Consider the following 57671-nt stretch of genomic DNA (forward strand, 5'->3'; position numbering starts at 1 on the left):
GCCAGCGCTCGTGCCACAGCATCAGCATCTCAAAGCCGGCGACCGCCAGCGGCGGCTCGACGACCACCAGCCCGCTCTGCCCGCGCACCAGCCGCTCCGGCAGGACCGCCACCAGATCGCTATTGCGCAGGGTCTCCAGCATAAACAGGAAATGTGGCACGGAAAGGACAACCCGCCGCATCAGTCCGAGGTTCGCCAGCGCGATATCGGTCGCCGCGCTGAAGCCGCCCCCGTCCGGGGAGACGATCACGTGCTCCAGCTGACAGAACGTTTCCAGGCTAAGCCCAGGCCGCAGCGCTGGATGTTCCGCCCGGCCAGCCAGCACGTAGCGTTCGCGAAACAGCAGGCGCTGATGCAGCCCCGGCGGCGCGCCCTCGCGGGTATGAAAGAAAAGATCTACTGTATCGCTGGCCGCCTGCTGCTCCAGCCGCGCCGGCTGCAGTTCGAACACCGCCAGCCGACTGCCGGGAGAGGCCTGGCGTAACCCAGCCAGCATCGGCAGGAGGATCGCCGAGGCCATATAGTCCGTCGCCGCCACCCGCCAGGTCTCCGCCGCCGTGGCCGGATCAAAAGGGCTGACCGGCGCCACCGCCTGCTCCAGCGCGGCTAACGCAGCGCGCAACGGCTGACGAAGCTCATCGGCGCGGGCGGTGGGCTGCATGCCGCGCGGGCCCGGTATCAGCAGCGGATCGACGAAAATCTCCCGCAGCCTGGCGAGCTGAATACTCACCGAGGGCTGCGACAGATTCAGCCGCTGCGCCGCCCGGGTAACGTTGTTTTCGCTAAGCAGCACATCCAGGCTGCGCAACAGATTGAGATCCAGACGCTGTAAATTAATCACGACTATACCGGAAATTTAAGTAATTAATTTCTACTATAGCGTCAGCTTTCCTACTCTGCAGCTCTCCATACGCCAGAGGTGATATTATGAAAGTACTGCTGATTTACGCCCATCCGGAACCGCGCTCGCTCAATGGCGCGCTGAAAAATTTCGCCATCCGCCATCTGCAGCAGGCCGGGCATGAAGTGCAGGTTTCCGATCTCTACGCTATGCGCTGGAAGGCCGGATATGACGCCGACGATAGCGGCGCCCCGCCGGTCGGCGAGTTCTGGCGGCCGACCCTCGATTCCAAACAGGCCTTTGCCCAGGGCACCCAAAGTGCGGATATCGTAGCCGAGCAGGAAAAGCTGCTGTGGGCCGATACGGTGATTTTCCAGTTCCCGCTATGGTGGTTCTCGATGCCCGCCATCATGAAGGGCTGGATCGACAGGGTGTACGCCTGGGGCTTTGCCTATGGCGTCGGCGAGCACAGCGACAGCCACTGGGGCGATCGCTACGGGGAAGGCACTTTCGTCGGCAAGCGGGCGATGCTGATCGTCACCGCCGGCGGCTGGGCGGAACACTATTCACCGCGCGGGATCAATGGCCCCATCGACGACATCCTGTTCCCCATTCAGCACGGTATGCTGTTCTATCCCGGCTTTGAGGTGCTTCCCCCGCTGGTGTTCTACCGCACGGATAAAACCGATGCCGGGCAGTTCGCCGATCAGTGCGCCGCCCTGGCCGAGCGGCTGGACACGCTGTGGCAAATCGAGCCCATTCCATTCCGCCGGCAGAATCATGGCGATTATCTGATCCCGTCGCTGACGCTGCGCCCGGAGCTGGCGCCGGGGCAAAGCGGCCTGGCGGTGCATTTGCGTAGCAAATAACTGGCTATCCCGTCTTCACCCCCGAGGACGGGTCATTTACCCGGCTCTCTCCAGTCCCAGCATGCCTCGCGCCTGGATAAAGCACAGCAGCAATACGCCCCACAGCGCCATCGTCAGATAGGGGCTGATACCGAGGATATTGAACCCACTCTCAATAATCTGCAGCAGGAACAGCGCGAGCACCATCCCAACGATGCGCCCGCTACCGCCATCCGGATTCACGCCGCCAAGCACCGCCGCGAGGATCGACACCAGCAAATACGATTCCCCATAAGATGCTTTGGCTGAGTTCAGCTTCGACATCATCAGAAACGCAGCCACCGCGCAGAGCAGGGCCGAGATGACATATACCCACATCAACACCCGCCGGGTATTGATCCCGGAATAATGGGTCGCCCGTTCGTTGGATCCGATCAACATGATCGCCCGACCCAGCGGGCTTTTCTCCAGCAGCACCCACAGCCCGGCCGCCACCACCGCAAAAAGCCACATTGGCAGCGGAATACCGAACCACTGGGCGTGATTCAGCCACAGCACCCACTGCGGATAGTTAGCGATGGCGCTGCCGCCGGTGATCAGAATATTTATCCCTTTGAGCAGGGTCATCATGCCAAGGGTAGCCAGGATCGGCGAAACGCGGATCCCGGCGATCAATATCCCGTTGCACAGGCCAATGATCATCGCCGCCCCTCCGCCGGCCAGCAGCGTCGCCAGCGCGGTAGCGCCCCCAGGCGGATAGCTCGTCGCCACCCAGGCCATCACCAGCGAGCAGGCGTTAGCCGTCGCGATAATTGACAAATTAATGCCGCCGCAAAGCATAGTCATGGCCATCGCCAGCGCCAGGATCCCCAGCACCGGCATTTGCGAGGCAATCGACTGGAAATTGCTGACAGACCAGAAGATGTTTGGCATGGCGATGCTAAAGGCGATAACCATCAGCAGCAGCAGGCCGATCAGGTAAAACTCAACGTTGTTGCGCCACGATTTTTTCATAACAAGCTCCGGTTCTGATGCTGGCTCCATGCCGTTACGCTGATGCTGACGACGATGATCGCCCCAGTGATCAGGGTCTGCCAGTAGGAGGAGACCCCTAGCAGGTTCAGGCCGTTCTGCATCACCGCCAGTAAAATCACCCCCAGCAGCGTACCGGTGAGAGTTCCGCGCCCGCCAATCAGGCTGGTGCCGCCCAGCACCACCGCCGCCAGCACCGTCAGCTCATAGCCCAGCAGTGAATCCGGCGCAACGGTCATCACTGTCCACGCCTGCACGACACCTGCGGCCCCCGACATTAGCCCCATATAGCCATAAACGAACAGCTGCAGGCGGAGCACGCTGAAGCCGACGCGGCTGGCGGATTCCCGGTTGCCGCCCATGGCATAGATCTTGCGGCCAACGGTGGTGAAATTCATGATAAACGCGGTCAACAGCACCACGGCGATCATCGTCAGCAGCGGCAGCCCCAGGCCGTAATCGTAACCATCGGCATCGGTATATTTGAACAGCATAACCCCCTTTTCAAACCACGGAGGGAAGTCGTAGAGCCAGACACCTTTGCTTAACCACAGCAGCAAACCGTAGAAAATGTTGAGCGTAGAAATGGTGATAATGATCGAGGGCACCCGCAGACGATTAACCAACAGCGCGTTCACCAGCCCCAGCAGCACGCCGATGCCGCCGGCAAGCACAAAAGCCACCGCGAAGTTGCCGCCTACTTTTTGCAGCATCACCACCATGCCGTACTGGGCGATAATGGTCATAGCCGGGAAGGAGATATCAATCCCGCCGGCGATCAGCACCACGAACAGACCACAGGCGAGAATGGTCAGCATCGCATAGTTATTAGCGAGGTCGTAAAGATTGCCGAAAGTGAAAAATTCCTCACTGCGCCAGCCCAGCAGCAGGCACAGCGCAATAATGAACATGCCTAACCAGAATTCATGTCGTTTCAACAGATTAGCCATTGACCACCTCCGCTATCTGCTGCTGGGTACTGCTGTCCGGCAGGAAGCTATGGGTCAACTCGCCCTGCTTCATCACCAGGATGCGATGACTCTGGTACCACGCCTCTTCAATCTCGTCGCAAATCATCAGCACGGCGATACCATGGGCAGCCAAATCGCTGATGATATGATAGATCCCGGCTTTGTTTGCGATATCCACCCCCACGGTTGGGCTATCGAGGATCAGCAGCTTAGGAGAGATCGCCAGCCATTTGGCGATAGAAACGCGCTGGGCATTACCACCGGAGAGGGTATTCACCGGCAGATGCGTATCCGGCGCCTTAATGGTCAACGCGTTGACCATTCTTGCGACCAGCTGCTGAGCTTTACTATCACTCAATAGTCCGCAAGCGCCTTTCACTTTATGAAACACGGTGCTGATAATGTTGTTTTCAATCGACTGACTCATCACCAGGCCGCGCGACATACGGTCCTCGGAGACATAGCCGATACCGTGGCGGATAGCGTCCTGATTGCTACGCAACCGCACCGGCTGGCCATTTATCAGGATCTCGCCGCTGTCAGGGCGGGTCATGCCGAAAAGGCTCAGGCACAGCTCTGTTCGCCCGGCGCCCAACAGGCCGACTATCGACACCACTTCTCCGGCTTCGACCTTCAGGGAGACGTTATGATATTCCCCCTTGCGGCTGAGATTGCGCACCTCCAGCACCGGCGTACTGCCCTGCCCCTGCCACAGATCGCGCACCTGATAGTCAAACTCCTGGCCCGTCATCAGAAAACCGAGCCGGCGGGTGGTTACCTCTGCCGCCGGCAAGGTGCCGACCAGATTGCCATCCTTCAGCACGCTGATGCGGTCCGATACGGCCATGACCTCTTCCAGACGGTGGCTTACGAAGACGATGCAGATCCCCCTCTCACGCAGCTGGCGCACCACATGCAATAGTCCCTCCACTTCCTGATGGGTCAATGAGGCCGTGGGTTCATCCATAATGATAAGCCGGGCATCCTGCGCCAGCGCGCGGCAGATAGCCACCAGCTGACAGCGAGCGATGGAGAGCGATTCCACGGCGGCATCCAGCGGCAGCGAGACGTTAATACTGCGCATCGCCTGCTCCGCACTGCGTCGCAGTTCGCTGCGCCTCACCAGCACGCCGCGATGATAGTGGTTTATAGCAATGTTCTCCCACACGCTGAGATTGGGAAACAGCGACAGATCCTGATAAATCACCTGGATCCCATGGGCGACAGAGGCCGCTGGCGTCAGTTTGGGCCACGTCTTGCCGCCCAGCGTCATCGCTGCGCCCTCATCCGGGCGATAGACGCCAGAGATAATTTTGATCAACGTCGACTTCCCGCAACCGTTCTGCCCGGCCAGGCAGTGCACTTCTCCGGGCATAAAGTCGATGCTGATATCATTGAGCGCGCGGTTGGCGTGGAAGGTTTTGCTGACGTGTCGAAGGGAAAGGAAAGGTTCCATAGCATCCCCTGGCTGGTTAAGCCGGGGCGGCTGGCGCCCCGGAAGGTGGATTAGTAGAGCGAATCAATATTGTCTTTATTTACCAGCAGCACTTTATGGAAGCGGATAATATGCTTGTCGCTATCGACCTCCGCTTTACCGAGCTCTTTCAGTTCAAATCCCGGCTCAATGGTTTTGCCGTTCAGCAGGGTGCTGGCGACGGCCGCGAGGGCATAGCCGGCTGTCGCCGGATCGTAGGTGATCCCTTCGGTAATATCGCCGCTCTTAATAAGAGAAGCCGCCTGCGAGGGGATCATCATCCCGTAGACCGCGACTTTATTTTTCGCACGCTTCTCTTTCACCGCGCGCCCCGCGCCAATCGGGCCATTCGAACCAAAAGAGACCACCGCTTTCAGATCCGGGTAAGTTTTCATCAGATCGAGCGTGGTACGGCGGGAATCATCAACACTTTCCGCCACCGGCATTCGGCGGGTGACTTCATGCATGTCCGGGTAATGTTCTTTTTGATATTTCACCAGCAGATCGGCCCACAGGTTGTGCTGCGGTACCGTAAGGCTACCGACATAGATAACGTAGCCGCCTTTGCCACCCATCCGCTTGGCCATATGCTCCACGTATTCAGCAGCGAACTTCTCGTTATCGATGATCTCCACATCCCAGTTGGCGCTCGGCTGCCCGGGCGATTCGTTGGTCAGTACCACGATGCCGGCGTCACGGGCTTTTTTGAATACCGGCTCCAGCACGTTGGCATCGTTAGGCACGATAGTGATGGCATCCACTTTACGTGCAATCAGGTCCTCAATAATTTTCACCTGCTGCGGCGCATCGGTGCTGGACGGCCCTACCTGGGAGGCGTTGAGGTTAAACTCTTTCCCGGCCTGGACTACCCCTTCACCCATCCGGTTAAACCATGGCATGCCGTCCACTTTTGAAATATTGACTACGGTTTTTTCCGCCGCATATACCGGCGCGGAAATAAGCGCAGCCCCCAACAGCAATGATGAAAAAATATTAACGACCAGACGTTTATGCATAATAATTAGCCTCAATACGTTGTAGTCAGACAGGGGTATGACGCAAAGCGGAAAAATAGATAGAAATTGTAATAATGTTAATAATTTAGAAGAGAATAAACACAAGCTGTAACAGCAGACAGGTAATATTCAGCTATAAATATGGATAATAATACTATAATCCTGTGGCGTGAGCTTTTTCACAAAAAAAATGCAACATAGTTTGTTGTTCCAGAATATTGATCGGGTCGCAGAGAAAATATATTTTTCCCGCTTCGTTATTTACCGAAAAACAATCACATAAATAACATCAGGAAAAGTATGTGATTTTTGATTGCGTCTCCAGCCCCTTCCGTGGCAGGATACTCCCTATGAACAGAAACGTTATCGTTACCTACCCCCGCCGTTGGTGGCTGCCTGCATAACAGGCGGCACGATACACGTTTCCATTTTCAAAGCCGCCGGAAGGCGGCTTTGGTGTTTTCAGGACGTCTTTCGGCTGAACAGTCTGATAAGGAGTCCCTGATGAACCATCCACAAACCATCCTCACCGGCGACCGCCCGACCGGCCAGCTGCATCTTGGCCACTACGTCGGCTCGCTGCGCCAGCGCGTCGCGCTGCAGCATAACCACCAGCAATTTATCCTGATCGCCGACCTGCAAGGGCTCACGGACAACGGCAGCAATCCGCAAAAAATCAGCCACCATATCCTCGAAGTCATGGCCGATTATCTGGCCGTCGGCATCGACCCCAGGCTCACCACTATTTGCCTGCAGTCCGCCCTGCCGGCGCTGGCGGAGCTCAGCGCGCTGTATATGAATATCGTCACCGTCGCTCGCGTAGAACGTAATCCGACGGTCAAAAATGAGATTGCCCAGAAGGGATTCGCCCGCTCGCTGCCGGTGGGTTTTCTCGCCTATCCGATTAGCCAGGCGGCCGATATCACCGCGTTCAAGGCCGAACTGGTGCCGGTGGGCGACGATCAGCTACCGATGATTGAACAGACCAACGAGATCGTCCACAAGATGAATAGCCTCACCGGCGAGCCGGTGCTGCGCCACTGCAAGGCGCTACTCAGCGAAGTGAGTCGCCTGCCGGGCGTCGATGGCAACGCCAAAATGTCGAAATCGCTGGGCAATACGCTGACGTTATCGGCCACAGAGGAGGAGATCCACCACGCGGTCAGCGCGATGTATACCGACCCGACGCACCTGAGAGTCAGCGATCCGGGGCATGTCAAGGGCAACGTGGTGTTTACCTATCTCGATGCATTCCACAGCGATAAGGCGCGGGTGGCAGAGATGAAAGCCCACTATCAGCGCGGCGGGCTGGGCGATCGCCAGTGTAAGAATGAGCTGGAGACCTGCTTGCAGACGCTACTGGCGCCGATCCGCGAACGCAGGGCCACTTTTATTCAGGATAAAGGGATGCTGCTGGAGCTGCTGCGCCAGGGCAGCGAACGCGCCCACCACCTGACACAGCAGACGCTGCATGAGGTGAAGCGTGGGCTGGGTCTGCCGGTGCTGTCCTGAGATGGTGAAATACTCCCTGTGCGGATAATTTTGTTAACACGCCGACAAGACCCTGTCTTTCGTATGGACAATATCGCCCCGGCTGTTACTATCGCGTTAACGGTAGCTCTCACTATGCGTGTTTCATTAAGGCCAGGATCGCTGATGATGACCACATAAGTAGCCCAGCGAGCGGCTGCGCATCGGCGCGGCAGAGCGCGGCGTCAGCGGCCCTCCCTCCACTTTTTCGTCCCTCGCAAGGAGGACGCTCCGCTCGGCGGAGGAAACACGCGCACCACTCAGCAAAGGGAATCAAGCGAGTCGCGTATGGACAAAATAAAGAAACGTTGGGCAGGGTATTTTGTCGGCTTACTGGTGGTGCTCGCCGCCGCCGCATGGTGGCTGCTGCGCCCGCCAGGTCTCCCGGACGGTTTTGCCAGCAGCAACGGCCGAATCGAAGCCACCGAAGTCGATATTGCCAGTAAAATCGCCGGGCGTATCGACACCATTCTGGTCAAAGAGGGTCAGTTCGTGCACCAGGGAGAGGTGCTGGCGAGAATGGATACCCGGGTACTGAACGAGCAGCGTCTTGAAGCCGCCGCGCAAATCAAGGAGGCGGAAAGCGCGGTCCTGGCCGCCAGAGCCTTGCTCGATCAGCGACAAAGTGAAATGCGCGCCAGCGAAGCGGTAGTGAAGCAGCGCCAGGCGGAGCTGGATTCCACGGCGAAACGCCATGTTCGCTCCAACACCCTCTCCCAGCGTGGCGCCGTCTCTGCCCAGCAGCTGGATGACGATCGCGCGGCCGCAGAGAGCGCCCGCGCGGCGCTGGAATCGGCGAAAGCCCAGGTCTCCGCCGCCCGCGCCGCCATCGAAGCTGCCCGCACCAGCATTATTCAGGCGCAAACCCGCGTCGAAGCCTCCCAGGCGACCGAGCGGCGGATCCTCGCCGATATTGACGATAGCGAGCTGAAAGCCCCCCGCGACGGCCGCATTCAGTATCGCGTCGCTGAGCCAGGCGAAGTCCTGGCCGCCGGTGGCCGGGTACTGAACATGGTCGATCTCGCCGATGTCTATATGACCTTTTTTCTGCCCACCGAACAGGCAGGTCTGCTGGCGCTCGGCAGCGAAGCGCGCTTGGTCCTTGATGCCGCGCCGGATCTGGTGATCCCGGCCAATATCAGCTTTGTCGCCAGCGTCGCCCAGTTCACGCCGAAAACGGTCGAGACCAGCGACGAGCGCCTGAAGCTAATGTTCCGCGTCAAAGCGCGTATCCCGCCGGAGCTGCTGGCGCAGCACCTGGAGTATGTCAAAACCGGCCTGCCCGGTATGGCTTACGTACGGCTGGATAAACAACAACCCTGGCCTGAAGCCCTGGCGGTGAGGTTGCCGCAATGAAACTGACGCCGCAGGATACCTCGCCCCCCGTCGCCCTGCTGGAACATGTTGGTCAGCAGTTTGGCGCCACCATCGCGCTGCGCGATATCAGTCTGGCGATCCCGGCACGGCGTATGGTTGGCCTGATTGGCCCGGACGGCGTCGGCAAATCGAGCCTGCTTTCGCTGATCGCCGGGGCGCGGATCATCGAGCAGGGGAACGTGATGGTGCTTGGCGGCGATATGCGCGATATGCATCACCGCCGCGAGGTGTGTCCGAAAATCGCGTGGATGCCGCAGGGGCTGGGGAAAAACCTCTATCACACTCTCTCGGTGTATGAAAACGTCGACTTCTTCGCCCGCCTGTTCGGCCACGATAAAGCCGAGCGCGAACTGCGCATCAACGAGCTGCTGCAGAGTACCGGGCTGGCGCCGTTTCGCGATCGCCCCGCCGGAAAACTCTCCGGTGGGATGAAGCAAAAGCTCGGCCTGTGCTGCGCGCTGATCCACGATCCGCAGCTGCTGATCCTTGATGAACCGACCACCGGCGTCGATCCCCTCTCCCGGGCGCAGTTCTGGGAGCTTATCGACAATATTCGTCAGCGCCAGCCGGCGATGAGCGTGCTGGTGGCCACCGCCTACATGGAAGAGGCCGAGCGATTTGACTGGCTGGTGGCGATGAACGCCGGCGAGGTGCTGGCGACCGGCAGCGCCGCAGAGCTCAAAGCCCAGACCGGCAGCCAGACCCTGGAGCAGGCGTTTATCGCCCTGCTGCCAGAAGCACAGCGTCAGGCACATAGGGCGGTAGTTATCCCACCGCGCGACAGCCGTGAGGAAGAGATCGCCATCGAAGCGCGCGGCCTGACCATGCGCTTTGGCAACTTTGTTGCCGTCGACCACGTTAATTTCCGCATCGCCCGCGGTGAAATCTTCGGCTTCCTCGGCTCCAACGGCTGCGGCAAATCCACCACCATGAAGATGCTCACCGGCCTGCTGCCCGCCAGCGAAGGTGAAGCCTGGCTGTTCGGCCAGCCGGTCGACCCGAAGGATATCGCCACCCGCCAGCGGGTGGGCTATATGTCGCAGGCCTTCTCGCTCTATAGCGAGCTGACCGTCCGGCAAAACCTCGAGCTGCACGCCCGCCTGTTCCATATTCCGGACGGCGAAATCCCCGGCCGGGTGGCGGAAATGTGCGAGCGCTTTATGCTGACCGAGGTTGAAGACGCGCTTCCCGCCGATCTGCCGCTGGGGATCCGTCAGCGCCTGTCGTTAGCGGTGGCGGTCATCCATCGCCCGGAGATGCTGATCCTCGACGAGCCGACCTCCGGCGTCGACCCGGTGGCGCGGGATATGTTCTGGCAGCTGATGGTAGACCTCGCGCGGCAGGATCAGGTGACCATTTTTATCTCCACCCACTTTATGAATGAGGCGGAACGCTGCGATCGTATCTCCCTGATGCACGCCGGCAAAGTGCTGGCCAGCGATACGCCGCAGGCGCTGGTCGAGCAGCGCGGTTCAAACAGCCTGGAAGAGGCGTTTATCGCCTGGCTTAAAGAGGCCCAGCCGTCCTCTCCAGTACCAGAAGAACCCACGTCTGCTGTGGCATCGCATTCCGGACATACGGCTCCACGGCAGGCCTTCAGTCTTCGCCGGCTGTTTAGCTATAGCCGCCGCGAGGCGCTGGAGCTGCGCCGCGATCCGGTACGATCGACGCTGGCGCTGCTGGGGACGGTGATCCTGATGTTTATCATGGGGTATGGGATCAGCATGGACGTTGAGGATCTGCGCTTTGCCGTCCTCGACCGCGATCAAACCCTCAGCAGCCAGGGCTGGTCGCAGAATCTCGCTGGCTCACGCTACTTTATCGAACAGGCGCCGCTGCACAGCTATGACGAACTGGACCGCCGGATGCGCGACGGTGAGCTGGCGGTGGCGATAGAGATCCCGCCGAACTTTGGTCGCGATATCGCCCGCGGCACGCCGGTGCAAATCGGCGTGTGGGTGGACGGCGCGATGCCCAACCGCGCGGAAACCGTGCGCGGCTACGTACAGGCGATGCATCTGGCCTGGCTGCAGGAGATGGCCGGCCGGCAGAGCAGCCCGCAGCGCGATACCTCGCTCATCTCCATCGAGACCCGCTATCGCTACAATCCAGACGTGAAGAGCCTGCCGGCCATCGTCCCGGCGGTGATCCCGCTGCTGCTGATGATGATCCCGGCGATGCTCAGCGCCCTGAGCGTAGTACGTGAAAAAGAGCTCGGGTCGATTATCAACTTGTACGTGACGCCGACCACCCGTAGCGAGTTCCTGCTCGGCAAGCAGCTGCCTTACATCGTACTGGGGATGTTTAACTTCTTCCTGCTGTGCGCATTGTCGGTTTTTGTCTTTGGCGTCGCGCATAAGGGGAGTTTCCTGACGCTGACCCTGGCGGCGCTGCTGTATGTCACCATCGCCACTGGTCTGGGGCTGCTGATCTCAACCTTTATGAAGAGCCAAATCGCCGCTATTTTCGGTACCGCGATTATTACGCTGATCCCGGCAACCCAGTTTTCCGGAATGATCGATCCGGTGGCCTCGCTGGAAGGTCCCGGACGCTGGATTGGGCAAATCTACCCGACCAGCCACTTCCTGACTATCGCCCGCGGGACCTTTTCCAAAGCGCTGAATATTAGCGATTTGTGGGGCTCATTCATTCCGCTACTGATTGCGGTGCCGCTGGTGCTCGGGTTGAGCGTGCTGCTGCTGAAGAAACAGGAGGGATGATGCGCGGATTACGCAATATTTATAATCTTGGCGTCAAAGAGCTGCGCAGCCTGCTCGGTGATAAAGCGATGCTGGCGCTGATCGTGTTTGCGTTTACCGTGTCAGTGTACTCCTCGGCCACGGTGATGCCCGGTTCGCTGCACCTGGCGCCGATCGCGGTTGCTGATATGGATAAATCACAGCTCTCCTCACGCATTATTAACGCTTTTTACCGTCCCTGGTTTCTTGAGCCGGAGCTGATCACCGCTGATGAGATGGACGCCGGGCTGGATGCCGGGCGCTACACGTTCGCCATCAACATCCCGCCTAACTTCCAGCGCGATGTACTGGCCGGTCGGCAGCCGGAAATCCAGGTCAACGTCGACGCCACGCGCATGAGTCAGGCCTTTACCGGCAACGGTTACATCCAGAATATTATCACCGGCGAAGTAAACAGTTTTATCGCCCGCTATCGGGATAACAGCGTGCTGCCGGTAGAGCTGGCGGTCAGGATGCGTTTTAATCCTAACCTTGAGCAGGAGCGCTTTGGCGCGGTGATGGCGATCATCAACAATATCACCATGCTGGCCATTGTCCTCACCGGTTCGGCGCTGATCCGCGAGCGGGAACATGGCACCATTGAGCATCTGCTGGTGATGCCGATCACGCCGTTTGAAATTATGCTGGCCAAGATCTGGTCGATGGGCCTGGTGGTGCTGGTGGTGTCCGGGCTGTCGCTGGTGCTGATGGTACAGGGGATTTTGCAGGTGCCCATTGAAGGGTCGATTCCCCTGTTTATGCTGGGGGTGGCGCTCAGCCTGTTCGCCACGACCTCAATCGGCATTTTTATGGGCACCCTCGCCCGCTCGATGCCGCAGCTGGGGCTGCTGATGATCCTGGTCTTACTGCCGCTGCAGATGCTCTCCGGCGGATCCACGCCGCGAGAAAGTATGCCGCAGCTGGTACAGGATATTATGTTGACCATGCCGACCACCCACTTCGTCAGCCTGGCGCAGGCGATATTGTATCGAGGCGCCAGCTTCGCCATCGTCTGGCCGCAGTTCTTAACCTTGCTGGCTATCGGCGGAGTGTTCTTTAGTATCGCGTTGCTGCGTTTTCGTAAGACTATTGGTGAGATGGCATAAAGGCTTAAGAAGGGCCGTCGACTTACGGCGGCCGAATGGTTTATTTATGGCGATTCATAAAGCGACGTAAACCCCAGGTGAAGGCCATCGCCATACTGAAGAGAATGAACAGCAACACCACCCAGCTGATGGAGATGCGCAGCAGCGTGCCGGGGGTCATAAACGGCTGCAGATACACGGTGAAGGACTGGGCGGGTGATTTTCCCAGCAGTTCATAAACGTTATCGGTGAGCCACACGCCGACCCGACAGAACAACCAGATAATCGCTGGCCAGCAGAGCAGCACCAGAAAGGTAAAGCGCTCCTGAATGTAAGTGAAGAGCTGGCGCAATGGCGACCAGTTAAGCAGGATTTTCATTTCTATTCTCATTTGCCAGCCGAGAACCTGCATATGTCTCGCAAGGTATTTCGGGCAGCATCCATACAGGCAATCATCCCTCTTTGTATATCAAATTTGCTGCCATATAAACCAGATCAAGTTAACAAAGTGTTAATGATAAAGCTCATTTAGACAAAAACAGGGAAGAAGCATACCGTTCGCCACAATACATCCGGAAGCGAAGTATCCAGTCACGGAAATATTTTTTCTGAAGCGTAAACGCGTTATTTTGTGGGAGGAAGAGGCCGCATCATTATTTTACCGGGGCACAATATAATGGCGCTGAAATAAAGAAATAATATTAATCGTAGCTGCTGATAATTATTTTCCGACTTGTATCATCCGGTAAATTCACTATCCGGTTGACCATGCCACAAGCATTCGTCACGCTATTTTGCGAAGCAATAAAGGCGGTGCTGCGTACTTTGTCCGGGGTACGGTTTTGTAGCCCCGGTAAGCGCAGCGCCACCGGGGGGAGATATACCCCACACAGCAAAAAAACCCGCACCTTTCGGGACGGGGTTCTTTTTAAACGCAAAAACAAAAAGCCCGGTCTTTCGACCGGGCTTTCTGCTTTATTTGATGCCTGGCAGTTCCCTACTCTCACATGGGGAGACCCCACACTACCATCGGCGCTACGGCGTTTCACTTCTGAGTTCGGCATGGGGTCAGGTGGGACCACCGCGCTAGTGCCGCCAGGCAAATTCTTTGTGCTCAGTACGCAATTCTTTATCGCATCAGCTGCGTTGCCTGCGCTCGTAAAGTCAGTCACATACTTCAGTATGCTCCTTCCTTTCCGTCGCTTGTCGCCTTGCTGCTGCGCAAATTATTGCGTACTCAACTCTGAATCTAAGCTGAAAATTCTCTCAAATCGCCAAAACATCTTCGGCGTTGTAAGGTTAAGCCTCACGGTTCATTAGTACCGGTTAGCTCAACGCATCGCTGCGCTTACACACCCGGCCTATCAACGTCATCGTCTTTAACGTTCCTTCAGGAGACTTAAAGTCTCAGGGAGAACTCATCTCGGGGCAAGTTTCGTGCTTAGATGCTTTCAGCACTTATCTCTTCCGCATTTAGCTACCGGGCAGTGCCATTGGCATGACAACCCGAACACCAGTGATGCGTCCACTCCGGTCCTCTCGTACTAGGAGCAGCCCCCCTCAATTCTCCAGCGCCCACGGCAGATAGGGACCGAACTGTCTCACGACGTTCTAAACCCAGCTCGCGTACCACTTTAAATGGCGAACAGCCATACCCTTGGGACCTACTTCAGCCCCAGGATGTGATGAGCCGACATCGAGGTGCCAAACACCGCCGTCGATATGAACTCTTGGGCGGTATCAGCCTGTTATCCCCGGAGTACCTTTTATCCGTTGAGCGATGGCCCTTCCATTCAGAACCACCGGATCACTATGACCTGCTTTCGCACCTGCTCGCGCCGTCACGCTCGCAGTCAAGCTAGCTTATGCCATTGCACTAACCTCCTGATGTCCGACCAGGATTAGCTAACCTTCGTGCTCCTCCGTTACGCTTTGGGAGGAGACCGCCCCAGTCAAACTACCCACCAGACACTGTCCGCAACCCCGGTCAGGGGCCAACGTTAGAACATCAAACATTAAAGGGTGGTATTTCAAGGTTGGCTCCACGCAGACTGGCGTCCACGCTTCAAAGCCTCCCACCTATCCTACACATCAAGGCTCAATGTTCAGTGTCAAGCTATAGTAAAGGTTCACGGGGTCTTTCCGTCTTGCCGCGGGTACACTGCATCTTCACAGCGAGTTCAATTTCACTGAGTCTCGGGTGGAGACAGCCTGGCCATCATTACGCCATTCGTGCAGGTCGGAACTTACCCGACAAGGAATTTCGCTACCTTAGGACCGTTATAGTTACGGCCGCCGTTTACCGGGGCTTCGATCAAGAGCTTCTCCTTACGGATAACCCCATCAATTAACCTTCCGGCACCGGGCAGGCGTCACACCGTATACGTCCACTTTCGTGTTTGCACAGTGCTGTGTTTTTAATAAACAGTTGCAGCCAGCTGGTATCTTCGACTGGTCTCAGCTCCATCCGCAGGGACTTCACCTACACACCAGCGTGCCTTCTCCCGAAGTTACGGCACCATTTTGCCTAGTTCCTTCACCCGAGTTCTCTCAAGCGCCTTGGTATTCTCTACCTGACCACCTGTGTCGGTTTGGGGTACGATTTGATGTTACCTGATGCTTAGAGGCTTTTCCTGGAAGCAGGGCATTTGTTACTTCAGCACCGTAGTGCCTCGTCATCACACCTCAGCCTTGATTATCCGGATTTGCCTGGATAACCAGCCTACATGCTTAAACCGGGACAACCGTCGCCCGGCTAACATAGCCTTCTCCGTCCCCCCTTCGCAGTAACACCAAGTACAGGAATATTAACCTGTTTCCCATCGACTACGCCTTTCGGCCTCGCCTTAGGGGTCGACTCACCCTGCCCCGATTAACGTTGGACAGGAACCCTTGGTCTTCCGGCGAGCGGGCTTTTCACCCGCTTTATCGTTACTTATGTCAGCATTCGCACTTCTGATACCTCCAGCATGCCTCACAGCACACCTTCGCAGGCTTACAGAACGCTCCCCTACCCAACAACACATCGTGTCGCTGCCGCAGCTTCGGTGCATGGTTTAGCCCCGTTACATCTTCCGCGCAGGCCGACTCGACCAGTGAGCTATTACGCTTTCTTTAAATGATGGCTGCTTCTAAGCCAACATCCTGGCTGTCTGTGCCTTCCCACATCGTTTCCCACTTAACCATGACTTTGGGACCTTAGCTGGCGGTCTGGGTTGTTTCCCTCTTCACGACGGACGTTAGCACCCGCCGTGTGTCTCCCGTGATAACATTCTTCGGTATTCGTAGTTTGCATCGGGTTGGTAAGTCGGGATGACCCCCTAGCCGAAACAGTGCTCTACCCCCGAAGATGAATTCACGAGGCGCTACCTAAATAGCTTTCGGGGAGAACCAGCTATCTCCCGGTTTGATTGGCCTTTCACCCCCAGCCACAAGTCATCCGCTAATTTTTCAACATTAGTCGGTTCGGTCCTCCAGTTAGTGTTACCCAACCTTCAACCTGCCCATGGCTAGATCACCGGGTTTCGGGTCTATACCCTGCAACTTAACGCCCAGTTAAGACTCGGTTTCCCTGCGGCTCCCCTATACGGTTAACCTTGCTACAGAATATAAGTCGCTGACCCATTATACAAAAGGTACGCAGTCACACCCGAAGGTGCTCCCACTGCTTGTACGTACACGGTTTCAGGTTCTTTTTCACTCCCCTCGCCGGGGTTCTTTTCGCCTTTCCCTCACGGTACTGGTTCACTATCGGTCAGTCAGGAGTATTTAGCCTTGGAGGATGGTCCCCCCATATTCAGACAGGATACCACGTGTCCCGCCCTACTCTTCGAGTTCACAACCTGTGCATTTTGGTGTACGGGACTATCACCCTGTACCGTCGGACTTTCCAGACCGTTCCACTAACACACAAGCTGATTCAGACTCTGGGCTGCTCCCCGTTCGCTCGCCGCTACTGGGGGAATCTCGGTTGATTTCTTTTCCTCGGGGTACTTAGATGTTTCAGTTCCCCCGGTTCGCCTCGTTAACCTATGTATTCAGTTAACGATAGTGTGACGAATCACACTGGGTTTCCCCATTCGGACATCGCCGGTTATAACGGTTCATATCACCTTACCGACGCTTTTCGCAGATTAGCACGTCCTTCATCGCCTCTGACTGCCAGGGCATCCACCGTGTACGCTTAGTCGCTTAACCTCACAACCCGAAGATGTTTCACTTCTGATTGCGAAAATTTGAGAGACTCGAACACACATTAACTGTGTGTCGTTTCAATTTTCAGCTTGATCCAGATTTTTAAAGAGCAAATATCTCAAACGTCACCCGAAGATGAGTTTTGAGATACATCGGCACGCGTCTTTCACTCACGAACCAGCAAGTGGCGTCCCCTAGGGGATTCGAACCCCTGTTACCGCCGTGAAAGGGCGGTGTCCTGGGCCTCTAGACGAAGGGGACACTGAAGTCTCAATCGCAAGACGCCTTGCTTCTTTACGTTCATCAGACAATCTGTGTGAGCACTACAAAGGCAGGTTCTTTAAGGTAAGGAGGTGATCCAACCGCAGGTTCCCCTACGGTTACCTTGTTACGACTTCACCCCAGTCATGAATCACAAAGTGGTAAGCGCCCTCCCGAAGGTTAAGCTACCTACTTCTTTTGCAACCCACTCCCATGGTGTGACGGGCGGTGTGTACAAGGCCCGGGAACGTATTCACCGTAGCATTCTGATCTACGATTACTAGCGATTCCGACTTCATGGAGTCGAGTTGCAGACTCCAATCCGGACTACGACATACTTTATGAGGTCCGCTTGCTCTCGCGAGGTCGCTTCTCTTTGTATATGCCATTGTAGCACGTGTGTAGCCCTGGTCGTAAGGGCCATGATGACTTGACGTCATCCCCACCTTCCTCCAGTTTATCACTGGCAGTCTCCTTTGAGTTCCCGGCCGAACCGCTGGCAACAAAGGATAAGGGTTGCGCTCGTTGCGGGACTTAACCCAACATTTCACAACACGAGCTGACGACAGCCATGCAGCACCTGTCTCACAGTTCCCGAAGGCACCAATCCATCTCTGGAAAGTTCTGTGGATGTCAAGACCAGGTAAGGTTCTTCGCGTTGCATCGAATTAAACCACATGCTCCACCGCTTGTGCGGGCCCCCGTCAATTCATTTGAGTTTTAACCTTGCGGCCGTACTCCCCAGGCGGTCGATTTAACGCGTTAGCTCCGGAAGCCACGCCTCAAGGGCACAACCTCCAAATCGACATCGTTTACGGCGTGGACTACCAGGGTATCTAATCCTGTTTGCTCCCCACGCTTTCGCACCTGAGCGTCAGTCTTTGTCCAGGGGGCCGCCTTCGCCACCGGTATTCCTCCAGATCTCTACGCATTTCACCGCTACACCTGGAATTCTACCCCCCTCTACAAGACTCTAGCCTGCCAGTTTCGAATGCAGTTCCCAGGTTGAGCCCGGGGATTTCACATCCGACTTGACAGACCGCCTGCGTGCGCTTTACGCCCAGTAATTCCGATTAACGCTTGCACCCTCCGTATTACCGCGGCTGCTGGCACGGAGTTAGCCGGTGCTTCTTCTGCGGGTAACGTCAATCGACAAGGTTATTAACCTTATCGCCTTCCTCCCCGCTGAAAGTGCTTTACAACCCGAAGGCCTTCTTCACACACGCGGCATGGCTGCATCAGGCTTGCGCCCATTGTGCAATATTCCCCACTGCTGCCTCCCGTAGGAGTCTGGACCGTGTCTCAGTTCCAGTGTGGCTGGTCATCCTCTCAGACCAGCTAGGGATCGTCGCCTAGGTGAGCCGTTACCCCACCTACTAGCTAATCCCATCTGGGCACATCTGATGGCATGAGGCCCGAAGGTCCCCCACTTTGGTCTTGCGACGTTATGCGGTATTAGCTACCGTTTCCAGTAGTTATCCCCCTCCATCAGGCAGTTTCCCAGACATTACTCACCCGTCCGCCGCTCGTCACCCGAGAGCAAGCTCTCTGTGCTACCGCTCGACTTGCATGTGTTAGGCCTGCCGCCAGCGTTCAATCTGAGCCATGATCAAACTCTTCAATTTAAGTTTGATGCTCAAAGAATTAAACTTCGTAATGAATTACGTGTTCACTCTTGAGACTTGGTATTCATTTTTCGTCCGAGGACGTTAAGAATCCATGTCACTTTGAGTGCCCACACAGATTGTCTGATAAATTGTTAAAGAGCAGTTGCGACGCGCTTTAGCGCTCTGTCGCGAGGTGGCGTATATTACGCTTTCCTCTTTCAGAGTCAACCCGTTTTTCAGGATTTTTCTCTGCAACCGAACCGGCTGTTTGTGTGAAGTGATTCACATCCGCCGTGTCAGTGGGAGCGCATTATAGGGAGTTCGTCGGAAGTAGCAAGCGTTAAAATAGAAAAATCTTATCGACCGCTCATTATTTGAACTTTTCGCGAATTCATCTTCTTACCATTAAAGGCGCAATCCCAGTGCTCATGCGGCCTGCAGCGCAATTTACGCTAAGATCGGTTTTTGGCGAAAATGTGATTTTCTCTCTTACCCAACGCCATTATCGCGCCGATGGTGAATTAAGCACCACTCTTGACCCACGACAATGCGCCCGCCCGGCCCTCATTTCTATAATCAGGCCCGTTTCTTCTTACTGGTAATAATCGATGGCTTATCAACTCAACATTAACTGGCCCGAGTTTTTAGAAAAATACTGGCAGAAACAGCCGGTGGTATTAAAAAACGCGTTTCCGGACTTCGTCGACCCGATTACTCCGGACGAGCTGGCCGGATTAGCCATGGAGCCGGAAGTCGACAGCCGGCTGGTCAGCCTGAAAAACGGCAAATGGCAGGCCAGCAATGGTCCTTTTGAACATTTCGACGGGCTGGGCGAAACCGGTTGGTCCCTGCTGGCCCAGGCGGTAAACCACTGGCATATGCCTGCCGCCGAGCTGGTGCGTCCGTTCCGCGTACTGCCGGACTGGCGCCTGGACGACCTGATGATCTCCTTCTCCGTCCCCGGCGGCGGTGTCGGCCCGCATATCGATCAGTATGACGTCTTTATTATTCAGGGCATGGGCAGCCGCCGCTGGCGCGTGGGTGACAAGCTGCCGATGCGTCAGTTCTGTCCGCATCCGGCACTGCTGCACGTCGATCCGTTCCCACCGATCATTGATGAAGATCTGCAGCCGGGCGACATCCTCTATATTCCACCGGGATTCCCGCACGACGGCATAACCCACGAAACCGCCCTGAACTACTCCGTCGGCTTCCGCGGGCCAAACGGCCGCGACCTGATCAGCAGCTTCGCCGACTATGTGCTGGAGAACGATCTCGGCGGCGAGCACTACAGCGATCCGGACCTCACCTGCCGCGAGCATCCGGGCCGGGTTGAAGAGTATGAACTCGAACGTCTGCGCACCATGATGATCGATATGATTCGCCAGCCGGAAGACTTCAAGCAGTGGTTCGGCAGTTTCGTCACCACCCCGCGTCACGAGCTGGATATTGCGCCGGCGGAACCACCGTATGAAGAAGAGGAAGTGGTCGATGCGCTGCTGGGTGGTGAAAAGCTTTCCCGCCTGAGCGGCCTGCGCGTTCTGCATATCGGCGACAGCTTCTTCGTGCATAGCGAACAACTCGACACCACCGATGCCGAAGCGCTGGATGCGCTGTGTCGCTATACCTCATTAGGCCAGGAAGAGCTCGGCAGCGGCCTGCAGAATCCGGCGTTCGTGAGCGAACTGACGCGGCTGATTAATCAGGGCTACTGGTACTTCGAAGAGTAAGAGAGTCGCGATACTGCGGGCAGCCGCCTGGCGCTGCCCGGTTTCTTTTATGACTCATCGTCAGTAAAGAGCTGTTCAATCGATTTGGTCGGATAAAACAGTAAGTTACTATTTTCATCCACGAGCTGTATAAACCCCAGACGAAGATAGAATGCTTTAGCCTTCTCATTAAGGGCTTCAACAAACAATCCGTAGATGCCAACGGCTTTAGACGCTCCCCACACCACTCGCATCGCATGGGCAACCAACATCTCTCCCCAGCCCTGCCCCTGAACAGATTTATCAATGGCCAGCCGCCCGAGGGTTACGCTTGGCGCATTTTGATACGGGATTTTCTTTTGCTGAGTTTTAGACGGCAACATGCCTCGCTCGAAACAACTCCCCGATAAGGTGTAATAACCCAGCAACCTGGGAACGGTATCCCCGGAGACCAGCGCATAACCCCTTAAGATTTGTCCATCGTGCTGCCGCTTGAGGTGCTCTTTTAAAAACGTATTCAGCGCTTCCTCGCCGCAATCAAATCCAGTGATATCGTAGCTGAACGCATCGGCAATCATCTCAATCGTCAGTTGCTGCTCCATTAGCTCTACCTTACCTGGTTTGTAGACGCTTCGCTGCACGTTTCAGTCGATCATTCGGGGCTGGCGGTTGGGTAATCGCCTCCATCACCAGGCTCCATGATTGCTCATTGAGGACCATTCTGCGGTGCTGCTCAATCACTTCCGCAGCACGTTCTGAGGCACTGGCAACCACAAACTGGGTAATCGTCTGATTCGAAATTGCCGCAGCTTCCTCGATGATGCTCTTATCATCATCGGTTAATCTCAAATCTATACGCTGCTTTTTAAGTGCGGGCATACGTTATCTCCGGCCTGTTGCAAACTTCATGTACGGTTATTTTCCGTACATTTAATATAGCGACAGAAAGCCACATACTCAACTATCACTCGCGGATTGCGCCTATTTCGGCAACACCACAATAAACCGCGTCGAGCGCAGATCGGACTGTGCCGCCACGCTGCCGTGGTGGGCTCCGACAATCGATTTCACAATCGCCAGGCCGATGCCGCTGCCCTCCCCTTTGCGCTGGCGCGAGGGGTCGACGCGATAGAATCGGTCAAACAGGCGCGGCAGATGCTCGGCGGCAATCGGCGTACCGGGGTTCTCCACCACCAGGCGTACCGTCTCCGCGCTTTCGCTCAACTGGATGGTCACCGCCTGCCCGGCCGGCGTGTAGCGGATCGCATTCGACAGCAGGTTGCTGATTGCCCGCCGCAGCATCAGCGGATCGCCCGTCACCCGGCAGGGGCTACCGACAAAGCGCAGCGCCACCGCTTTCTCTTCCGCCCACGCCTCGAAAAACTCAAACACCTTATGCACTTCATCGGCCAGATCCAGCGCCTGTTGCTCAGGGATCAGCTGGTTATTATCCGCCTGGGCGAGGAACAACATATCACTGACCATCCGCGACATCCGCGAGAACTCTTCGAGATTGGAATACAACACCTCTTCCAGCTCCTGCTGGCTGCGGCTCTGGCTTAAGGCGATTTCAGTTTGCGTCACCAGGTTAGTGATCGGCGTGCGGATTTCATGGGCGATATCGGCGGAGAAGTTGGACTGGCGGGTAAAGACATCCTCTATGCGCTCCAGCATATGGTTAAACGACAGCGCCAGCCGCTCCAGCTCGACAGGCACCGCCTGCGGGTCAAGGCGCACATCGAGATCCCGCGAGGTAATATTCTGGATCTGGCGGCTGATCTGGCGGATCGGCTTATGCCCCTGGTAGACCACAAACAGCACGATGGCGATGATCAGCAGGCTGATTATCGACGCCGCGGAGATCAGCTTCGCTTTCAGCTCATTAATATAGTGCAGGTGAAAATCGATGGATAAGGCCATCAGCAGGTGGTACGCCGGTTTACCGTCCGCCTGCTTGCCCAGCGGCAGCATGATCAACCGCCAGGCGCGGGTTTCCATTGGATGATTATCGTGCGCCATTGCCCGCGGCTGCGGATCGGTCCATGAAATCACATTCCCGTCGCGGAGCTGCATCGCCAGCCCTGGCGTACTCAGTATATGGCTGAGATCCGGCCCGTTGGGCGACTGGAAGAGAATATTGCCCTGGCCATCGTCCAGGCAGATGAAGACGTTGGCGTAGCCCGCAATGATATTCCTCACGATCTCCAGCCGTCGCGCTGGCGGGTAGTCAGCGTGGTCGAGGACCGTCTCCAGGGTGGTGCTGAGCTGTCTGAGATCGTGAACGTCGCGCTCTTCAAAGTGGGCCTTCACCGAATGGATCATGATCCAGGTGAAGGCAAAGAAAGCAATGATGGTGGCGAGGCTAATAAAGAAGGTCAGCCGGGTGGCCAGGGAAAAGGGGCGCTTAGCGGCCATCCGGCACCTCAAGCATGTAGCCGACGCCGCGCACGGTCTGGATGAGCTTCGGCTCGAAGTCGTTATCAATTTTGGCGCGCAGCCGCTTCACCGCCACGTCGATGGCGTTAGTGTCGCTGTCGAAATTCATATCCCACACCTGCGAAGCAATTAACGAACGCGGCAGCACCTCGCCCTGATGACGCAGGAAGAACTCCAGCAGCGTGAATTCCTTACTGGTCAGGGTGATGCGGGTGGCGCCGCGCGTCACCTTGCGGCTGACCAAATCGACGCTGAGATCGGCCGCCTGAAACTGGCTTTCGACGATGACCGCCGCCCCGCGGCGCAGCAGAGTACGCACCCGCGCCAGCAGCTCCGCAAAGGCGAACGGTTTTACCAGATAGTCGTCAGCGCCCAGCTCCAGCCCCTTCACCCGATGCTCAATGGTGCCCAACGCGGTAAGCAGCAGGATCGGCATGCCTTTCCCGGCGGTGCGCAGCATGCGCACGATATCCCAACCGTTCACATCCGGCAGCATGATGTCGAGGATCAGCAGATCGTAATCGCTGGTCATCGCCAGGTGATAGCCGTTGAGGCCGTTATCGGCCAGGTCGACGACGAAGCCGGCCTCGGTGAGCCCTTTGGTCAGGTACTCTCCGGTTTTCTTCTCATCTTCGACAATCAAAATCTTCACGGCTGGCTCCTTCACGCGCGCTTTGTGCGGGTATTCAATTTTAGAGGAGCGCCTCCGGATAGCAATGAAGTATCAGGAAAATGACAGCTTTGTCATTTTCCCGTCACGCCCTGAACAGAGCCCGCTACGTAAAGTAGCCGCCATGGATAAATCGTCGAAACCCTCTGCCGCCATGCGTTCAATACAGCTACTTACCCTCAGCGTGATATTTGCCTTAACCGGCTGTCTGTCACTCGCTCCGGACTACCAGCGCCCCGCAGCGCCGGTACCGCAGCAGTTCTCTCTCAGCCAGAACAAGCTGGTTACTGCAACAGCGGGCTACCAGGAGACCGGTTGGCGCACCTTTTTCGTCGACCCGCAGGTGAAAAGCCTGATTAGCACCGCGCTGGCCAACAACCGCGATCTGCGGATGGCGACGCTGAAAGTGCAGGAAGCCCGCGCCCAGTACCGGGTTACCGACGCCGACCGCTACCCGCAATTGAACGGTGACGGCAGCACCACCTATGGCGGCAAGCTTAAAGGCGACACCACCACCAGCAGCGATTATACCGCCGGCTTAAACCTCAGCTACGACCTCGATTTCTTTGGCCGGCTGAAAAACCTTAGCGAGGCCGACCGACAGAACTTCTTCGCCAGCGAAGAGGCGCGGCGCGCAGTGCATATCCTGTTGATTGCTAACGTTTCACAAAGCTACTTCAACCAGCGGCTGGCGGCAGCGCAGCTGCAGGTGGCCAACGATACCTTACAGAACTATCAGCAGTCTTACGCCTTCGTTGAAAAACAGCTGCTGACCGGGAGCACCACCGTGCTGGCGCTGGAGCAGGCGCGCGGCATGATCGAAAGCACCCGCGCCGATATCGCCAAACGTCAGGGCCAGCTGGCGCAGGCCAATAACGCCCTGCAGCTACTGCTCGGCAGCTATCAGCGCCTGCCGGACGATAGCGCCAGCAGCGCGGTAGACCTGCAAGGCGTAACCCTGCCGCCGTCGCTCTCCTCAGCGATCCTGCTGCAGCGGCCGGATATTTTAGAGGCCGAACACAGCCTGCTGGCGGCCAACGCCAACATCGGCGCCGCACGGGCGGCCTTCTTCCCGTCGATCACCCTAACCAGCTCGCTCTCCGGCAGCAGCAGCGAGCTCTCCAGCCTGTTTAACGCCGGCGGCGCGATGTGGAACTTTATCCCCAAAATTGAACTGCCAATTTTCAACGCCGGGCGTAATCAGGCCAACCTCGATCTGGCGGAAATCCGCCAGCAGCAGCAGGTGGTCAACTATGAACAAAAAATACAGTCCGCCTTTAAAGAGGTGGCCGACGCGCTGGCCCAGCGCCAAAGCCTGGCCGATCAGATTGCCGCCCAGCAGCGCTATCTCGCCTCGCTGAATATCACCCTGCAGCGCGCCACTGCACTCTATCGCCACGGCGCGGTCAGCTACATCGAAGTCCTGAGCGCCCAGCGCGACATTTTCACCACCCGACAAACCCTGCTGGAACTCAACTATTCCCGTCAGGCGAATGAAATCACCCTGTTCACCGCTCTCGGCGGCGGCTGGATGGAATAACCCAAGGAGTCTTGATGATGAATTCACTATCTAAAATAACCCTGTTCACCCTGCTCTCTGGCGCGGTGTTCACCGCCCAGGCCGCCGACCCGCATGCCGGCATGGCGATGCACGAGCAGCCCGCCGCCGCGCAGGCGCAAAGCATCACTGGTAAAGGCGTCATTAAAGCCATTGATATGGATAGTAAAAAAATCACTATCGCCCACGAGGCCATCCCGGCGGTGAACTGGCCGCCGATGACCATGCGCTTCACCATCACCCCGCAGACGCAGCTCAACAATGTGAAGGATGGCGACAGCGTGGACTTCACCTTCGTTCAGCAGGGCAATCTGTCGCTGTTACAGGATATCCGCGCCCAATAACAGCCCGGCGACGGTAGGCCCCCTCAACAACTGAATGGACGACACATGGCATCCCTGACACTGAAAAATACGGCGCTGATCCTCGGCAGCATGCTGATTGGAGGCGCGCTTACTGCGGCGCTGTACGCCCGATGGGCACCGACCCACGCTGCCGCTCCGGCGGCCGAGCAGCAGCGTAAAGTGCTGTTCTGGTACGACCCGATGTACCCGAACACCCGCTTCGATAAACCGGGTAAATCGCCGTTTATGGATATGGATCTGGTGCCGAAATACGCTGATGAGGAGCATGCTGCCGCCGGTGCGCCGGGGGTGCGTATCGACCCGACGCAGACCCAAAATCTCGGCGTAAAAACCGCCGCGGTCACCCGCGGGCCGCTGCGCTACGCTCAGACCTTCCCGGCCAACATCAGCTATAACGAGTACCAGTATGTGATTATGCAGGCGCGGGCGGCGGGCTTTATCAATAAAGTCTATCCGCTGACCGTCGGCGACAAAGTGAAACAAGGCACGCCGCTGCTCGAGCTGACCATCCCCGACTGGGTGGAAGCGCAGAGCGAATATCTGCTATTGCAGGAGACCGGGGGCACCGCTACGCAGGTCGAGGGGATCCTCGAGCGTCTACGTCTCGCCGGAATGCCGGACGACGATATCCGCCGCCTGAAAGCCATGCGCAAGATCCAGACCCGCTTTACCCTCACAGCCCCCATCGACGGGGTGATCACCGCCTTCGATCTGCGCGCCGGAATGAACATCGCCAAAGATAACGTGGTGGCGAAAATTCAGGGCATGGACCCGGTGTGGGTCAGCGTGGCGGTCCCGGAATCCATCGCCTGGCTGATTAAAGACGCCTCGCAGTTCAGCATTCAGGTTCCCGCCTGGCCGGGCAAAACCTTCCGCATCAGCAAATGGACCCTTCTCCCCAGCGTCGATAGCGCCACCCGCACCCTGCAGCTGCGCCTGCAGGTCAACAACCCGGATGAAGCGCTGAAGCCGGGGATGAACGCCTATCTGCAGCTGACCAGCGAAAGCGCCCCGATGCTGCTGATCCCCTCCAAAGCGCTGATCGACAGCGGCAGCGAGCAGCGAGTGATCACCGTCGATAACGAGGGCCGCTTCGTGCCGAAAATCGTGCAGGTATTCCATGAATCCGCCGGCGTCACGGCCATTCGCAGCGGGCTGCAGGAGGGTGAGAAAGTCGTCGCCAGCGGCCTGTTCCTGATCGACTCGGAGGCCAATATCGCCGGCGCGCTGGAGCGCATGCGCGCGCAGGCCCCTGATGCCGCGGCCTCTGCCGCCCACGCGCACTAAGGAACGGAACCATGATTGAATGGATTATCCGCCGCTCGGTGGCCAACCGCTTCCTGGTGATGATGGCGGCGCTGTTTCTCAGCATCTGCGGAACCTGGACTATCGTCCACACCCCGGTGGATGCCCTGCCGGATCTCTCTGATGTACAGGTGATCGTCAAAACCCGCTATCCGGGACAGGCGCCGCAGATCGTCGAAAACCAGGTCACCTGGCCGCTGACCACCACCATGCTGTCAGTCCCCGGCGCCAAAACGGTTCGCGGCTTCTCGCAATTCGGCGACTCCTACGTATACGTGATTTTTGAAGACGGCACCGATCCTTACTGGGCGCGCTCGCGAGTGCTGGAGTATCTCAACCAGGTGCAGGGCAAACTTCCCGCCGGGGTCAGCGCCGAAATGGGCCCGGACGCCACCGGCGTCGGCTGGGTCTTCGAATACGCGCTGGTCGACCGCAGCGGCAAACACGACCTTGCCGAACTGCGCTCGTTGCAGGACTGGTTCTTAAAATATGAGCTGAAAACCATTCCTAACGTCTCGGAAGTGGCGTCGGTGGGCGGCGTGGTCAAGGAGTACCAGATTGTCGTCGACCCGATGAAGCTGACCCAGTACGGCATCAGCCTCGGCGAGGTGAAATCGGCGCTGGACGCCTCTAACCAGGAGGCGGGCGGCTCTTCCGTCGAACTGGCGGAAGCCGAATATATGGTGCGCGCCAGCGGCTACCTGCAGACGCTCGACGACTTCAAAAATATCGTGCTGAAAACCGGGGATAACGGCGTGCCGGTCTATCTTGGCGACGTCGCGCGGGTGCAGATCGGCCCGGAGATGCGCCGCGGAATCGCCGAGCTTAACGGCGAAGGCGAAGTGGCCGGCGGCGTGGTGATCCTGCGCTCCGGCAAGAACGCCCGCGAAGTGATCTCCGCGGTCAAAGCGAAGCTGGCGTCGCTGCAAAGCAGCCTGCCGGAAGGGGTTGAAGTGGTCACCACCTACGACCGCAGCCAGCTTATCGACCGCGCCATCGACAACCTCAGCTACAAGCTGCTGGAAGAGTTTATCGTCGTCGCCCTGGTCTGCGCCCTGTTCCTGTGGCACGTGCGCTCGGCGCTGGTGGCAATTATCTCGCTGCCGCTCGGCCTGTGCTTCGCCTTTATCATGATGCATTTCCAGGGGCTCAACGCCAACATCATGTCGCTGGGCGGGATCGCCATTGCGGTGGGGGCGATGGTCGATGCCGCCATCGTGATGATTGAGAACGCCCATAAGCGGCTGGAGGAGTGGGAACATCAGCACCCGGGAGAGAAGCTCAGCAACGACACACGCTGGAAAATAATTACCGAGGCCTCGGTGGAGGTCGGCCCGGCGCTGTTTATCAGCCTGCTGATCATTACCCTGTCGTTTATCCCGATTTTCACCCTCGAAGGCCAGGAGGGCAAACTGTTCGGCCCGCTGGCCTTCACCAAAACCTGGTCGATGGCCGGGGCAGCGCTGCTGGCGATCGTGGCGATCCCGATCCTGATGGGCTTCTGGATCCGCGGCAGGATCCCGGCGGAGAGCAGCAATCCGCTGAATCGCTTTTTGATCCGCATTTATCACCCGCTGCTGCTGAAGGTCCTGCACTGGCCGAAGACTACCCTGCTGATTGCGCTCCTGTCGATCCTGACGGTTGCCTGGCCGCTTAACCGGGTCGGCGGCGAGTTTCTGCCGCAGATCAACGAGGGCGATCTGCTGTATATGCCGTCCACGCTGCCGGGGATCTCCGCTGCGCAGGCGGCGGATATGCTGCAGAAAACCGATAAGCTGATCATGACGGTGCCGGAAGTGGCGCGGGTGTTCGGCAAAACCGGCAAGGCCGAAACCGCCACCGACTCGGCGCCGCTGGAGATGGTAGAGACCACGATTCAGCTCAAGCCGCAGGATCAATGGCGACCGGGGATGACCATGGAGAAGATCGTCGACGAGCTGGATAAAACCGTGCGCCTGCCGGGACTGGCGAACCTGTGGGTGCCGCCGATCCGCAACCGCATCGACATGCTCTCCACCGGCATCAAGAGCCCGATTGGCATTAAAGTTTCCGGCACCAACCTGGCCGATATCGACGCCATCGCCGGGCAAATTGAAGTGGTGGCGCGCACCGTGCCGGGAGTCACTTCGGCATTAGCCGAGCGGCTGGTCGGCGGGCGCTACCTCAACATTGATATTCATCGTGAGAAGGCGGCCCGCTACGGGATGACCGTCGGCGACGTGCAGCTGTTCGTCTCGTCCGCCATCGGCGGGGCGATGGTTGGCGAAACAGTGGAGGGCGTCGAGCGCTATCCGATCAACATCCGCTACCCGCAGAGCTATCGCGACAGCCCGGAGACCCTGCGCCAGCTGCCGATCCTCACGCCGCTGAAGCAACAGATTGTCCTCGCCGACGTGGCTGAGGTGAAAGTGGTCACCGGACCATCCATGCTGAAGACCGAGAACGCCCGCCCGACCAGTTGGATCTACATCGACGCCCGCGACCGCGACATGGTGTCGGTAGTGCACGATCTGCAGCAGGCCATCGGCAAGGAGGTGAAGCTGAAGCCGGGCATCAGTGTGTCCTACTCCGGGCAGTTTGAGCTGCTGGAGCGCGCCAATCAGAAGCTGAAGCTGATGGTGCCGATGACGCTAATGATTATCTTCGTGCTGCTGTATCTGGCGTTCCGCCGCGTCGGCGAAGCGCTGCTGATTATCACCAGCGTGCCGTTCGCCCTTGTGGGCGGGATCTGGTTCCTCTACTGGATGGGGTTCCATCTGTCGGTGGCCACCGGGACCGGCTTTATCGCCCTCGCCGGGGTGGCGGCAGAATTTGGCGTGGTGATGCTGATGTACCTGCGCCACGCCATCGAGGCCGAGCCATCGCTGGAGAATCCGCAGACTTTCAGCGTCGATAAGCTCGACGAGGCGCTGTACCAGGGGGCGGTGCTGCGCGTTCGGCCGAAGGCGATGACCGTGGCGGTGATTATCGCCGGCCTGCTGCCGATTTTATGGGGCACCGGTGCCGGTTCGGAAGTCATGAGCCGTATCGCCGCGCCGATGATTGGCGGGATGATCACCGCCCCGCTGCTGTCGCTGTTTATCATTCCGGCGGCGTATAAGCTGATGTGGCTGTATCGGCATCGGGGCAAGCGTAGCCAATAGCCCGCCGCGTTTACGCCGGTCCGGGAAATTGGCTATAGTGGCGCCATTCTTCTGGCCGGCGTGAACGTCCCTATGAATCTGAACCTGGTATGTTATTCCCTGCTGCTGCTCACCGCCGTGGGCAGCGCCCTGCTGCCCTACCCGCTGGCGATGTGGTTTTTACTGAGCAGCCTTCTGACATGGCTTATCTATGGCGCCGACAAGCTGGCGGCGCGCAAAGCCTGGCGCCGGGTGCCGGAAACCACGCTGCTGGTGCTGGGCCTGGCGGGAGGCTGGCCGGGGGCCATCCTCGGCCAGCAGTGCTTTCGCCATAAAACGCAAAAGCAGCCCTTCCGGACGCGGTTTTTCATCAGCGTAGCGCTCAACGTGGCGGCGCTGGCCGGGCTGTACGTGGTTTATACCCATCTGCTCAGCCGCTAAGCGGCGAGGCTAGCGCGGCGTCTGGCGGATCCACACCAGGCGATCGACGTCAAAGCCCAGCTCGCGCGCGGTATTCAGGTAATCCTGCTTCACCGCCGCCGGAATGGTGGGGGTGCGCGACAGGATCCACAGATAGTCACGGTTGGGGCCGCTGACCAGCGCGTACTGGTAGTCGTCGTCCAGGCGGATCACGTTATAGCCGCCGTAGAATGGCCCGAAGAACGACACCTTCAGCGCCGCGGTGGTGGGGGCGCCGGTGAAATAGGCTTTCCCGTCGCTCTCATTCCAGCGTTTTTTGACCGGGTCATAACCGCGGTTGACGACGCTGATCCCTCCGTCGCTGCGGGCGCCGTAGGTGGCGGTCACCTGCTCCAGGCCTCGCTCGAAGCGATTCTCCAGGCGGGCGACCTCATACCATTTTCCAAGGTACCGGCTGGCGTCAAACCCGCTAATCGGCTGAACGCCCTTCGGCGGCGTGGGCGATTTGCAGGCCACCAGGGTTAACGCGATAGCGACGCCGGTGACAACAGGCCATAGCTTCATGAGAACTCCTTTCATTTACGCGGTTGGGGAAAGTGTAGTGCAAAGCCACTACACTTCACGCCAGCCGTCGTGATTCGTAGTATATTGAGAATATTCTTTGTTAACAGGTGGCCTCCATGCCTTACTCCATCGGCGAATTTGCCCGACTATGCGGGATAAATGCGACCACGCTTCGCGCCTGGCAGCGCCGCTACGGCCTGCTTAAGCCGCTGCGCACCGATGGTGGACACCGTCTGTACAGCGATGACGACGTCCAGCAGGCGCTGAAGATCCTCGACTGGGTGAAAAAAGGGGTGCCGGTCAGCCAGGTGAAACCCCTGCTGTCGCGCCCCGGCGCGCGGCGCACCAATAACTGGTTGACGCTGCAGGAGACCATGCTGCAGCGGCTGAAAGAGGGAAAAATCGAGTCCTTGCGCCAGCTGATCTACGACGCCGGGCGCGAATATCCGCGCCAGGAGCTGGTAACCGAAGTGCTGCGTCCGCTGCGCAGCCAGGTCTCCGCCAACGTGCCGGCCATCATGACGCTGCGCGAAATCCTCGACGGCATCATCATCGCCTATACCTCGTTTTGCCTCGAAGGCGACAAGAAGGCGCCCGGGGACAACTTTCTGATCACCGGCTGGCACCTGACCGACGCCTGCGAAATCTGGCTTGAGGCGCTCAAACGTACCGGCCAGGGCCATCGCATCGACGTCCTGCCGGTGCCTCCCGCCGCCCTGGCGCCGGAGATTTTTCCCCAGCGCAACTGGCTGCTGGTCACCAGCGGCAAACTCTCCGCCGCCCGCCAGAGGCAGGTCGAACTCTGGCAGCAGCAGGTCGTCTCCCTCGAGGTGATCCCGCTCTAACCCCCTGTTTTCACTTACCTCCACGCTCTGTTCCGCCAGCACCCGGTGGCGCGGCGGGCTCACGCTTGCCCTTTGCGCCACCCGCGATTTTCACTCCTTAAAACACCAATCATAACAACATGATTTTTAACACAAATAAAATATATTTTTCTACAAACTTGGACAAATAATTTTATTTGTGTAAGTTTTAAGTATGCCATTACGCTACCGTATCTAGCCAGGATGTGATCCATGAGCACCTCGCCGTCCGTGATTCGTCGTTTCGTTGAGTACTACGCCGGGCTGGATGCACAGCCGCCCGCGGCGCTGGCCACGCTGTACCATCCGGACGCGACGCTGAGCGATCCTTTTGGTCAGCATCAGGGGCTGTTCGCCATTCAGCGCTACTTTACCCATCTGCTGGCCAACGTGGAGCAGTGCCGGTTCACCATCGACACGCCGCTTTGCGACGGCCAGCGGTTCGCCGTGACCTGGACCATGCACTGGTCGCATCCGCGCATTGCCGGTGGAGAAACCCTGGCCCTGCCGGGCTGCTCGGTGGTGGACATCGCCGGGGAGCAGGTTCTCCATCAGCGCGACTACTACGACGCCGGGGAGATGATCTACGAGCATCTTCCCCTGCTGGGCTGGGCGGTACGCGGCGTGAAGCGGAGGGTGCGCTCATGATGACGGTGCTCATCACCGGCGCCAGCTCCGGGATCGGCGCCGGTCTGGCGAAATCCTTCGCGGCGGATGGCCATCTGGTCATCGCCTGCGGGCGCGATGCGTCGCGCCTGGCAGCGCTCCAGCAGCTCAGCCCCAACATCAGCGTACGCCTGTTCGATATGACAGACAGGGACGCCTGTCGCCAGGCGCTGACAGGCTGTTTTGCCGACCTGATCATTCTCTGCGCCGGGACCTGCGAATACCTCGACCACGGACAGGTGGATGCCGCCCTCGTGGAGCGGGTGATGGCCACCAACTTCCTCGGGCCGGTGAACTGCCTGGCGGCGCTGCAGACGCAGCTGGAGGCTGGCGATCGGGTGGTGCTGGTCAGCTCCATGGCGCACTGGCTGCCCTTCCCGCGCGCGGAAGCCTATGGCGCCTCCAAGGCGGCGCTGACCTGGTTTGCCAATAGCCTGCGTCTGGACTGGGAGCCGAAAGGGGTCGCCGTCACGGTGGTCTCTCCGGGCTTCGTCGACACCCCGCTGACGCGCAAAAACGACTTCGCCATGCCCGGCCGGGTGAGCGTGGATCGGGCGGTGGCGGCGATCCGCCACGGTCTGGCGAAGGGCAAAAACCACATCGCCTTCCCCACCGGTTTCAGCCTGGCTCTGCGGCTGCTGGCCAGTCTGCCATCGGGTATCCAGCGCCTGCTGTTGCGCAGGATGGTGCGCTCATGAACATCGCCATCATCGGCAGCGGCATCGCCGGGCTGACCTGCGCCTGGCGACTGGCCGGACACCATGAGGTAACGCTGTTCGAAGCGGGCGCCACGCCGGGCGGCCACACCGCCACCGTGGATGTCGCCACGCCGCAGGGCACCTGGGCCATTGATACCGGATTTATCGTCTACAACGATCGCACCTATCCGCGCTTTATGGGCCTGCTCAGCGAGCTGGGGATCGGCGGGCAAAAAACGCAGATGAGCTTCTCGGTCCACAACCCGGCCAGCGGCCTGGAATACAACGGCCACAGCCTGACCTCGCTTTTCGCCCAGCGGCGCAATCTGCTGAAGCCGGCCTTCTGGGGACTGCTGAGCGAGATCGTCCGCTTCAACCGCCTGGCGAAACTGGCGCTGACCGAGACGCTGGATCCAGGCGCGACGCTGGAGAGCTTCCTCACCCGCCACCGCTTCAGCCCCTTCTTCGCCCGCCACTATATTCTGCCGATGGGGGCGGCCATCTGGTCGTCGTCGCTGCAGGAGATGCGCCGCTTCCCGCTGCCGCTGTTTTTGCGCTTCTTTGAAAACCACGGTCTGCTGGATATTCGCGATCGTCCGCAATGGTACGTGGTGCCCGGCGGTTCCCGGGAATACGTTCGCGCCCTGCTCGCCAGGCTCGGCGATCGCCTGGACCTGCGGCTCAACGCGCCGGTGCAGCAGGTGGACCGCCACCCGGCGGGGGTCACCCTGCGGCTGGCGTCCGGGGAGGCGCATTTTGACCAGGTGATCTTCGCCTGCCACTCCGCGCAGGCCCTGGCGATGCTGGCGGCGCCCACCGATTCCGAACGAGAAGTCCTCGGGGACATCGGCTGGCAGCGTAACGAGGTGGTGCTGCACAGCGATCCGCGCTGGCTGCCGGAGCGCCAGCGCACCTGGGCCAGCTGGAACTATCGCCTGAGCGACGGGGATCGGGCCCGGGCCTGCGTCACCTACAACATGAATATTCTCCAGGGGCTGCCCGCGGGCGCGCCGCTGTTCTGCGTCACCCTGAACCCGGACGCGCCGGTGGACGATCGCTACGTCTGGCAGCGCTTCGTCTATGAGCATCCGTTGTTTAACCCGCAAAGCTGGTCGGCCCAGCTGCGGCGCGAAGAGATTAACGGCCAGCAGCGGAGCTGGTACTGCGGGGCCTACTGGTACAACGGCTTTCATGAGGATGGGGTGCGCAGCGCGCTCGACGTGGTGCAGGGCATCGCCGCGGCGGAGGGCCACTGAAATGAACAGCTGCCTCTATCAGGGCGTCCTGCGCCACCGTCGCCTGCAGCCGAAGGCGCACCACTTCGTCTACCGCCTGTTTATGGCCTGGCTTGACCTCGACGAACTGGACAGGCTGCCTGAGGCGGGCATCCGCCGCAACCGCCTGGCCGCCGCCGCCTGGTACGACGCCGATTATCCGCTGGGCGCGCCGCTGAAGGCTCAGGCGCTGAACCGGCTGGAGAGCCTGACCGGCTGCCGCCCGGCGGGCCGCGTGATGCTCCTGACCCAGCTGCGCTACTTCGGCTTCCATTTTAATCCGGTCAACTTTTATTACTGCTATGACGAGGCCGACACCCTGCGCTGGGTGCTGGCCGAAGTGCGCAACACGCCGTGGAATGAGCGTCATTACTACGCGGTGGACGGCCAGCAGGCGCGCCCGCTGGAGAAAGCCTTTCACGTTTCGCCGTTTAACCCGATGGACATGGTCTATCACTGGCGCTTCAACGCGCCGGGCAAAACGCTGCACATGCACATTGAAAACCATCAGGCCAGCAAGGTGTTCGACGCCACGCTGGCCCTGAGCCGCGTGCCGTTAACCCGCGCCAACCTGCGCGGGCTGCTGCTGCGTCTGCCGATGATGACCCTGAAAACCGTCCTCGCCATCTACTGGCAGGCGCTGCGGCTGTGGCTGAAGCGCGTGCCGCTGTACAACCATCCTGTCAGCAGGAGTGAACGCTCATGACCGATCCCGTCTTTGCGCTTGAACCCGATGTGCCGCGCAACGTGCGGCTCGCGCGCTGGCTGCTTTTTCGTCTGTTGAGCGGCCTCCGCGAAGGCTCGCTCACCGTGCGCGAAGGGGCGCAGACTTTTCATTTTGGCGACCCCGCCGCCGCGCTGCGCGCTGAGGCGCGGGTCTGCACGCCGGAGGTGTACTGGCGTTTGCTGACCGGCGGCAGTCTCGCGGCGGCCGAGGCCTGGATGGACGGCGACTGGGAGAGCCACCAGCTGACGGCGCTGTTGCAGATCCTCGCGCGCAACGGCGAGGTGCTGGGGCGTCTGGAGCGCGGCTTTCGTCTGCTGGGCAAGCCCGTCGCCCGCCTGCGCCACTGGACCCGCCGCAACACCCGCGCCCAGGCGCGGGAGAACATCGCCGCCCATTACGACCTCGGCAACGAATTTTATGCCTACTTTCTGGATGACGACCTGCTCTACTCCAGCGCGCTGTTTACCGACGACCAGCAGGATCTGACCCAGGCCCAGCGGGCCAAGATGGCGCGCCTGTGCGACCAGCTGGCGCTCACTCCCGGCGATCATCTGCTTGAGATTGGCACCGGCTGGGGGGCGCTGGCCGAGTACGCCGCCCGCCATTACGGCTGCCGGGTCACCACCACCACCCTTTCCCGGGAGCAGCACCGCTGGGCTACCGAGCGCATGGCCCGCGCCGGGCTGCAGGATCGCGTCGAAGTGCTGCTCTGCGACTACCGCGATCTGCGCGGCGAGTACGACAAACTGGTGTCGGTGGAGATGATTGAGGCGGTGGGCCAGCGCTACCTCCCGGCCTTCTTCCGCACCTGTCAGGCGCGCCTGCGCCCGGGCGGCAGAATGGCCCTGCAGGCGATCACCATCCAGGATCAGCGCTATCGCGACTACAGCAAAAGCGTCGATTTTATCCAGCGCTACATCTTCCCCGGCGGCTTTTTGCCCAGCATCACGGCAATGAGCGAGCTGATGACCCGCCACACCGATTTTGTGGTGCGCAACCTGTTCGACATGGGCCCGGACTATGCCCGCACGCTGGCGCACTGGCGGCAGCGTTTTACCCACGCCTGGCAGGATATTGAAAAGCTCGGCTTCGATGAGCGCTTCCGCCGGATGTGGCTCTACTACTTCGGCTATTGCGAAGCCGGATTTAACGCCCGCACCATCAGCGTGGTGCAGCTCACCGCGGAGCGGGTATGACACGCCCGGCGCAGCACTTGCTGATGGCCCTCGCGTTCGATGTTTACTGGACGCTGGTGGTGATGTTGCGCGAGCGCGGCCTGCTGATCTGGCTGACGCTGGCCATCTTCGCCTGGCTGCGGTTGCCGGCGACCAGTCGTCCGCCCGCCCTGCTGCTGGCCGCGGCGGGCTGCGGGCTGGACGCCTGCTGGGCGCTGGCGGGGCTGATTGATTTTCGCGGCGACAGCCTGCTGCCCCTGTGGATGGTGGCCCTGTGGCTGATGTTCGCCGTCGTCTGGACCCGACTGACCCGCACCGCGACGCTTCCCGGCTGGGTGCTGGCCACGGCCGCCACCGTCGGCGGCCCGGTGGCCTACCTGATCGGCGCTCGCCTCGGAGCCATGACCCTGCTGGTGCCGACGGCGCTTGCCGTGGCCGCCATGGCCTGCGGCTGGCTGGTACTCATGCTGTTATTCCATCTGGGGATGGGGAGGCAAAAATGAGATTCGCCCTGTTACTGCTATGGCTGACCGTCCTCGCCCCGGCGGCCCACGCCGCCGACTGGCTGGCGTGGCGCCGCGTCGGCGAGGCGACCCTCACCTGGGGGCCGTTCACCGTCTATCACTCACAGCTGCGCACGCCCAATGGTCGGTATGACGGCCCGCAGCAGGATCGGGCGCTGATCATCACCTACCAGCGCGACATCGATCGCGAGGCGCTGGTGGACGCCACCCGCGACCAGTGGCAGGCACAGGGCATTCTGCAACAGGAACCGCGTAGCGAAGCCTGGCTGCGCATGCTGCAGGGGATCTGGCCGGACGTCGCGCCGGGCAGCCAGCTGGCGTTCGTGGTCCGCGGCGGCGAGGGGCAGTTCTGGTACCGCGCCAGCGCCGCACAGACCGCCTTTACCCCGCTCGGCCCGCGCCAGTCGGCGGCGTTCAGCACCCGCTTTCTCGCCATCTGGCTCGATCCGCGCACCACTTATCCCGAACTGCGTCAGCAGTTGATCGGAGGTACACCATGAAACGCATTCTGACCCTTGGCCTGGCGCTGCTGATGCTGATCCTCGCCGGCTGCAGCACCGAGGTCACGGAGTACCGGCAGCAGCAGCCCGCCCTCGACATCTTTCACTATTTTCAAGGGCGAACCGAGGCGTGGGGGATGGTGCAGGATCGCAGCGGCAAGCAGCTGCGCCGCTTCCATGTTGAGATCGATGGCGACGTCGTCGGCGACACCCTGACCCTCCATGAGCGCTTTGTCTATGACGACGGCGAGAAGCAGCAGCGGGTATGGCGCATTCGCCGCACCGGCGATAACCGTTATCAGGGCACCGCCGGCGATATCGAAGGCGTGGCCAGCGGCCAGGCGGCAGGCAATGCCTTTCACTGGCGCTACAGCATGAACGTCGAGGCCAGCGGCAGCCGGTGGCTGCTGCACTTTGACGACTGGATGTTCCTGCAGGACGGCAGCCATTTATTTAACAAAACCGAGATGAAGAAATTCGGCATTACGGTCGCCACCGTGACCCTTTTCTTTACCCGAACCACAGCAGAAGAGAGGACAGCGCCATGAACACGCAACCTGTCATTGGGATCAGCGGATGTTTAACCGGCTCAGCCGTGCGATTCGACGGCGGGCATAAGCGTATGGGCTTTGTGATGGATGAGCTCGCGCAGTGGGTGGCGTTTAAACCCGTCTGCCCGGAGATGGCGATCGGCCTGCCCGTTCCCCGCCCGGCGCTCCGCCTGGTGCAGACCCCGGTCGGGGAGATCCGCATGCGCTTCAGCCACGCCCCGCATGAGGATGTGACGGAGAAGATGGCTGATTTCGCCAGCGCCCACCTGGCAACCCTGGGTGAGCTGTCGGGCTTTATCGTCTGCGCCAAATCGCCGAGCTGCGGGATGGAGCGCGTGCGGCTGTATGATGAAAAAGGCAATCGCGGGCGTAAGGAAGGCGTGGGGCTGTTTACCGGCGCCCTGATGGCGCGCTACCCGTGGCTGCCGGTGGAAGAGGATGGCCGGCTGCACGATCCGCTGCTGCGGGAGAATTTTGTCGAGCGCGTTTTCGCCCTGCATGAACTCAACGCCCTGCGCACCCGCGGCCTGACCCGTCACGGCCTGCTGGCCTTTCACAGCCGCTACAAGCTGCAGCTGCTGGCTCACCACCAGGCGGGCTACCGGGAGATCGGCCCGTTCGTCGCTTCGCTGCATGAATGGGAGGATCTGGAGGCGTTCTTCGAGGTTTACCGCGAGAAGCTGATGGCGATCCTCAAGCAGCCCGCCTCGCGGAAAAACCACACCAACGTGCTGATGCATATTCAGGGTTATTTCCGCGACCAGCTGAACAGCCGCCAGCGCGGCGAGCTGCGGGAGGTGATCCTCAACTATCGCGCCGGGCTGCTGCCGATCCTCGCCCCGCTGACGCTGCTTAAGCACTATCTGGCCGAGTATCCGGATCGCTACCTGCAGGCGCAGAACTATTTTGACCCCTACCCGCAGGATCTGGCCCTGCGCCTGACGGTGAACTGAGGGAGTTGGCCTGAACCAGCTGCCCGGCGGCGCTGCGCTTGCCGGGCCTACGGGGGGGTGTGAGCCTGCGGGAAGGAACGTAGGCCGGATAAGGCATTTATGCCGCCATCCGGCACTATCGCAGGTATGGAGCCTGACCGCCCGGCGGCGCTGCGCTTGCCGGTCCTGGGGGGGAGCCCGCAGGAAGGAACGTAGGCCGGATAAGGCATGTATGCCGCCATCCGGCACTACCGCAGGTATGGAGCCTGACCGCCCGGCGGCGCTGCGCTTGCCGGTCCTGGGGGGGGAGCCCGCAGGAAGGAACGTAGGCCGGATAAGGCATTTATGCCGCCATCCGGCATAAATGGAGCGCATCAGTTGTAGCCCGGCTAAGCGTAGCGCCAGCCGGGAACGCTCCTTCGACAACGCTATCGCATCAGAACCACGCCTCAAACATTCCGCCGACGTTCAGCGAATCCAGCTGCTGGTCCTGGGTGCCGTTTACCTTCGCGGTGTGCTCGTTATCCACCTGGCCGCCGGTCACGTAGAAGCGCAGCATCGGACGGAACTCCGGCCCCATGCCGATGGCGATGTTCTGCGACAGCGTCAGCTTCCAGCCGTGGTTATCCCCGCCCTGGTCGTAATCCACGCGCTGGTAGCCCGCTTCCAGCCAGGTGGAGTGCACGTCGTTCCAGAAGTACATCGGCCGGACGATGGCGCCGTAGTTTTTGCGGTTGTCGGTATTATCTTTGCCGTTGTCGTAGTCGTGGAAGGCCAGCAGATATTCCACCTGCGCCTGCTGGGTGAACTTATGGCTGCCCTCGAAGCTGGCGTAGACCGTGGTCAGGTCGTCGGTCTTGTTGTAGACGCTGTTATCCGAGTTGTCGGAATAGCGCAGGATCACCTTGTTCACCCCGCTGTCGTTGGTGTGGCTCAGCACCAGGCCGCCCTGCCAGGCTTCGAGACGCGCGTCGCTGTCCACCGCCTTTGAGTCAAAGCCGTAGTTGGCGTACACCTCGACGTCGATCGGCCCGGCCTTGATGTTGTGGGTTTTGGTGGTCAGCGCGTAGTGGCCGTTGTCGCCGGTGTCGGAGCTGCCGGTACAGGTGATGCGCGACGGGTTGGTCTCGTCGGCCATCACTTCCGGGCTGCAGGATTTCACCTGCGACACCGCCGCCACGTCGAACTGCACGCCGCCGATATCAAAGTTCTTTACCCCGGCGCCCTGGCCGTCGTGGTTCATCCAGAAGTAGTCGTTGATCCCCTGTTGCGGACGCTGGTGGAAGTCGCGGCCGGCCCAGATATAGGCGTTGGGGTTGGATTCCAGCACGTTGGTGACCCCGACGTAGGCCTTCTTCAGGTTAACTTCGTCGCTCCAGTGGTCGAACATCACGTTAAGATCCCAGATAGCCCCCTGCGCGCTTTTGAAGGCCTTGCTGATCTGGAATTCGCCGCCGTTGCTTTCGTTGCCCAGACGGCCGATCGCCGAGGCGCCGTTATAGGAGCCGTCGACGCCGACATATTTCTGGTCGCCGGTCTGGAAGTGGGCGCCATAGCGGGCATAGCCGCTGAACTTGAGGCCGAACGGAATGGCCATATCCGGCGAGGCGGCGGTGGTCTGCGGGTTGGTGATCACGTCGACCTTTTTGTCGGCCGCGGCGTCGATTTTCGCCTGGCGGTCGGCCAGCGCTTTATCAACGGCTTTGGCGACGATGGCGTCGATCTGTTCCTGAGTAAATTCTTGCGCCATTACAGAGGTAAGCGGAAAAAACGTGGCGATAACCGCCATGGTTAATGGAAGTTTTTTTATCATTGTCATGAGTTTCTCAATATAGGTTAATTTTATTCAGACAATAACCAGCCTATTCTGAGCTGACAGAATATGTCGCTATCATCAGAACAAGTTATTTTTTATTTTGTACGGTCACAGAGGCGTTACACAATTATCGTTACCCTTCCTCCTTCGCAGATATTAAACAGGTGGTCTTTCGCCACTGAAAAAAAACACAGCACGAACCAATAAACGCTATTTCCCAGCAGCGGATAGACGGCGCAATACATGCCCCCGCAGGGGCATGTCAGCAAAAATTAACCAAAGATATAGGTATTGACGAGATTTTCGAGTAATTCCTGACGCCCGCTCTGAGGCTGCGGATTCAGATTATGCTGCTCAGCGTATCGGGCAATATTATCCAGCGACATCTGCCCGCTCATAATTTTCTGCCCCAGCTCGCCCTGCCAGCCGGCATAGCGTTTTGTCAGACCCTGATCGAGCTTGCCATCTTCAATCATGCGCGCGGCCAGCTTGAGGGACAGCGCCATCACGTCCATGGCGCCAATATGGCCATAGAACATGTCGTATTTGTCGGTGCTCTGCCGGCGAACTTTGGCGTCAAAGTTCAGGCCGCCGGTGGTAAATCCCCCGGCTTTGAGGATCTCATACATCACCAGGGTATTTTCTTCCACGCTGTTCGGGAACTGATCGGTATCCCAGCCGAGCTGCGCATCGCCGCGGTTGGCATCAACGGAGCCGAAAATGCCCAGCGCGATGGCACTGGCGATTTCATGGTGGAAAGAGTGCCCCGCCAGAGTGGCGTGGTTGGCTTCAATGTTCACCTTGATCTCATTTTCCAGACCAAACTGTTTCAGAAAACCATACACCGTTGCGACATCGTAATCGTACTGATGCTTAGTGGGCTCCTGCGGTTTCGGCTCGATAAGCAGCGTGCCGCCAAAGCCAATCTTATGCTTGTGCTCCACCACCATCTGCAGGAAGCGGCCAATCTGCTCACGCTCCTGGCGCAGATCGGTATTCAGCAGCGACTCGTAACCTTCGCGGCCGCCCCACAGAACATAGTTTTCGCCGCCGAGCTGGTGGGTGGCATTCATGGCGGTCACTACCTGCGTGGCCGCCCAGGCAAATACCTCCGGATCGGGGTTGGTCGCCGCCCCGGCGCCGTAGCGCGGGTGGGTAAAGCAGTTGGCGGTGCCCCACAGCAGTTTCACGCCGGTTTGCTGCTGTTTCTCCGCCAGCACCTCGGTCATGATGGCGAAATTATGCAAATACTCTTTCAGCGACGCGCCTTCTGGCGAGACGTCGACATCGTGGAAGCAGTAATACGGCACGTTGAGCTTGTAGAAAAATTCAAACGCCACGTCCGCTTTGCGTTTGGCCATTTCCAGCGCATCGCCCGCGGCCTGCCAGGGACGCTCAAACGAGCCGGCGCCAAACATATCCGCGCCATTCCAGCAGAAATTATGCCAGTAACAGGCGGCAAAACGCAGATGATCTGCCATGCGTTTTCCCAGCACGATTTCATCCGGATTATAGTGGCGAAACGCCAGCGGATTATCGGTTTTGGGTCCGGCAAAGCGAACGCGATCAACCTGGTCGAAATAGGTTTGCATGATGAACTCCGAAATTGAGAAACAGGAAAATTAACAACTGTGACACATCGTGTATTCTCATCGTCGGTTGCTCAATTACGTTATTTCACTCGGCGATTGAGAAAATGCTCAAATGTGAGCCATCTCGCAAATAAAACTATTTTAAATACCTCGCTTCGCGCGCGTATAGAGTACACTTCCTGGGGAATCCAGGTATCCACACCAAATTAAAATGCCGGTTTTGTCGCAATGCCTGCCTGCCCAAAAATTAGCGGCGGATAACGGTTCAACGCAGGCGATACAGGCCTTTGCTTCGAGGATCACAGAAGTAAAAAAACATAATTACGTAATTTAAAAACGTAATAGATTCTTCCAAGTCAACTGTGTCAGAAAGTGTTTCACCTACACAAAACAAACCGGAGTCTGCTTAGAATGAGTAAAAACATAATGCACAGTCGGCATGATGAATATCATAAATTAACCCGTGGAGAACGAATTGGTTATGGCATGGGCGACTTTGCGCAAAACCTTGTTTTCGGCACAATTGGGGGTTTTCTGGCTTTGCATATGCTGACGGTAAATACCATCAGCACAGCAACGGCAGGCTTTATTTTTCTTTTTGTCCGTATCATTAATGTGTTTTGGGATCCGATGGTCGGAACCTATGTGGATAAGCGAACCTCGAAAGCAGGGAAATATCGCCCCTGGCTGTTACGAGCCGGCGTGCCGCTAGTGATCCTGTCGGCATTACTGTTCGCGCCCATCCCTGGGGTGAAAGGTTCGGTGGCTTTCGCCTTTATTATTTATCTGGCGCTGGACCTGGTTTATTCCTTAGTCAATATTCCCTATGGCTCGCTGAATGCCTCGCTGACCCGCGACCCGGAATCGATCGATAAGCTGACCAGTACCCGCATGATGCTGGCCAACAGCGCCAACCTGCTGGTCTATACCCTGTTCCCGATGTTTGTGCAGATGGCGGCGCCGAAAGATCGCAGCCTGAAAGACACCGGCTTTTTTGGCCTTGAGCTGAATCTCGGCAACTATACCGATCCGTCGGCGAACTACGCCTGGTTTGGCGTGTACGCCATCTATATGATCATCGGCGCGGTGGCCCTGTTTATCTGCTACAAATGCACCAAAGAACGCGTTGTCGCGACCGCCGAGCAGACCGCCAACGTCAAAACTACCGACCTTTTCCACGAGCTCAGACATAACCGTCCGCTGGTTATTCTCGGCATGTTCTTTATGCTGGCCTTTACCTTCATGTTCTTCATGAACACCGTTAACGGCTTCTTCAACCAGTTCGTCGTCGGCCACTCCGAATGGATGGGCGCCGTGGGCCTCGTCGCGTCTATTCCCGGCATCGCCTTCCCGGTGTTCTGGCCGAAACTGAAAAAAATCTTTGGTAAAAAAGGCTTCTTCCATCTGTTCCTCGCCATGTTCATCGTCGGCGAACTGCTGACCTACGCCTGGTCCCGCGAAGGGATGCACGACGCCCTGTGGCTGGCCTACATCGCCACCTTTATTAAACAGTGGGGCTTAACCTCCGCCACCGGCTTTATGTGGGCGCTGGTACCGGAAGTTATCGCGTACGGCGAATTAAAATCGGGCAAACGCAATGCCGCCATTATCAATGCCATTATGGGACTCTTCTTCAAGATCGGCTTCACCATCGGCGGCGCTATCCCGCTGTGGCTGCTGGCGGTGTATGGATTTAATGAAAGCGGCGCCGTGCAGAGCGCCAGCGCCATCGACGGGATCATTATGACCGCGGTGTGGATCCCAATCGCGCTGGCCGCTATTTCGATGGTGATCATGCAGGTTTATCCGATCTCCGATAAACATGTTACCGACATCAACCGTCAGCTGGATGAGATCCGCGTGTAGTTAAAAAAATTATAAATCAGACCGATCCTTAACTTTCCATTTTAAAAGGTGTAATGAAATGTCACTTATTCAAAACCCGATATTACGCGGCTTTAATGCCGACCCCAGTATTATTCGCGTCGAGGATACGTACTATATTGCCAACTCGACGTTTGAGTGGTTCCCGGGCGTGCGTTTACATGAGTCGAAAGACCTGAAAAACTGGAACCTGCTGCCTTCGCCGCTCTCCACCACCACCCTGCTGGACATGAAGGGCAACCCCTCCTCCGGCGGCATTTGGGCGCCGGCGCTTTCCTGGGCCGATGGGCAATTCTGGTTGGTGTATACCGATGTGAAGGTCACCGAAGGCGCCTTCAAAGACATGACCAACTATCTGACCACCGCGAAGGATATTCGGGGCCCGTGGAGCGACCCGATCAAGCTGAACGGCGTCGGGTTTGACGCCTCGCTGTTCCATGACGACGATGGCCGGAAATATATCGTCCAGCAAACCTGGGATCACCGGGAGTATCATCACCCCTTCGATGGCATTACCTTAACGGAGCTGGATACCAAAACGCTGAAGTTAATGCCGGAAACCGCGCGCACCATCTACCGCGGCACCGCCGTGGCGCTGGTCGAGGGGCCGCACCTCTATAAACTGAACGGCTACTACTATCTGTTTGCCGCCCAGGGCGGCACCGTGTTTACCCACCAGGAGGTGGTGGCGCGGTCGAAAACCCTCGAGGCCGACAGCTTCGAAACCGAGCCGGGCGACGTGTTCTTAACCAACGTCGATACCCCAGACAGCTACATCCAGAAACAGGGCCATGGCGCGCTGGTCTCCACCCCGGAAGGCGAATGGTATTACGCCTCGCTCTGCGCCCGGCCATGGAATCGCCCGGGGGAATCCATCTACGACCCGCGCGGCTGGTCAACCCTCGGCCGGGAAACCGCGATCCAGAAAGTATACTGGGACGACGAAGGCTGGCCGCGTATTGAAGGCGGTCACGGCGGGAAAACCTTCGTCGAAGGGCCAAAAGACGCCATCTTCACCGAAAGCGCCAGCGATAATAGCCAGCAGGATGACTTTACCTCCCCAGCGCTCGACCCGAACTGGAATACCCTGCGGGTGCCGTTTACGGCCAAAATGGGCACCACCGGCGACGGCAAATTAACCTTAATCGGCCAGGGTTCGTTAGCCAATACGCATGACCTGTCGCTGATTGCCCGCCGCTGGCAGGCCTTCTATTTTGACGCCGCGGTGAAGGTGAAATTCGAACCCTTCAGCTACCAGCAGATGGCCGGATTAACAAACTACTATAACGACCGCCACTGGAGCTTCGTCTTCCTGACCTGGAATGAAATTAACGGCAAGGTCATCGAAGTCGGCGAAAATAACCGCGGAAAATACACGTCGTACCTGAAAGATAACGCCATCAAGGTGCCGGACGGCGTGGAATACGTCTGGTTCCGGACCAAGGTCCGCAAGCAGACCTACAGCTATGAATACAGCTTCGATGGCGTGTCGTTCACCGAGATCCCGGTCCTGCTGGATGCCGCGGTACTGTCCGATGACTATGTGTTGCAGAGCTACGGCGGGTTCTTTACCGGGGCGTTCGTCGGCCTGGCGGCAGTAGACTACGCCGGGTACGGCACCCAGGCTGAGTTTTATCAGTTCGAGTATCAGGAGCTGGGCGATAGGTTAGCGGCCGATGGCAGTTACAGCTGGGAGGCTGGCGAGACGCGGGATAAGTAAGAGAGGGCGGGCCCACGCTACCGGTGAGGTAGCGTGGGTTTTGTGCTGTGTGTGATGTAATTAAAGCGAGCGCTGTAGGATGTCAGTCTGCGGGGCGCAGCCGGGCCTTCAGCTCTTCGGGAGTAAACGGCGGATCTCGCCGGTGCAGCATTGCATGGCAATTGGGACATACCGGGATCAGATCGGTTTCAGGGTTCAGACGGTAGTCCTGCTTGATCCCGGCCAGCGGAATGAGATGGTGGATATGGATAAAACCCTGGCCGATTTCGCCATAGCGGCTGGCCATATCCAGACCGCATACCTGACACCGGCAGCCATGCAGGCGAAGCGCCGCCTGACGAGCCTGACGGTCGCGCTCATAGCGATTGACCACCACCTGCATCGCCGCCCCTTCCACGAACTCCATAGTCGTCTGTCCCTCATCGGGGAAAAGCGCAACCTCGTCATCGCCAGCGCCCTGCAACGCGATCGTAAATCCTTGATCCAGTAACAGACGCACGCATTTGGATTTAATCCCTCCGCTGAAATCCGCCGGGGTAAATTCCGTGCCTGTCGCAAGCGTGGCCGCTAACCCGACGATGGCTTTTGAAGGATACCGACGCCCCTCAAACTCGATCTCATACAGACGCGCGCTTTTAAACTGATGCGCAACGCCTGCATCGTAAGCGCGAATGGCGGCGATGATGCATTCCCTGGATAAATGGTCCGGTAGTTTTTTCATAAGACATAGCTATCTGATGGCGCGAAGCTTGAGTATAAATAGAAAGCTATGGGCTTTTCGAACAAATAACTAGCAGTGATAGTTAAATCGCGATCCACGTAGAACCGCCGCATCTGGTGGGTTGATCGGCAAGGATTTTGCGAGCATCATCGCATTTATTATTGAACGCAAGATCATTCTGCTGTTTGCGCAGGGGATTAGCTACCAGGACATTAGCCGAGAGTTCGAAGATTTATATGCTTTCAGCATGTCAACCGCCACCATCAGTGTAGTACGATAAAGTTACCCCTGAACTAAAACAGTGGCAACAGCACCCGCTGGAAAAGGTTTACCCCTTCGTCTGGCTGAACGTATTCACTATAAAGTCCGTGAGAATGGCCGTTATCAGAGCAAAACGGTTTATACCGTTCTGGCGCTGAATCTGGCAGGCAAGAAAGAAACTCTGGGCCGGTATCTATAAGAAAGTAAAGGCGCTAACTTCTGGCTGTCTATATTAAGCGACCTGAAAAACTGGGGCATTGAAGACATCCTGATCGCCTGCGTGCGCGGGCTGACCGGCTTCCCGGAGGCGATAAACAGCATTTATCCGCAGACAGAGGTTCAGTTGTGCGTCATTCACCAAATCAGTAACTCGATTAAATACGTGGCCTCAAATGACCATAAAGCTTTTATGGCTGATCTGAAACCGGTATATCGCGCGGGGTCGAAAGAAGCCGCAGAAACGGTGCTGGATGAACTGGAAGCGAAATGGGATCAGCAGTATCCAGTGTTGCTCCAGTCGTGACGACGCAAGTGGGAAAATCTGTCAGCATACAATAGAATTTAAGAAACACGGAGTCAGTAAAATACTGTAAGTGAAAAGTGATGCGGAAAGTTAAAACCTCGGTGCAACAACTAAACTCATTGATAAGTTTTTTACTGCGATAATCGATAGATTTGCAGACTATAGGCGTGCGAATGAATAGTCACCTAAAAGCTGGCAGGTAATAATTAACAATGCTGTAACAGTTATATGGCTTTCAGGCAGCGTATTATTATACGCTGCCTTTTTCAACTTGCCGTAATAAAGCATGTTTTTGGATAACGATTAAAAAGTGAATAATTGTAAACAGCTTCATTTTTGTAATATGAGTTAGGATAGAAGTTGACTTCTTTGCCAAGCAGAGATGCTAAAATTGCCACATGCAGCCTGTCGGTATTGACAACTTTATACTCTTCAAGAAAGTTTATCATGCAACGGGTAGAATTACGCGCCAGAAATTCATTATCCCAATAATCGCCATTCCAGGTGAGCGAAATATCATGATTGTTTTCTTTGTAGTCTCCAGTTAGAGATTCGGAGTCCGTTCTGAAGCAGTTGGCCTGTTTTTTATAGACGGGTTTAAGTGACAGGTATTTATTAAGATCGAGATAAAATGCCATATCATCAGTAATGAATACGTTCTTGTTTGGTTCGTAGTTGAGAGATTTAATATAATCGAAGGTGATATTTTCGCGACAAAAAACAACAAACTTATCAATATTGTTGATGAATAAATCGCTATACCCTCTGATTGTCGACGGCATTATTATTACTTTATGAAATTTCCCAATATTATTCTGGATAAAGTCATGACCTTCAGAATACAATCCTTCTATCAGGTTTCCTCCGCCTCCAAAAATTAAAATATCAGTTTCAGAACTGTAGCACTCGCCATCTCTGTAAGGGATATAGGTAAGAGCATTTCGTTCAAAAAAGTCATACGTCGCAGATGCAATTACACCATCTCCAGCATTACCAGGGTTTGCCTTATAGACAAATCGATGAGATAGATGATAAGATTTTAGAAGCAAATCAAATTTTAACTTCATATTGGTCATTTTTTATCCTGTTTAACAGAAGCTACCGACTGCTATCTTACACTACTTCAATTCACTAATATCATAGAAAAGTCTAGGTTACAAAGGAAGGGTTACAATGAAGAAAATTCTTATAATGACGCCGGACATTGAGGGGCCTGTCCGTAACGGCGGTATTGGTACTGCTTTCACTGCTCTTGCCACTACTTTGGCAAAAAAGGGGTATGATGTTGATGTATTGTATACATGTGGCGACTATTCTGAATCATCTGTATCGAAATTTAGCGACTGGTCACGTATTTATAGTACCTTTGGTATCAATCTGCTAAGAACCGGACTGATAAAAGAGATTAATATTGATGCACCGTATTTTAGAAGGAAAAGTTATTCAATTTATCTCTGGTTGAAAGAAAATAACATCTATGACACTGTTATTTCTTGTGAGTGGCAGGCAGATCTTTATTACACTTTATTAAGCAAAAAGAATGGAACGGATTTTGAAAATACAAAGTTCATTGTAAATACTCACAGTTCAACGTTATGGGCTGATGAAGGTAATTACCAGCTTCCATATGATCAGAACCATCTTGAACTCTATTATATGGAGAAAATGGTGGTTGAAATGGCGGATGAAGTTGTTAGTCCGTCTCAGTATTTAATTGATTGGATGTTGAGTAAGCACTGGAATGTTCCTGAAGAACGTCATGTAATTTTAAATTGCGAGCCATTTCAAGGGTTTGTGACGAGAGATGATGTTACAGTTAAAATAAATGAAAAGCCAGCTTCTGGCGTTGAGCTTGTATTTTTCGGCCGCCTTGAAACCCGTAAAGGACTTGACATATTCCTGCGTGCATTAAGAAAACGGCTTTGTTGAATAAATCGAACTTTTGCTGAGTTGAAGGATCAGATCACGCATCCTCCCGACAACACAGACCATTCCGTGGCAAAGCAAAAGTTCAGAATCACCAACTGGCCCACCTACAATAAAGCCCTCATCAACCGTGGCTCCATAACTTTCTGGCTGGATGATGAAGCTATTCAGGCCTGGTATGAGTCGGCAACGCCTTCATCACGGGGAAGACCTCAGCGCTATTCTGACCTTGCCATCACGACTGTGCTGGTCATTAAACGCGTATTCAGGCTGACCCTGCGCGCTGCGCAGGGCTTTATTGATTCCATTTTTTCTCTGATGAACGTTCCGCTACGCTGCCCGGATTACAGCTGTGTCAGCAGGCGGGCAAAGTCGGTTAATGTCAGTTTCAAAACGCCCACCCGGGGTGAAATCGCACACCTGGTAATTGATTCCACCGGGCTGAAGGTCTTCGGTGAAGGCGAGTGGAAAGTCAAAAAGCATGGCCAGGAACGCCGCCGTATCTGGCGTAAGCTGCATCTCGCCGTTGACAGTAAAACACATGAAATCATCTGCGCTGACCTGTCGCTGAACAACGTTACGGACTCAGAGGCCTTCCCGGGTCTTATCCGGCAGACTCACAGAAAAATCAGGGCAGCATCGGCAGACGGCGCTTACGACACCCGGCTCTGTCACGATGAACTGCGGCGTAAGAAAATCAGCGCGCTTATCCCACCCCGAAAAGGTGCGGGTTACTGGCCCGGTGAATATGCAGACCGTAACCGTGCAGTGGCTAATCAGCGAATGACCGGGAGTAATGCGCGGTGGAAATGGACAACAGATTACAACCGTCGCTCGATAGCGGAAACGGCGATGTACCGGGTAAAACAGCTGTTCGGAGGTTCACTGACACTGCGTGACTACGATGGTCAGGTTGCGGAGGCTATGGCCCTGGTACGAGCGCTGAACAAAATGACGAAAGCAGGTATGCCTGAAAGCGTGCGTATTGCCTGAAAACACAACCCGCTACGGGGGAGACTTACCCGAAATCTGATTTATTCAACAAAGCCTAAGAAAACTATCTGATGAAGATAAAGAGAGCATTTCTGGAGTAACCTTCCTCGGAAAAAATGTCACTATGGGGAAAACTGATTCATTTACTTATATTATGAATCAGACTAAAAATTTGGGACTCGCAGTTAATGTCATCAGCGACTATGATCGTACCAACGCTAATGAATATATAAAAAGAAAAAATGTATTAGTCATCATTCCATCACTTGTAGAAAACTCACCCTATACTGTTTATGAATGCTTGATTAATAACGTTAATTTCCTCGCTTCAAACGTTGGTGGAATTCCAGAGCTTATTCCGCAGGAGCATCATGCGGAACTTCTATTTATTCCTACACCTGTCGATTTATACGGGAAAATCCACTATCGCTTAAAAAATATAAATATAAAACCAGGGCTTGCTGAATCACAAGACAATATTAAAGAAGCTTGGTTTGTCGCAGTTGAACGAAAAAACAACCGCGCATTCAAGAAAATCGATGAAGCTAACAGCCCGTTAGTTAGCGTGTGTATAACTCACTTCGAACGTCACCATTTGCTTCAGCAAGCACTCGCATCAATAAAATCTCAGACGTACCAAAATATTGAGGTCATCTTGGTTGATGATGGAAGTACGACAGAAGATTCTCATCGTTATTTGAATCTCATCGAGAATGATTTTAACTCTCGAGGCTGGAAAATTGTCCGTAGTTCTAATAACTATCTGGGTGCTGCAAGGAATTTGGCTGCGCGACACGCCTCTGGCGAATATCTGATGTTTATGGACGATGATAATGTTGCTAAGCCTTTTGAGGTAGAAACGTTTGTTACTGCAGCATTAAACTCTGGGGCCGATGTGTTAACCACACCAAGCGATCTTATTTTTGGTGAGGAGTTCCCTTCTCCGTTCCGTAAAATGACGCACTGCTGGCTTCCGTTAGGGCCTGATTTAAATATCGCCAGCTTTAGTAACTGCTTTGGCGATGCTAATGCGCTGATCAGGAAAGAGGTTTTCGAAAAAGTTGGCGGATTTACTGAAGATTACGGTTTAGGTCATGAAGACTGGGAGTTTTTTGCCAAAATATCATTACAGGGATATAAATTGCAAATCGTCCCGGAACCTCTATTTTGGTATAGAGTTGCAAACTCCGGCATGTTGTTAAGTGGAAATAAGAGTAAAAATAACTACCGCAGTTTCCGTCCTTTTATGGATGAGAATGTTAAATATAACTATGCAATGGGGTTGATACCTTCCTACCTCGAGAAGATTCAAGAACTTGAGAGTGAAGTGAATCGCTTGCGGAGCATCAATGGTGGTCATTCTGTCAGTAACGAGTTACAACTTTTAAATAATAAGGTTGATGGTCTTATTTCTCAGCAAAGAGATGGCTGGGCCCATGACCGTTTTAATGCTCTGTATGAAGCAATTCATGTCCAAGGCGCAAAACGAGGCACCAGCCTGGTTCGCCGGGTTGCCCGGAAAATGAAATCAATGTTAAAATAAAGTAATATTCGGGGCCCGAAAGGGCTCCGCAAAAATAATATTAACTTTCAGCTAATTTTAAATTTGTCTGTAAATAACCCTGTTTTAGTTGCATGCATTTTTGAGTTCCCGGCCAGATTTGACCCTGGCCCAAATTCAGTGCAGTGCTAAATCAGAGATCTTCGTCTTTCCGGAGACTTCGGATGAATTCAGCCGGAGTCATGTCATTTAATGATGAATGCGTTCTCTCATGATTATATTCCCTGCGCCAGTTGTCGAGTTTGTCCTGCGCATCTTCCAGCGAGAGAAACCAGTGAATGTTCAGGCATTCATCCCGCAGACTGCCGTTAAATGATTCAATAAACGGGTTATCCGTTGGTTTTCCGGGGCGGGATAAGTCCATTGTGACACCGTGCTCATACGCCCATTTATCCAGACTTTTCAAAATAAACTCGCTGCCGTTATCTGTCTGAATACGTACCGGCAGACGCTTGCCCAGCACCCGCAACCTTTCCATCACACCGACCACATACTCACCTTTCAGCGACTTTCCGGCATGGATCGCCACACACTCCCGACTAAAATTATCCACTACAGTCAGCGCCCGGAAACGTGTTCCGTTAAACAGATTATCCGACACGAAATCCATACTCCAGCACTGATCGATACCGATCAGGACCGGACGTTGCTGACGATGACATGCATGCGGGGGCGCTTTTTGCGCAGGTTGAGGCCTTCCAGACAGTAAATCCGGTGTGTTTTCTTGTGGTTAACAGGCCAGCCTTCCCGCCGCAGCTGAATATGAATACGCGGGCAACCGTAGCGGATCCGAGTTTCCGCTATTTACCGGATACGCAGGGTTATCGCCCGATCATCCCGCCGGCTCTGCCAGTGGTAAACGGTTCTGCTCTGCATCAGCAGTCCGCATCCCCGTCGGACACTGATTCGGTAAGCCCCCCGCAGAAAATGCACCGCCTGACGTTTCTGAGCCGGCCTCAGAACTTTTGTTTCAGCACCTCCTGCAGCATCTCCTTGTCCAGACTCAGGTCAGCCACCAGTTTCTTCAGCCGCAGATTTTCATCCTCCAGTTGCCGCAGACGCCGCATTTCGGTCACGCCCAGACCGGCGAATTTCTTCTTCCAGTTATAAAAAGTGGCTTCAGAAATGCCCATCTTTCGGCAGACTTCCCCGTCGCGGGTGCCGGTTTCGGCCTGTTTCAGAGCAAACGCAATCTGTTCTTCGGTATAGCGGGTCTTTTTCATGGCGATGTGCCTCTCTGTGAGATGGAAGAAAGACCGGAGACTTCAGTTTAGCCCGGCACTGTTTTCAGGGAGGAGATCAACACCCCCGCCGTAGTTCGCGGAAGGATGGAATGAAACGATTGGCGTTAGCCCTGCTTTTATTTATTTTCAAAGAATTGGTTGTAGCTTCCGTTCTCACGCCGGAAGCCGACCATTATGACAGCTATCTGTTAGTCGACACTTAACCCGCAACAGCCGTTTCTGGAACAACTTACGACCTCCTGTTCCGTCCAGTGTTCTCCAGACTGTAGGCCAAGCGGTGCCATATTCTAAGCAACCACCAAAGGTGAAAGAACATACTCGCTAGATAAGTTCCAGCGTCACCAGCTTTACCAGCAACACCGGCTAACAGGTAACCACAAGTAATTTACCGGTCCGCGATACCGCCGCCCTGATCCAGCTTCACAAGAGACAGGCTCTTGCTCTGTTGGAATGCGGGCAATTGTGGAAATCTCGTCTGCAACTGACCGTGCGGATAAACACTATCCATAGCTGACGACATGATCCCATTGATTAACACACTTTGATTTTATTACATTTGCTCATTTACTCGCCAACACCAAAAACTTACACTTCCCACATGGACTTAAAAGCAAAAATAAGGATAAGGACGAATGGCTATTGGTCATTTTTTATTTAGGGGTGATAAGACCGCTTGCGGTGGCAGGATTCTTGAAGGATGCCCCAACCATCAATTTTTCGATAAAGATATGGCATGTGAAGGCCATAAAGTAACCTGCGGCAAACATCCAGGGCATTATCGTATCTGCGGTGGCCTTGATAGTGACGAAATACATGGTAAAAGAGTAGCCGGAACACTGCACAGCCGTAGTTCCTGTCCCTGCAAATCACGTTTTATTCCTTCCATCGATGACACTTATGAATTTTCTACAGGGGCAGCGAAAGCCGACACAGCCCAATCTCAAGTCGTCGAATTTCCCGTTCTCCCCCGCCCGATTTATGATCCCCAAGCTGATAATGTGACTGACACCTGCAAGTCAGAAGATAACCCGCTGCTGAACGGCGTTTATATATGGACTGAAACGACAAGTGCAGGTCATGTTTTCGTTTCAGTGCATGAGAATAACAATATCTTCCTCTACACCTATGGACGCTATGGACGCACTGATAAAAGTACCTTCACTGGGGATGGGATTTTAGACTTTTTCCAGGATGAAGATGCGCGTAAGTATTACCGATACGAACTTTATGAAATGGGGGCTCGCGCTTTCCGCATTGATGATGCAGATCCTAAAATAATCCGTAAATTCTTCGAAAACCTTTGGAATGGCGGTGTAACACCAATTCAAACGCCAAACATGCAAGATGGTACAAAGCGAAGAGGCCGAACCATTGATAAATATGATGTCACTGGTAGCAACTGTACCACTCACTCAGTCGAGGGGCTCAAGTTTGCTGGCTCAAAGGTATTCGAACACGGTTACACATCCACGACAACACAGCTACCAATCGACATAGAAGAAGATTTTACTATTCCGGTTTCACTGCAAAGATATCTTGAATCAAAGAGTGCAGACTTCTCATCAATCCTCGTTGTCGAAATGACTAATACATTCAAACAACAGTACCCTAACATCGAGAACAAAAGCCCTCAATCAATGGGAGGGAGTGCAAAAATCCAACAATCTGCTGCCGATTCCGCTGCTGTTGCTGGCTCAACATCCCCCTACTCAGGCGGTACAGTAGGCGGTTCATTGGGAAGCACTTACGATGATGAATAAGAAGTTCTGGATCAGATGGGTGAGTATCGCGCTGATCTGTGCAGCGTATTACGCTATCGTGCTTTATTTCGATCTGGTCTTCGCTCTTAACTATACAGAGACAATGAGTCAAGGCGGAGAATTTACCCCTTCTCAATGTACCTGGTTTGTTAAGGAGCTAGCGCAAAATCACTCTGATTCGGCTTTAGCCTCCATCATTGGTTTCGCTCTCTGCGTCCCTTTGATCCTGCTCATCTTCAAGAAAGTGAAATGACCGTCAAAGGCTGGCGAGATCCAGCCTTTTCCTTCCTCCCTCATTTTAGACAATATGTAGTGGCACACTGAATTTGGCCACCCTGGACTGCCCCCACCACTCCGGTAGACGATTCTGCCCTAAAGTTTGAGTAAAGGAGGTTCGACTGGCGCTTCGTCAACATCATCACCCGCGCCCTGGGGGCACTGGGCCAGCGCTCGGACTACGCCCGTATCGCCCGCCACGTTATCAACATCGACGAACTATTTATCGACTACGCCCGCGTCTTTTTGCCCAGCCACGACCGCCAGGCATGGGACAACGTGGTACGGATTGCCGGTGGCATCACTGAGAAAAACACGCCACGTAATCTTCAGGGAAGGGGCAGCTACGTCGTCGCGCTGGAGCAGTACCTTTCAACCACCCGATTACACGACACGATCCTCGACGGTCTACGTACTGCCGTGCGCTATGACAAAACCTATTTCGATAAGATCGTCGCCTCGCTGCTGCCACTGCTGGAAAAACTGACCACCAGAAAAATCTCCCAACTGCTGGCCCCGGACTACGGCGACCTTAACGACCCGCGCCCGGTATTCAACTGGCAGCAGGCCATTCGCCAGCGGGCGATTATTTATGTCGGGCTGGATGCATTGTCTGACGCAGAAATTGCCGCCGCTGTCGGCAACTCAATGTTCGCCGATCTGGTCAGCGTCGCCGGACATATCTACAAGCACGGCGTGATGGATGGCCTGCCGCAGACGGAAGAGAACCCGGCCATCAACCTGCACTGCGATGAGTTCAGTGAACTGATGGGCGATGAATTTATTCCGCTAATAAATAAAGGCGGCGGCGCAGGTGTAGAGGTTACGGCCTACACCCAGACGCTCTCCGATATCGAAGCCCGCATCGGCGACCGCGCCAAAGCGGACCAGGTCGTCGGCAACTTCAACAGTCGGATCATGATGCGGGTGCGGGAATCTGCCACCGCCGAATTGTTGACGAAGCAACTGCCGCAGGTGGATGTGCTCAGCAACAGCATCAGTTCCGGCGTTGCCGACAGCGCCGACGCACAGGGCAACATCGGTTTTTCCAGCAACACCCAGGATCGGATGAGCAGCATACAGGTGCCGTTACTGGAACCCGCCTCACTGGTACAGCTTCCCAAAGGGCAGGCGTTCGCTCTGCTGGAAGGTGGTCAGCTCTGGAAGCTACGCATCCCATTACCGGACGCAGCACACGATCCGCTGATGCCGGAAAGCATCACACACATAGCCCGCTATATGGAAAAACAGTACGACAGCACGCCTATATGGTGGGACCGCCCGGAGACAGTTGTAACGGCGAAAAATGACCCTATTTTATGGCTGAACGACAGCGAAACCACGGAGAAACAGACCGATGATACCCCGGACACACCGCCAGCTCGTGAGCGTTGAAGTGATGTGGCCTGCACAAACACTGCCTCTTCCCCTGCAACAGGCGGTGGAAGCGCTGACGCAGGGAGAAACGCCCGACCAGATTATCGCCCGGATGAATTTGCAGGGCTTTCAGGCATGGCGCGAAGCTACATCGCCGCAAGGCGAACACGACATTTTTCAGATACGACTGGATGAGGTACACGAGGCACGGTTCCTCTGCCGCTACATTACTCTGCCGCTGCACTGATGCCCGAACATGCGCCACCAGGCCCCGTGCGTCGCCCCGGACTGCTCGGCTGGATAGCATTACTTCCCGGCGTGCTGATCGGTTTTTGCCTCGGCGCGTGGATGCTGGCGATAACGCTGGAGTGGCTGGGCGAGGCGTTTTTCTGGCGGAACACCTGCGCCAGTCACAGTGAGCAGGTATTGCAGGCGACATGGCAGGCTCTGCTGGCGCACCGATGTGGTTAGTAGAAGACCTCGCGATTGTCAGCGATACGTTGCAGCAAGGGATTGCGGCGCTGGTTCATTCGCTCAACGGGCAAAGCGGGTTGTTCTGGACGGAAACCATCACTACGGTGATCCGCTGTGCGTTACTGTCTGCGAGTAAGTTACCCTTACCTTTCTGCTGCGCTGGCTATTTTATTGCAGGCGCTACCACAGTTTGTGCTGACCATTGTTATAGGGCTGATTGACGGGCTGGTACGCCGCGACTTACGGCGATTCGGCGCAGGCCATGAGTCCGGGTTTGTTTATCATCATGCAAGGCGTATGATCGGCTCCAGCCTCGCGGCAACGGGGCTGGCGTGGCTGGCGTGGCTGGCGTGGCTGGCGTGGCTGGCGGTGCCAGTTTTTCTGGAATCAAGATATATTGTAATACCTGGAGTGATGCTGAGTGGGCTCGCGGGTTCAGTAGCGACGGGAGCATTCAAAAAGCATTTGTAATGCAACCTAGATAGTACTTATTCACCCAGCCATAAACTC

General features: G+C 56.4%; 42 protein-coding genes, 1 tRNA gene, 3 rRNA genes and 6 pseudogenes (1 of these 52 running past the window's edge). 32 read left to right on the top strand and 20 right to left on the bottom strand.

Annotated features, from left to right (window positions below):
* Window positions 1–841: the 5' portion of a LysR family transcriptional regulator gene (locus IB144_RS22865; RefSeq protein ID WP_065888548.1), read on the bottom strand. It extends 68 nt beyond the left edge of the window; the window shows 841 of its 909 coding nt (coding positions 1–841); the start codon lies at window positions 839–841; its stop codon lies off the left edge, out of view.
* An 86-nt stretch (window positions 842–927) separates the two neighbouring features.
* On the opposite strand from IB144_RS22865, the gene IB144_RS22870 reads away from it, so the two are divergent.
* The gene (locus IB144_RS22870; RefSeq protein WP_023288198.1) at window positions 928–1710 is read left to right on the top strand and encodes an NAD(P)H-dependent oxidoreductase; all 783 of its coding nucleotides are present in this window, start codon (window positions 928–930) and stop codon (window positions 1708–1710) included.
* Between the two features lie 36 nt (window positions 1711–1746).
* Here IB144_RS22870 and IB144_RS22875 read toward each other — a convergent pair whose 3' ends face one another.
* The 4 genes from IB144_RS22875 to IB144_RS22890 are packed head-to-tail and all read right to left on the bottom strand — an operon-like array spanning window position 1747 to window position 6182.
* Window positions 1747–2703, bottom strand: a complete 957-nt coding sequence (locus IB144_RS22875) for an ABC transporter permease (protein WP_002887352.1) — start codon at window positions 2701–2703, stop codon at window positions 1747–1749.
* The gene (locus IB144_RS22880) at window positions 2700–3671 is read right to left on the bottom strand and encodes an ABC transporter permease (RefSeq protein WP_004177551.1); all 972 of its coding nucleotides are present in this window, start codon (window positions 3669–3671) and stop codon (window positions 2700–2702) included. Before IB144_RS22880 ends, IB144_RS22875 begins: the two co-directional genes overlap by 4 nt.
* Window positions 3664–5148, bottom strand: a complete 1485-nt coding sequence (locus IB144_RS22885; protein WP_004177552.1) for a sugar ABC transporter ATP-binding protein — start codon at window positions 5146–5148, stop codon at window positions 3664–3666. The genes IB144_RS22880 and IB144_RS22885 overlap by 8 nt, the downstream gene beginning before the upstream one ends.
* A 50-nt stretch (window positions 5149–5198) precedes the next feature.
* On the bottom strand, window positions 5199–6182 hold the full coding sequence (locus IB144_RS22890; RefSeq protein ID WP_002887349.1) for an autoinducer 2 ABC transporter substrate-binding protein: 984 nt from the start codon (window positions 6180–6182) through the stop codon (window positions 5199–5201).
* A gap of 504 nt (window positions 6183–6686) precedes the next feature.
* Between IB144_RS22890 and trpS the strand changes: the two genes are divergently transcribed.
* From trpS to IB144_RS22910, 4 genes are all read left to right on the top strand, one after another.
* The gene (trpS, locus tag IB144_RS22895; protein ID WP_040215935.1) at window positions 6687–7694 is read left to right on the top strand and encodes a tryptophan--tRNA ligase; all 1008 of its coding nucleotides are present in this window, start codon (window positions 6687–6689) and stop codon (window positions 7692–7694) included.
* Between the two features lie 306 nt (window positions 7695–8000).
* On the top strand, window positions 8001–9068 hold the full coding sequence (locus IB144_RS22900; RefSeq protein ID WP_040215933.1) for an HlyD family efflux transporter periplasmic adaptor subunit: 1068 nt from the start codon (window positions 8001–8003) through the stop codon (window positions 9066–9068).
* A complete protein-coding gene (rbbA, locus tag IB144_RS22905) occupies window positions 9065–11809 on the top strand; it encodes a ribosome-associated ATPase/putative transporter RbbA (RefSeq protein ID WP_046654710.1) in 2745 nt (914 codons plus the stop codon). The genes IB144_RS22900 and rbbA overlap by 4 nt, the downstream gene beginning before the upstream one ends.
* Window positions 11809–12933 (top strand): ABC transporter permease, encoded by a 1125-nt coding sequence (locus IB144_RS22910; protein ID WP_040215928.1) that lies wholly within the window; start codon window positions 11809–11811, stop codon window positions 12931–12933. The genes rbbA and IB144_RS22910 overlap by 1 nt, the downstream gene beginning before the upstream one ends.
* Before the next feature lie 40 nt (window positions 12934–12973).
* On the opposite strand, the gene IB144_RS22915 is transcribed toward IB144_RS22910, so the two are convergent.
* From IB144_RS22915 to IB144_RS22935, 5 genes are all read right to left on the bottom strand, one after another.
* On the bottom strand, window positions 12974–13291 hold the full coding sequence (locus IB144_RS22915) for a hypothetical protein (protein WP_002887322.1): 318 nt from the start codon (window positions 13289–13291) through the stop codon (window positions 12974–12976).
* Window positions 13292–13896: 605 nt separating this feature from the next.
* Window positions 13897–14012 (bottom strand): 5S ribosomal RNA (gene rrf, locus IB144_RS22920).
* Between the two features lie 195 nt (window positions 14013–14207).
* A 23S ribosomal RNA gene (locus IB144_RS22925) occupies window positions 14208–17109 on the bottom strand.
* A 182-nt stretch (window positions 17110–17291) separates the two neighbouring features.
* Window positions 17292–17367, bottom strand: a tRNA-Glu gene (locus tag IB144_RS22930).
* Window positions 17368–17452: 85 nt separating this feature from the next.
* Window positions 17453–18992: ribosomal RNA gene (locus tag IB144_RS22935) — 16S ribosomal RNA — on the bottom strand.
* Together the 16S, 23S and 5S rRNA genes with 1 tRNA gene alongside form the textbook arrangement of a ribosomal RNA operon.
* 590 nt (window positions 18993–19582) lie before the next feature.
* On the opposite strand from IB144_RS22935, the gene IB144_RS22940 reads away from it, so the two are divergent.
* The gene (locus IB144_RS22940) at window positions 19583–20704 is read left to right on the top strand and encodes a cupin domain-containing protein (RefSeq protein WP_002887282.1); all 1122 of its coding nucleotides are present in this window, start codon (window positions 19583–19585) and stop codon (window positions 20702–20704) included.
* A gap of 47 nt (window positions 20705–20751) precedes the next feature.
* On the opposite strand, the gene kacT is transcribed toward IB144_RS22940, so the two are convergent.
* From kacT to cusR, 4 genes are all read right to left on the bottom strand, one after another.
* Window positions 20752–21285 carry a type II toxin-antitoxin system toxin KacT gene (gene kacT / locus IB144_RS22945; RefSeq protein ID WP_004178461.1) on the bottom strand — a complete coding sequence of 178 codons (534 nt, stop codon included), beginning with the start codon at window positions 21283–21285 and terminating at the stop codon, window positions 20752–20754.
* A 10-nt stretch (window positions 21286–21295) separates the two neighbouring features.
* Entirely contained in the window at window positions 21296–21562 is a 267-nt protein-coding gene (kacA, locus tag IB144_RS22950) for a type II toxin-antitoxin system antitoxin KacA (RefSeq protein WP_002887278.1), read from the bottom strand.
* Between the two features lie 102 nt (window positions 21563–21664).
* Window positions 21665–23098 (bottom strand): Cu(+)/Ag(+) sensor histidine kinase, encoded by a 1434-nt coding sequence (locus IB144_RS22955; protein ID WP_040216929.1) that lies wholly within the window; start codon window positions 23096–23098, stop codon window positions 21665–21667.
* Window positions 23088–23771, bottom strand: a complete 684-nt coding sequence (cusR, locus tag IB144_RS22960; RefSeq protein ID WP_004214143.1) for a copper response regulator transcription factor CusR — start codon at window positions 23769–23771, stop codon at window positions 23088–23090. The genes IB144_RS22955 and cusR overlap by 11 nt, the downstream gene beginning before the upstream one ends.
* Before the next feature lie 172 nt (window positions 23772–23943).
* Here cusR and IB144_RS22965 point away from each other — a divergent pair, with 172 nt between their 5' ends.
* The 5 genes from IB144_RS22965 to IB144_RS22985 all read left to right on the top strand — a co-directional run bounded on the left by IB144_RS22965 (window position 23944) and on the right by IB144_RS22985 (window position 30580).
* Complete coding sequence (locus tag IB144_RS22965; RefSeq protein ID WP_040216925.1) at window positions 23944–25329, top strand: efflux transporter outer membrane subunit; 1386 nt, start codon at window positions 23944–23946, stop codon at window positions 25327–25329.
* 17 nt (window positions 25330–25346) lie between these two features.
* Window positions 25347–25691 (top strand): cation efflux system protein CusF, encoded by a 345-nt coding sequence (gene cusF / locus IB144_RS22970; protein ID WP_025862174.1) that lies wholly within the window; start codon window positions 25347–25349, stop codon window positions 25689–25691.
* A 45-nt stretch (window positions 25692–25736) separates the two neighbouring features.
* Window positions 25737–26999 carry an efflux RND transporter periplasmic adaptor subunit gene (locus IB144_RS22975; RefSeq protein ID WP_065888906.1) on the top strand — a complete coding sequence of 421 codons (1263 nt, stop codon included), beginning with the start codon at window positions 25737–25739 and terminating at the stop codon, window positions 26997–26999.
* A gap of 11 nt (window positions 27000–27010) precedes the next feature.
* Complete coding sequence (locus IB144_RS22980; protein WP_065888905.1) at window positions 27011–30160, top strand: CusA/CzcA family heavy metal efflux RND transporter; 3150 nt, start codon at window positions 27011–27013, stop codon at window positions 30158–30160.
* Between the two features lie 72 nt (window positions 30161–30232).
* On the top strand, window positions 30233–30580 hold the full coding sequence (locus IB144_RS22985; RefSeq protein WP_004177568.1) for a DUF1294 domain-containing protein: 348 nt from the start codon (window positions 30233–30235) through the stop codon (window positions 30578–30580).
* Between the two features lie 9 nt (window positions 30581–30589).
* Here the strand turns inward: IB144_RS22985 and IB144_RS22990 are convergent, their stop codons facing one another.
* The gene (locus IB144_RS22990) at window positions 30590–31123 is read right to left on the bottom strand and encodes a lipocalin family protein (protein ID WP_002887259.1); all 534 of its coding nucleotides are present in this window, start codon (window positions 31121–31123) and stop codon (window positions 30590–30592) included.
* Between the two features lie 116 nt (window positions 31124–31239).
* On the opposite strand from IB144_RS22990, the gene IB144_RS22995 reads away from it, so the two are divergent.
* From IB144_RS22995 to IB144_RS23040, 10 genes are all read left to right on the top strand, one after another.
* Window positions 31240–31968 carry a MerR family transcriptional regulator gene (locus IB144_RS22995; RefSeq protein WP_002887258.1) on the top strand — a complete coding sequence of 243 codons (729 nt, stop codon included), beginning with the start codon at window positions 31240–31242 and terminating at the stop codon, window positions 31966–31968.
* A gap of 231 nt (window positions 31969–32199) precedes the next feature.
* Window positions 32200–32634 carry a nuclear transport factor 2 family protein gene (locus tag IB144_RS23000; protein WP_002887256.1) on the top strand — a complete coding sequence of 145 codons (435 nt, stop codon included), beginning with the start codon at window positions 32200–32202 and terminating at the stop codon, window positions 32632–32634.
* Complete coding sequence (locus tag IB144_RS23005) at window positions 32631–33350, top strand: SDR family NAD(P)-dependent oxidoreductase (protein WP_004152218.1); 720 nt, start codon at window positions 32631–32633, stop codon at window positions 33348–33350. Before IB144_RS23000 ends, IB144_RS23005 begins: the two co-directional genes overlap by 4 nt.
* Window positions 33347–34606 (top strand): FAD-dependent oxidoreductase, encoded by a 1260-nt coding sequence (locus IB144_RS23010; RefSeq protein ID WP_065888904.1) that lies wholly within the window; start codon window positions 33347–33349, stop codon window positions 34604–34606. Before IB144_RS23005 ends, IB144_RS23010 begins: the two co-directional genes overlap by 4 nt.
* A gap of 1 nt (window position 34607) precedes the next feature.
* The gene (locus tag IB144_RS23015; RefSeq protein WP_004888758.1) at window positions 34608–35330 is read left to right on the top strand and encodes a DUF1365 domain-containing protein; all 723 of its coding nucleotides are present in this window, start codon (window positions 34608–34610) and stop codon (window positions 35328–35330) included.
* On the top strand, window positions 35327–36547 hold the full coding sequence (locus tag IB144_RS23020) for a cyclopropane-fatty-acyl-phospholipid synthase family protein (protein WP_021462630.1): 1221 nt from the start codon (window positions 35327–35329) through the stop codon (window positions 36545–36547). Before IB144_RS23015 ends, IB144_RS23020 begins: the two co-directional genes overlap by 4 nt.
* Window positions 36544–37029 carry a DUF2878 domain-containing protein gene (locus IB144_RS23025; RefSeq protein WP_064279179.1) on the top strand — a complete coding sequence of 162 codons (486 nt, stop codon included), beginning with the start codon at window positions 36544–36546 and terminating at the stop codon, window positions 37027–37029. Before IB144_RS23020 ends, IB144_RS23025 begins: the two co-directional genes overlap by 4 nt.
* Complete coding sequence (locus IB144_RS23030) at window positions 37026–37550, top strand: hypothetical protein (RefSeq protein ID WP_004178438.1); 525 nt, start codon at window positions 37026–37028, stop codon at window positions 37548–37550. Before IB144_RS23025 ends, IB144_RS23030 begins: the two co-directional genes overlap by 4 nt.
* Window positions 37547–38098 (top strand): DUF3833 domain-containing protein, encoded by a 552-nt coding sequence (locus IB144_RS23035; protein WP_004177586.1) that lies wholly within the window; start codon window positions 37547–37549, stop codon window positions 38096–38098. The genes IB144_RS23030 and IB144_RS23035 overlap by 4 nt, the downstream gene beginning before the upstream one ends.
* On the top strand, window positions 38095–39054 hold the full coding sequence (locus tag IB144_RS23040) for a DUF523 and DUF1722 domain-containing protein (protein WP_065888903.1): 960 nt from the start codon (window positions 38095–38097) through the stop codon (window positions 39052–39054). The genes IB144_RS23035 and IB144_RS23040 overlap by 4 nt, the downstream gene beginning before the upstream one ends.
* Window positions 39055–39469: 415 nt before the next feature.
* Here the strand turns inward: IB144_RS23040 and IB144_RS23045 are convergent, their stop codons facing one another.
* Window positions 39470–40852 carry a carbohydrate porin gene (locus tag IB144_RS23045; protein ID WP_060175542.1) on the bottom strand — a complete coding sequence of 461 codons (1383 nt, stop codon included), beginning with the start codon at window positions 40850–40852 and terminating at the stop codon, window positions 39470–39472.
* A 269-nt stretch (window positions 40853–41121) separates the two neighbouring features.
* Window positions 41122–42441: a xylose isomerase gene (gene xylA, locus IB144_RS23050; protein ID WP_032426717.1), complete on the bottom strand. Its 1320-nt coding sequence runs from the start codon at window positions 42439–42441 to the stop codon at window positions 41122–41124.
* Between the two features lie 426 nt (window positions 42442–42867).
* Between xylA and IB144_RS23055 the strand changes: the two genes are divergently transcribed.
* Window positions 42868–44307, top strand: a complete 1440-nt coding sequence (locus IB144_RS23055; RefSeq protein ID WP_072157864.1) for an MFS transporter — start codon at window positions 42868–42870, stop codon at window positions 44305–44307.
* Between the two features lie 58 nt (window positions 44308–44365).
* Entirely contained in the window at window positions 44366–46045 is a 1680-nt protein-coding gene (locus IB144_RS23060; RefSeq protein WP_009309833.1) for a glycoside hydrolase family 43 protein, read from the top strand.
* Window positions 46046–46127: 82 nt separating this feature from the next.
* Here IB144_RS23060 and IB144_RS23065 read toward each other — a convergent pair whose 3' ends face one another.
* A complete protein-coding gene (locus IB144_RS23065) occupies window positions 46128–46766 on the bottom strand; it encodes an HNH endonuclease (protein ID WP_065888761.1) in 639 nt (212 codons plus the stop codon).
* Window positions 46767–46926: 160 nt separating this feature from the next.
* Between IB144_RS23065 and IB144_RS23070 the strand changes: the two are divergent.
* Window positions 46927–47547, top strand: a pseudogene (locus IB144_RS23070) (transposase); the annotation flags it as partial.
* Window positions 47548–47816: 269 nt separating this feature from the next.
* Here IB144_RS23070 and IB144_RS23075 read toward each other — a convergent pair.
* Window positions 47817–48626 (bottom strand): polysaccharide pyruvyl transferase family protein, encoded by an 810-nt coding sequence (locus IB144_RS23075; RefSeq protein ID WP_000183578.1) that lies wholly within the window; start codon window positions 48624–48626, stop codon window positions 47817–47819.
* A 97-nt stretch (window positions 48627–48723) separates the two neighbouring features.
* Between IB144_RS23075 and IB144_RS23080 the strand changes: the two are divergent.
* The 3 genes and pseudogenes from IB144_RS23080 to IB144_RS23090 form a co-directional block, all read left to right on the top strand.
* Window positions 48724–49467: pseudogene (locus IB144_RS23080) on the top strand (glycosyltransferase family 4 protein); the annotation flags it as partial.
* Between the two features lie 33 nt (window positions 49468–49500).
* A complete protein-coding gene (locus IB144_RS23085; RefSeq protein WP_072193976.1) occupies window positions 49501–50469 on the top strand; it encodes an IS5-like element IS903B family transposase in 969 nt (322 codons plus the stop codon).
* A 49-nt stretch (window positions 50470–50518) separates the two neighbouring features.
* Window positions 50519–52012: pseudogene (locus tag IB144_RS23090) on the top strand (glycosyltransferase); the annotation flags it as partial.
* Between the two features lie 151 nt (window positions 52013–52163).
* Here the strand turns inward: IB144_RS23090 and IB144_RS23095 are convergent.
* Window positions 52164–53253: pseudogene (locus tag IB144_RS23095) on the bottom strand (IS3 family transposase).
* 653 nt (window positions 53254–53906) lie between these two features.
* On the opposite strand from IB144_RS23095, the gene IB144_RS23100 reads away from it, so the two are divergent.
* The 5 genes and pseudogenes from IB144_RS23100 to IB144_RS23120 all read left to right on the top strand — a co-directional run bounded on the left by IB144_RS23100 (window position 53907) and on the right by IB144_RS23120 (window position 57632).
* On the top strand, window positions 53907–55034 hold the full coding sequence (locus IB144_RS23100; protein WP_032418123.1) for a PAAR domain-containing protein: 1128 nt from the start codon (window positions 53907–53909) through the stop codon (window positions 55032–55034).
* Window positions 55024–55287, top strand: coding sequence for a hypothetical protein (locus IB144_RS23105; protein ID WP_032418124.1), 264 nt, complete (start codon window positions 55024–55026; stop codon window positions 55285–55287). Before IB144_RS23100 ends, IB144_RS23105 begins: the two co-directional genes overlap by 11 nt.
* A gap of 146 nt (window positions 55288–55433) precedes the next feature.
* Window positions 55434–56705 (top strand): annotated as a pseudogene (gene traD, locus IB144_RS23110) (conjugative transfer system coupling protein TraD); the annotation flags it as partial.
* Complete coding sequence (locus IB144_RS23115) at window positions 56668–56934, top strand: hypothetical protein (protein WP_032418126.1); 267 nt, start codon at window positions 56668–56670, stop codon at window positions 56932–56934. The pseudogene traD and the gene IB144_RS23115, both read left to right, overlap by 38 nt.
* Window positions 56934–57632 (top strand): annotated as a pseudogene (locus IB144_RS23120) (DUF4400 domain-containing protein). Before IB144_RS23115 ends, IB144_RS23120 begins: the two are co-directional and overlap by 1 nt.
* Window positions 57633–57671 lie beyond the last annotated feature (39 nt).

The sequence above is a fragment of the Klebsiella sp. K4 genome (assembly GCF_014596785.2).
Lineage (GTDB): Bacteria > Pseudomonadota > Gammaproteobacteria > Enterobacterales > Enterobacteriaceae > Klebsiella > Klebsiella pneumoniae.

What these genes read in the sequence shown, in the direction of transcription:
- IB144_RS23020 (WP_021462630.1), top strand. Translation starts at nt 35,327, where the DNA reads ATGACCGATCCCGTCTTTGCGCTTGAACCCGATGTGCCGCGCAACGTG.
- IB144_RS22900 (WP_040215933.1), top strand. Translation starts at nt 8,001, where the DNA reads ATGGACAAAATAAAGAAACGTTGGGCAGGGTATTTTGTCGGCTTACTG.
- IB144_RS23000 (WP_002887256.1), top strand. Translation starts at nt 32,200, where the DNA reads ATGAGCACCTCGCCGTCCGTGATTCGTCGTTTCGTTGAGTACTACGCC.
- IB144_RS22940 (WP_002887282.1), top strand. Translation starts at nt 19,583, where the DNA reads ATGGCTTATCAACTCAACATTAACTGGCCCGAGTTTTTAGAAAAATAC.
- IB144_RS23100 (WP_032418123.1), top strand. Translation starts at nt 53,907, where the DNA reads ATGGCTATTGGTCATTTTTTATTTAGGGGTGATAAGACCGCTTGCGGT.
- IB144_RS23015 (WP_004888758.1), top strand. Translation starts at nt 34,608, where the DNA reads ATGAACAGCTGCCTCTATCAGGGCGTCCTGCGCCACCGTCGCCTGCAG.
- IB144_RS22980 (WP_065888905.1), top strand. Translation starts at nt 27,011, where the DNA reads ATGATTGAATGGATTATCCGCCGCTCGGTGGCCAACCGCTTCCTGGTG.
- IB144_RS22975 (WP_065888906.1), top strand. Translation starts at nt 25,737, where the DNA reads ATGGCATCCCTGACACTGAAAAATACGGCGCTGATCCTCGGCAGCATG.
- IB144_RS23075 (WP_000183578.1), bottom strand. Translation starts at nt 48,626, where the DNA reads ATGACCAATATGAAGTTAAAATTTGATTTGCTTCTAAAATCTTATCAT.
- IB144_RS23010 (WP_065888904.1), top strand. Translation starts at nt 33,347, where the DNA reads ATGAACATCGCCATCATCGGCAGCGGCATCGCCGGGCTGACCTGCGCC.
- kacT (WP_004178461.1), bottom strand. Translation starts at nt 21,285, where the DNA reads ATGGAGCAGCAACTGACGATTGAGATGATTGCCGATGCGTTCAGCTAC.
- IB144_RS22990 (WP_002887259.1), bottom strand. Translation starts at nt 31,123, where the DNA reads ATGAAGCTATGGCCTGTTGTCACCGGCGTCGCTATCGCGTTAACCCTG.
- cusF (WP_025862174.1), top strand. Translation starts at nt 25,347, where the DNA reads ATGAATTCACTATCTAAAATAACCCTGTTCACCCTGCTCTCTGGCGCG.
- IB144_RS23045 (WP_060175542.1), bottom strand. Translation starts at nt 40,852, where the DNA reads ATGACAATGATAAAAAAACTTCCATTAACCATGGCGGTTATCGCCACG.
- rbbA (WP_046654710.1), top strand. Translation starts at nt 9,065, where the DNA reads ATGAAACTGACGCCGCAGGATACCTCGCCCCCCGTCGCCCTGCTGGAA.
- kacA (WP_002887278.1), bottom strand. Translation starts at nt 21,562, where the DNA reads ATGCCCGCACTTAAAAAGCAGCGTATAGATTTGAGATTAACCGATGAT.
- IB144_RS23030 (WP_004178438.1), top strand. Translation starts at nt 37,026, where the DNA reads ATGAGATTCGCCCTGTTACTGCTATGGCTGACCGTCCTCGCCCCGGCG.
- IB144_RS22880 (WP_004177551.1), bottom strand. Translation starts at nt 3,671, where the DNA reads ATGGCTAATCTGTTGAAACGACATGAATTCTGGTTAGGCATGTTCATT.
- IB144_RS22965 (WP_040216925.1), top strand. Translation starts at nt 23,944, where the DNA reads ATGCGTTCAATACAGCTACTTACCCTCAGCGTGATATTTGCCTTAACC.
- IB144_RS22985 (WP_004177568.1), top strand. Translation starts at nt 30,233, where the DNA reads ATGAATCTGAACCTGGTATGTTATTCCCTGCTGCTGCTCACCGCCGTG.
- IB144_RS23040 (WP_065888903.1), top strand. Translation starts at nt 38,095, where the DNA reads ATGAACACGCAACCTGTCATTGGGATCAGCGGATGTTTAACCGGCTCA.
- IB144_RS22910 (WP_040215928.1), top strand. Translation starts at nt 11,809, where the DNA reads ATGCGCGGATTACGCAATATTTATAATCTTGGCGTCAAAGAGCTGCGC.
- IB144_RS23065 (WP_065888761.1), bottom strand. Translation starts at nt 46,766, where the DNA reads ATGAAAAAACTACCGGACCATTTATCCAGGGAATGCATCATCGCCGCC.
- IB144_RS22955 (WP_040216929.1), bottom strand. Translation starts at nt 23,098, where the DNA reads ATGGCCGCTAAGCGCCCCTTTTCCCTGGCCACCCGGCTGACCTTCTTT.
- IB144_RS23055 (WP_072157864.1), top strand. Translation starts at nt 42,868, where the DNA reads ATGCACAGTCGGCATGATGAATATCATAAATTAACCCGTGGAGAACGA.
- IB144_RS23115 (WP_032418126.1), top strand. Translation starts at nt 56,668, where the DNA reads ATGATACCCCGGACACACCGCCAGCTCGTGAGCGTTGAAGTGATGTGG.
- IB144_RS22995 (WP_002887258.1), top strand. Translation starts at nt 31,240, where the DNA reads ATGCCTTACTCCATCGGCGAATTTGCCCGACTATGCGGGATAAATGCG.
- IB144_RS22890 (WP_002887349.1), bottom strand. Translation starts at nt 6,182, where the DNA reads ATGCATAAACGTCTGGTCGTTAATATTTTTTCATCATTGCTGTTGGGG.
- IB144_RS22885 (WP_004177552.1), bottom strand. Translation starts at nt 5,148, where the DNA reads ATGGAACCTTTCCTTTCCCTTCGACACGTCAGCAAAACCTTCCACGCC.
- IB144_RS23005 (WP_004152218.1), top strand. Translation starts at nt 32,631, where the DNA reads ATGATGACGGTGCTCATCACCGGCGCCAGCTCCGGGATCGGCGCCGGT.
- IB144_RS23105 (WP_032418124.1), top strand. Translation starts at nt 55,024, where the DNA reads ATGATGAATAAGAAGTTCTGGATCAGATGGGTGAGTATCGCGCTGATC.
- IB144_RS22870 (WP_023288198.1), top strand. Translation starts at nt 928, where the DNA reads ATGAAAGTACTGCTGATTTACGCCCATCCGGAACCGCGCTCGCTCAAT.
- IB144_RS22915 (WP_002887322.1), bottom strand. Translation starts at nt 13,291, where the DNA reads ATGAAAATCCTGCTTAACTGGTCGCCATTGCGCCAGCTCTTCACTTAC.
- IB144_RS22875 (WP_002887352.1), bottom strand. Translation starts at nt 2,703, where the DNA reads ATGAAAAAATCGTGGCGCAACAACGTTGAGTTTTACCTGATCGGCCTG.
- xylA (WP_032426717.1), bottom strand. Translation starts at nt 42,441, where the DNA reads ATGCAAACCTATTTCGACCAGGTTGATCGCGTTCGCTTTGCCGGACCC.
- trpS (WP_040215935.1), top strand. Translation starts at nt 6,687, where the DNA reads ATGAACCATCCACAAACCATCCTCACCGGCGACCGCCCGACCGGCCAG.
- IB144_RS23060 (WP_009309833.1), top strand. Translation starts at nt 44,366, where the DNA reads ATGTCACTTATTCAAAACCCGATATTACGCGGCTTTAATGCCGACCCC.
- IB144_RS23035 (WP_004177586.1), top strand. Translation starts at nt 37,547, where the DNA reads ATGAAACGCATTCTGACCCTTGGCCTGGCGCTGCTGATGCTGATCCTC.
- IB144_RS23025 (WP_064279179.1), top strand. Translation starts at nt 36,544, where the DNA reads ATGACACGCCCGGCGCAGCACTTGCTGATGGCCCTCGCGTTCGATGTT.